At 68.5% G+C, this 56508-nt stretch carries 48 protein-coding genes and 1 riboswitch; of the genes, 30 read left to right on the top strand and 18 right to left on the bottom strand.

Annotated features, from left to right (window positions below):
• The first annotated feature begins 150 nt into the window (after window positions 1-150).
• A complete protein-coding gene (gene rhuM / locus ACWTSU_RS00350) occupies window positions 151-1110 on the top strand; it encodes a RhuM family protein (protein ID WP_455137914.1) in 960 nt (319 codons plus the stop codon).
• Between the two features lie 17 nt (window positions 1111-1127).
• Here the strand turns inward: rhuM and ACWTSU_RS00345 are convergent, their stop codons facing one another.
• From ACWTSU_RS00345 to ACWTSU_RS00330, 4 genes are all read right to left on the bottom strand, one after another.
• Entirely contained in the window at window positions 1128-1766 is a 639-nt protein-coding gene (locus ACWTSU_RS00345; RefSeq protein ID WP_455137915.1) for a serpin family protein, read from the bottom strand.
• Between the two features lie 329 nt (window positions 1767-2095).
• Complete coding sequence (locus ACWTSU_RS00340) at window positions 2096-3013, bottom strand: hypothetical protein (RefSeq protein WP_455137913.1); 918 nt, start codon at window positions 3011-3013, stop codon at window positions 2096-2098.
• Window positions 3010-3561, bottom strand: a complete 552-nt coding sequence (locus ACWTSU_RS00335) for an RNA polymerase sigma factor (protein WP_455137912.1) — start codon at window positions 3559-3561, stop codon at window positions 3010-3012. The genes ACWTSU_RS00340 and ACWTSU_RS00335 overlap by 4 nt, the downstream gene beginning before the upstream one ends.
• 157 nt (window positions 3562-3718) lie before the next feature.
• Window positions 3719-4483, bottom strand: coding sequence for an SDR family oxidoreductase (locus tag ACWTSU_RS00330; protein ID WP_455137911.1), 765 nt, complete (start codon window positions 4481-4483; stop codon window positions 3719-3721).
• Window positions 4484-4576: 93 nt separating this feature from the next.
• Here ACWTSU_RS00330 and ACWTSU_RS00325 point away from each other — a divergent pair, with 93 nt between their 5' ends.
• Window positions 4577-5887 (top strand): MFS transporter, encoded by a 1311-nt coding sequence (locus ACWTSU_RS00325; protein ID WP_455137910.1) that lies wholly within the window; start codon window positions 4577-4579, stop codon window positions 5885-5887.
• 201 nt (window positions 5888-6088) lie between these two features.
• Here ACWTSU_RS00325 and ACWTSU_RS00320 read toward each other — a convergent pair whose 3' ends face one another.
• From ACWTSU_RS00320 to ACWTSU_RS00300, 5 genes are all read right to left on the bottom strand, one after another.
• Window positions 6089-7048, bottom strand: a complete 960-nt coding sequence (locus ACWTSU_RS00320) for a DMT family transporter (protein WP_455137909.1) — start codon at window positions 7046-7048, stop codon at window positions 6089-6091.
• Window positions 7049-7174: 126 nt separating this feature from the next.
• A complete protein-coding gene (locus ACWTSU_RS00315) occupies window positions 7175-10909 on the bottom strand; it encodes a phosphoribosylformylglycinamidine synthase (protein WP_455137908.1) in 3735 nt (1244 codons plus the stop codon).
• Window positions 10910-11035: 126 nt separating this feature from the next.
• Window positions 11036-11830 carry an energy-coupling factor transporter transmembrane component T family protein gene (locus ACWTSU_RS00310; protein WP_455137907.1) on the bottom strand — a complete coding sequence of 265 codons (795 nt, stop codon included), beginning with the start codon at window positions 11828-11830 and terminating at the stop codon, window positions 11036-11038.
• Window positions 11830-13593: an ABC transporter ATP-binding protein gene (locus ACWTSU_RS00305; RefSeq protein WP_455137906.1), complete on the bottom strand. Its 1764-nt coding sequence runs from the start codon at window positions 13591-13593 to the stop codon at window positions 11830-11832. The genes ACWTSU_RS00310 and ACWTSU_RS00305 overlap by 1 nt, the downstream gene beginning before the upstream one ends.
• Window positions 13594-13598: 5 nt before the next feature.
• The gene (locus ACWTSU_RS00300; protein WP_455137905.1) at window positions 13599-14174 is read right to left on the bottom strand and encodes an ECF transporter S component; all 576 of its coding nucleotides are present in this window, start codon (window positions 14172-14174) and stop codon (window positions 13599-13601) included.
• Between the two features lie 5 nt (window positions 14175-14179).
• Window positions 14180-14321, bottom strand: a riboswitch (FMN riboswitch).
• A gap of 86 nt (window positions 14322-14407) precedes the next feature.
• On the opposite strand from ACWTSU_RS00300, the gene murB reads away from it, so the two are divergent.
• Window positions 14408-15334, top strand: a complete 927-nt coding sequence (gene murB / locus ACWTSU_RS00295; RefSeq protein ID WP_455137904.1) for a UDP-N-acetylmuramate dehydrogenase — start codon at window positions 14408-14410, stop codon at window positions 15332-15334.
• 232 nt (window positions 15335-15566) lie between these two features.
• On the top strand, window positions 15567-16691 hold the full coding sequence (locus tag ACWTSU_RS00290; protein ID WP_455137903.1) for a hypothetical protein: 1125 nt from the start codon (window positions 15567-15569) through the stop codon (window positions 16689-16691).
• 166 nt (window positions 16692-16857) lie between these two features.
• Here ACWTSU_RS00290 and ACWTSU_RS00285 read toward each other — a convergent pair whose 3' ends face one another.
• Window positions 16858-18222 carry a DUF711 family protein gene (locus ACWTSU_RS00285; RefSeq protein ID WP_455137902.1) on the bottom strand — a complete coding sequence of 455 codons (1365 nt, stop codon included), beginning with the start codon at window positions 18220-18222 and terminating at the stop codon, window positions 16858-16860.
• A 189-nt stretch (window positions 18223-18411) separates the two neighbouring features.
• Between ACWTSU_RS00285 and ACWTSU_RS00280 the strand changes: the two genes are divergently transcribed.
• A complete protein-coding gene (locus tag ACWTSU_RS00280; RefSeq protein WP_455137901.1) occupies window positions 18412-19206 on the top strand; it encodes an HAD-IIB family hydrolase in 795 nt (264 codons plus the stop codon).
• A gap of 129 nt (window positions 19207-19335) precedes the next feature.
• Entirely contained in the window at window positions 19336-22020 is a 2685-nt protein-coding gene (locus tag ACWTSU_RS00275) for a cation-translocating P-type ATPase (RefSeq protein WP_455137900.1), read from the top strand.
• A gap of 180 nt (window positions 22021-22200) precedes the next feature.
• On the opposite strand, the gene ACWTSU_RS00270 is transcribed toward ACWTSU_RS00275, so the two are convergent.
• Window positions 22201-24336 (bottom strand): HelD family protein, encoded by a 2136-nt coding sequence (locus ACWTSU_RS00270; RefSeq protein ID WP_455137899.1) that lies wholly within the window; start codon window positions 24334-24336, stop codon window positions 22201-22203.
• 103 nt (window positions 24337-24439) lie between these two features.
• Between ACWTSU_RS00270 and ACWTSU_RS00265 the strand changes: the two genes are divergently transcribed.
• The 16 genes from ACWTSU_RS00265 to ACWTSU_RS00190 all read left to right on the top strand — a co-directional run bounded on the left by ACWTSU_RS00265 (window position 24440) and on the right by ACWTSU_RS00190 (window position 40150).
• Window positions 24440-24802, top strand: a complete 363-nt coding sequence (locus tag ACWTSU_RS00265) for a type II toxin-antitoxin system RelB/DinJ family antitoxin (RefSeq protein WP_455137898.1) — start codon at window positions 24440-24442, stop codon at window positions 24800-24802.
• Entirely contained in the window at window positions 24799-25296 is a 498-nt protein-coding gene (locus tag ACWTSU_RS00260; protein ID WP_455137897.1) for a type II toxin-antitoxin system VapC family toxin, read from the top strand. Before ACWTSU_RS00265 ends, ACWTSU_RS00260 begins: the two co-directional genes overlap by 4 nt.
• Window positions 25297-25356: 60 nt before the next feature.
• Entirely contained in the window at window positions 25357-27153 is a 1797-nt protein-coding gene (locus tag ACWTSU_RS00255) for a DUF2264 domain-containing protein (RefSeq protein WP_455137896.1), read from the top strand.
• Between the two features lie 259 nt (window positions 27154-27412).
• Window positions 27413-27832, top strand: coding sequence for a PTS sugar transporter subunit IIA (locus ACWTSU_RS00250; protein WP_455137895.1), 420 nt, complete (start codon window positions 27413-27415; stop codon window positions 27830-27832).
• Between the two features lie 76 nt (window positions 27833-27908).
• Entirely contained in the window at window positions 27909-28394 is a 486-nt protein-coding gene (locus tag ACWTSU_RS00245; protein WP_455137894.1) for a PTS system mannose/fructose/N-acetylgalactosamine-transporter subunit IIB, read from the top strand.
• Between the two features lie 79 nt (window positions 28395-28473).
• Entirely contained in the window at window positions 28474-29340 is an 867-nt protein-coding gene (locus tag ACWTSU_RS00240) for a PTS mannose/fructose/sorbose/N-acetylgalactosamine transporter subunit IIC (protein WP_455137893.1), read from the top strand.
• Window positions 29333-30202, top strand: coding sequence for a PTS system mannose/fructose/sorbose family transporter subunit IID (locus ACWTSU_RS00235; RefSeq protein ID WP_455137892.1), 870 nt, complete (start codon window positions 29333-29335; stop codon window positions 30200-30202). The genes ACWTSU_RS00240 and ACWTSU_RS00235 overlap by 8 nt, the downstream gene beginning before the upstream one ends.
• 125 nt (window positions 30203-30327) lie before the next feature.
• Window positions 30328-30981, top strand: coding sequence for a hypothetical protein (locus ACWTSU_RS00230; protein WP_455137891.1), 654 nt, complete (start codon window positions 30328-30330; stop codon window positions 30979-30981).
• Between the two features lie 37 nt (window positions 30982-31018).
• Window positions 31019-32125 carry a glycoside hydrolase family 88 protein gene (locus tag ACWTSU_RS00225; protein ID WP_455137890.1) on the top strand — a complete coding sequence of 369 codons (1107 nt, stop codon included), beginning with the start codon at window positions 31019-31021 and terminating at the stop codon, window positions 32123-32125.
• Entirely contained in the window at window positions 32119-32958 is an 840-nt protein-coding gene (locus ACWTSU_RS00220; protein WP_455137889.1) for a Cof-type HAD-IIB family hydrolase, read from the top strand. Before ACWTSU_RS00225 ends, ACWTSU_RS00220 begins: the two co-directional genes overlap by 7 nt.
• Complete coding sequence (locus ACWTSU_RS00215; protein WP_455137888.1) at window positions 32958-34640, top strand: family 43 glycosylhydrolase; 1683 nt, start codon at window positions 32958-32960, stop codon at window positions 34638-34640. Before ACWTSU_RS00220 ends, ACWTSU_RS00215 begins: the two co-directional genes overlap by 1 nt.
• A complete protein-coding gene (locus tag ACWTSU_RS00210) occupies window positions 34633-35439 on the top strand; it encodes a hypothetical protein (RefSeq protein ID WP_455137887.1) in 807 nt (268 codons plus the stop codon). The genes ACWTSU_RS00215 and ACWTSU_RS00210 overlap by 8 nt, the downstream gene beginning before the upstream one ends.
• Window positions 35440-35488: 49 nt before the next feature.
• Window positions 35489-36340, top strand: coding sequence for a glycoside hydrolase family 43 protein (locus ACWTSU_RS00205; RefSeq protein ID WP_455137886.1), 852 nt, complete (start codon window positions 35489-35491; stop codon window positions 36338-36340).
• Between the two features lie 14 nt (window positions 36341-36354).
• The gene (locus ACWTSU_RS00200; RefSeq protein WP_455137885.1) at window positions 36355-37584 is read left to right on the top strand and encodes a glycosyl hydrolase family 28 protein; all 1230 of its coding nucleotides are present in this window, start codon (window positions 36355-36357) and stop codon (window positions 37582-37584) included.
• 9 nt (window positions 37585-37593) lie between these two features.
• Entirely contained in the window at window positions 37594-38466 is an 873-nt protein-coding gene (locus ACWTSU_RS00195) for a nucleoside hydrolase (RefSeq protein WP_455137884.1), read from the top strand.
• Window positions 38459-40150 carry a DUF2264 domain-containing protein gene (locus ACWTSU_RS00190; RefSeq protein ID WP_455137883.1) on the top strand — a complete coding sequence of 564 codons (1692 nt, stop codon included), beginning with the start codon at window positions 38459-38461 and terminating at the stop codon, window positions 40148-40150. The genes ACWTSU_RS00195 and ACWTSU_RS00190 overlap by 8 nt, the downstream gene beginning before the upstream one ends.
• A 17-nt stretch (window positions 40151-40167) precedes the next feature.
• Here the strand turns inward: ACWTSU_RS00190 and ACWTSU_RS00185 are convergent, their stop codons facing one another.
• The 3 genes from ACWTSU_RS00185 to ACWTSU_RS00175 all read right to left on the bottom strand — a co-directional run bounded on the left by ACWTSU_RS00185 (window position 40168) and on the right by ACWTSU_RS00175 (window position 42804).
• Window positions 40168-41184 (bottom strand): LacI family DNA-binding transcriptional regulator, encoded by a 1017-nt coding sequence (locus ACWTSU_RS00185; RefSeq protein WP_455137882.1) that lies wholly within the window; start codon window positions 41182-41184, stop codon window positions 40168-40170.
• A gap of 119 nt (window positions 41185-41303) precedes the next feature.
• Window positions 41304-41942: an RpiB/LacA/LacB family sugar-phosphate isomerase gene (locus ACWTSU_RS00180; protein WP_455137881.1), complete on the bottom strand. Its 639-nt coding sequence runs from the start codon at window positions 41940-41942 to the stop codon at window positions 41304-41306.
• A gap of 31 nt (window positions 41943-41973) precedes the next feature.
• Entirely contained in the window at window positions 41974-42804 is an 831-nt protein-coding gene (locus tag ACWTSU_RS00175) for a gluconate 5-dehydrogenase (RefSeq protein WP_455137880.1), read from the bottom strand.
• Window positions 42805-43005: 201 nt separating this feature from the next.
• On the opposite strand from ACWTSU_RS00175, the gene ACWTSU_RS00170 reads away from it, so the two are divergent.
• From ACWTSU_RS00170 to ACWTSU_RS00160, 3 genes are all read left to right on the top strand, one after another.
• The gene (locus ACWTSU_RS00170) at window positions 43006-44052 is read left to right on the top strand and encodes a PfkB family carbohydrate kinase (RefSeq protein WP_455137879.1); all 1047 of its coding nucleotides are present in this window, start codon (window positions 43006-43008) and stop codon (window positions 44050-44052) included.
• 9 nt (window positions 44053-44061) lie between these two features.
• On the top strand, window positions 44062-44709 hold the full coding sequence (eda, locus tag ACWTSU_RS00165; protein ID WP_455137878.1) for a bifunctional 4-hydroxy-2-oxoglutarate aldolase/2-dehydro-3-deoxy-phosphogluconate aldolase: 648 nt from the start codon (window positions 44062-44064) through the stop codon (window positions 44707-44709).
• A gap of 96 nt (window positions 44710-44805) precedes the next feature.
• On the top strand, window positions 44806-45807 hold the full coding sequence (locus ACWTSU_RS00160; protein WP_455137877.1) for a DUF362 domain-containing protein: 1002 nt from the start codon (window positions 44806-44808) through the stop codon (window positions 45805-45807).
• A gap of 157 nt (window positions 45808-45964) precedes the next feature.
• On the opposite strand, the gene ACWTSU_RS00155 is transcribed toward ACWTSU_RS00160, so the two are convergent.
• Window positions 45965-48559, bottom strand: a complete 2595-nt coding sequence (locus ACWTSU_RS00155; protein WP_455137876.1) for a DEAD/DEAH box helicase — start codon at window positions 48557-48559, stop codon at window positions 45965-45967.
• A gap of 80 nt (window positions 48560-48639) precedes the next feature.
• Between ACWTSU_RS00155 and ACWTSU_RS00150 the strand changes: the two genes are divergently transcribed.
• Window positions 48640-49161, top strand: a complete 522-nt coding sequence (locus tag ACWTSU_RS00150) for a nitroreductase family protein (protein WP_455137875.1) — start codon at window positions 48640-48642, stop codon at window positions 49159-49161.
• A gap of 33 nt (window positions 49162-49194) precedes the next feature.
• Here the strand turns inward: ACWTSU_RS00150 and pyrE are convergent, their stop codons facing one another.
• Window positions 49195-49857 carry an orotate phosphoribosyltransferase gene (gene pyrE, locus ACWTSU_RS00145; protein WP_455137874.1) on the bottom strand — a complete coding sequence of 221 codons (663 nt, stop codon included), beginning with the start codon at window positions 49855-49857 and terminating at the stop codon, window positions 49195-49197.
• Between the two features lie 276 nt (window positions 49858-50133).
• Between pyrE and asnS the strand changes: the two genes are divergently transcribed.
• The 4 genes from asnS to ACWTSU_RS00125 all read left to right on the top strand — a co-directional run bounded on the left by asnS (window position 50134) and on the right by ACWTSU_RS00125 (window position 54294).
• On the top strand, window positions 50134-51537 hold the full coding sequence (gene asnS / locus ACWTSU_RS00140; protein ID WP_455137873.1) for an asparagine--tRNA ligase: 1404 nt from the start codon (window positions 50134-50136) through the stop codon (window positions 51535-51537).
• 76 nt (window positions 51538-51613) lie between these two features.
• Window positions 51614-52825 (top strand): CapA family protein, encoded by a 1212-nt coding sequence (locus ACWTSU_RS00135; protein WP_455137872.1) that lies wholly within the window; start codon window positions 51614-51616, stop codon window positions 52823-52825.
• 101 nt (window positions 52826-52926) lie between these two features.
• A complete protein-coding gene (locus tag ACWTSU_RS00130) occupies window positions 52927-53202 on the top strand; it encodes a hypothetical protein (RefSeq protein WP_455137871.1) in 276 nt (91 codons plus the stop codon).
• A 126-nt stretch (window positions 53203-53328) separates the two neighbouring features.
• Window positions 53329-54294 carry a type I phosphomannose isomerase catalytic subunit gene (locus ACWTSU_RS00125; protein WP_455137870.1) on the top strand — a complete coding sequence of 322 codons (966 nt, stop codon included), beginning with the start codon at window positions 53329-53331 and terminating at the stop codon, window positions 54292-54294.
• Window positions 54295-54441: 147 nt separating this feature from the next.
• Here the strand turns inward: ACWTSU_RS00125 and dtd are convergent, their stop codons facing one another.
• Together dtd and ACWTSU_RS00115 are read right to left on the bottom strand one after the other, a co-directional pair.
• On the bottom strand, window positions 54442-54912 hold the full coding sequence (gene dtd / locus ACWTSU_RS00120; RefSeq protein ID WP_455137869.1) for a D-aminoacyl-tRNA deacylase: 471 nt from the start codon (window positions 54910-54912) through the stop codon (window positions 54442-54444).
• A 1-nt stretch (window position 54913) separates the two neighbouring features.
• Window positions 54914-56479 (bottom strand): carboxypeptidase M32, encoded by a 1566-nt coding sequence (locus ACWTSU_RS00115; RefSeq protein WP_455137868.1) that lies wholly within the window; start codon window positions 56477-56479, stop codon window positions 54914-54916.
• Between the last annotated feature and the right edge of the window lie 29 nt (window positions 56480-56508).

The raw sequence follows: 56508 nt of genomic DNA, 5'->3' as shown, positions 1-56508 counted from the left end.
GCCGTCCGTCGGTGAGATGGTACCGCCGGGCGGCGTCGGGGTCACGGTCGCGCCGATGTGCTACCCACCAAAAGTTCCGAAGAGCCTATTATTTGTCCGGTCGTAGACGTACATTCGTTCCATCGAGAGGATTGAGGGGCGGAGGTACGTATGAGCACGGAGAAGAACATCGTTCTGTTTGAGTCTGCGGATGGCGAGGTCTCGCTGCCGGTGAGAGTTGACCCTGCCGGAGACGAGATCTGGCTCAACCGTAGCCAGTTGGCTGCGCTCTACGGCCGCGACGTCAAGACGATCGGCAAGCACATCGCAAATGCGCTGCGGGAGGAGCTTGCGGGAAGCGAGGACCGAACTGTCGCAAAATTTGCGACAGTTCGGCTCGAGGGCGATCGCGAGGTTGTCCGGCAGGTCGAGCACTACAACCTCGACATCATCATCTCCGTCGGCTATCGCGTAAAGTCGCGGCGCGGCGTTGAGTTTCGCCGCTGGGCCACGGACGTGCTGCGTCGCTACGTCGTGACCGGCCACGCGGAGAACGAGCACCGGCTCGAGCAGCTGGGCCAGGTCGCCAAGGCGATGGCGCGCATCCCGAACGACCTGGGAACACGCCAGGTCCTGGACATCGTGCAGAGCTACACTGCCGCGCTCGACCTGCTCGATGACTACGACCATATGTGCGTCACGGCGCCTGACGGTGCGCCGTCAACGTACGTCCTCGGCTACGAGGAGTGCCGCGGCGTGATTGACTCCATGCGCTTTGGCCAGGAGAGCTCGCTCTTCGGCGTGGAGAAGGACGAGTCGTTCAAGGGCGCCATCGGCAATGTGTTCCAGAGCTTCGGCGGGCGCGACCTCTACCCGACGCTCGAGGAGAAGGCTGCCAGCCTTCTGTACTTTGTCGTGAAGGACCATAGCTTCCTGGACGGCAACAAGCGCATCGCGGCCACTATCTTCCTCTACTTCCTCGACCGCAACGGAGCGCTCTTCACCCCGGCCGGCGACAAGGTCATCGACGACAGCACGCTCGTCGCGGTGACGCTGCTCATCGCCGAGTCAAATCCGGAGGAGAAGGACGTGATGGTAGCGCTGGTGAGACACTTTCTGCATCGTGTGTGACTGTTTGCCGGGAGAGCCTACACGTCCATGACCGTGCCGATGAAGACGGGCGTCTCGGTGCGCTGGTCCACGATGAGGAAGACGAACGGCCGGTCGAGAATAACCTCGCGCTCCTGCGGCGGGTCGGATAGCGCCGAGGCGCCGCTGAGCATCTCCACCTCCGTGGCGGCTGCGGCGCGCGTTCCCTCCTCGTCCACCTCCACGTGGGTCTTGTGCAGCACCTCCCCGACATAGAGCGGCCCGTCGTCGGAGGAACCCATGGGCGAGAAGTTCGCGAGCTCGGGGTCGAAGGCACCCGTCATCCCGAGCGCCCGGAGGTCGTTCGCCAGGCCGTTCTCGTAGGTGAGCTCTAACCGCGGCAGTCCGATGTGGACGATCGTGTTGTCAACGGGCAGGAGCAGCGAGCGTAGGCTCGCACCGTCCAGGTCGCTCACCAGGTCGGAGACGGACGTCCCCTCTCGGGGGAGCAGCCCCACGAAGGCGAGCTCGTCGTCCGCGTATGACTTGATGAATCCCGTGGCCAGGTCGCTCTCGAGATAGAGGCCCTCGGTGGCGTGCATCATGTGCGCGGTGCGCTCGGTGCCGTCCTCGCGGGTGAACGTTGCGTCCTCGGTCCGCCCGGGGTCGAAGGGCGCCGAGAAGACCTGGGCTCCCAGCCGTGCCCGGCACGTCTCGAGGTAGTCGTCGCCGACGCTCAGTCCGTCTGAGTCGCGCAGCCAGACGGAGTTGGCCAGCGCGATGGGGGAGTCCTTCTCGTCGGCGAGCGCCGCGTACCCCTGGAGAGAGTCGGTGAGGCCGTCGATGTCCCGTCCGGCGACCCGCTCGATCTGGGCGCGCGTCTGCCCCGCCGCGCCGTTGCCCGTCAGCGCGAGCGAGGGTGCGAGCGGGGCGGCTGGTCATGACGACTCCCCCCGACGGCGTTGGCACCATTGTAGACGCCGGGGCGCCGGCCGAAGGGAGCCTTCGCGCGCGAGTCTGTTAGCGGCTATGCGTCAAGCTCGGTTATGACAAAGAGCTGAGGGTCGATCGTCGCCTCGGGATTCTCGTAGTGGGCGAGGCAGACCTCGTCGAAGTCGTCGCGCGGCGCGATGCCGTAGCGCTTGGTCAGCGTGCTCCCGTCGGCGAAGGTTGCCGTCAGTGAGAACGTGACCCCTGCGAGAACGCCTGCGCTTCGCCGTTCGAGAAGGGCCTGATAGCGAGCGTAGTCCTCATCCGTGGAGTCGTCGGCGTGTGCCCGTGTCGACGCCGCCTCGATTTCATCGTCCGTGGGGAACGTCACCCAGATCTGTCGGCTGAAGTCCTCCTCGTCAGCGGCCAGATCGTCGAAGGCCACGGTGAAGCTGGTGAACGAGTCGCCGCCGGAGGGAAGCGCCTCGCCCTGACCGATTCTGTCGCGATGGTTGTAGAGCGCGTCCAGCCATACCCAGGGCTCGGTGACGGGGTCGTCGGGCTGACCGACCGCGCTCACGCGGTCGCCCTCGAGCGCGCACGTGACGCTCGCGATGTTCGACCCCGTGCAGGCGAGGTCAATCGATCGCGTGGTGTACCAGCTGCCATCGTCTCCGCCGCCCATCGAGGATGCCGTGCCGATGAAGCTGCTGAGCACCGTGTCGGAGCCCTGCGACGTGCCCTCGGCGTAGGCGCGCAGCGCGAACCAGTTGTCCGCCGCACCGCCGCCCCGCCTCTCGTCGGGCCGCGTCACGATTGACAGGGCGAGAAGTGCCGCCGCGGCGCCCAGGGCTCCCAGTCCCACGCCCACCGCAGCGCGTCTCGTGATGCCGCGCCGACGCGAGTCGCGGCCCTTCTCGGCAGTCGCTTCCGCGAGGACGCTCCTGCGCACGCCCTCTGGAAGGCGGACGTCTCGTGCGTGTGCCCTGAACTGGTCAAGCGTCTGCTTGTTCATGATGCGTCTCCCTCCGGTTCGAGAATCTGTCTCATCTGCTTGCGGGCCCGGTGCAGGCGCGTGCGCACCGTCGCGGGCGGGCTGCCCACGATGCGGGCGATCTGCGCGGTGTCGTACTCCTCGACGTAGTGAAGTAGCGCCACCACGCGGAGCTTTGCGGGCAGCCTGCGGAGCGCCTGCCACACCGGGTCCGCCCGCAGCTCCGCGAGCGCGGCGTCCTCGGTACCGGCGCTCGGCGAGGGGAGCCGCAGCTCCGCCTGCTCGTCGAGGGCGTCCACGCGACGGCGCCACAGCGCCCGGTGGAGCTCCCGGCAGCGGTTGACCGTCACGCGCAGCAGCCAGGCGCGCAGGTGCTCGTCGCTCGTGAAGACGGACGTGCTTGTGAGCAGCCGCAAGAACACGTCCTGCGCCACATCTTGGGCGTCGGCCTCGCAGCGCGTCTGCGCGAGCGCCACGAGATAGACCGCGCTGCCATGCGCGGCCATCGCCTGGCGCATGAATGCCTCGCCGCGCCCGCACGAGCGAGACTCGTGGGTCTCGGTTGCCATGAGCATCACCTCCTCACACAGTACATGCGCGAGAGGGGCAGAATGTTCCCTATGGAGGGGGTACCTCACGCACCGGCGACCAACAAAATGACCCGAGGGGGCGCGGTCCCCCTCGGGTCATTTTGTTGGTCGCGACTCGGCTTTTGCCGAACGCCTGCTAGACGATGGTCCAGCCGCCGTCCACCAGCAGCAGCTGGCCGGTCACGTAGCTGGAGGCGTCGGAGGCGAGGAAGAGCATGGCGCCGTTGAGCTCGCCGGGGTTGCCGCGACGGCCCATCGGGCAGTTCTCGCGGATGCCGCGGTCGTAGCTCTCGTCGGTGACGGCGTCGGCCATCTCGCTCTTGAAGTAGCCGGGGCCGAGCGTGTTGACCGTGATGCCGCTCTTGGCCCACTCGGCCGCGAGCGCCTTGGTCATCATGTAGACGGCGCCCTTGGCCGTGGAGTAGCCGGAGCGCGGCAGGCCGTTCATCGTCACCTGGCAGTGGAACGAGCCGATGTTGATGATCTTGCCGTAGCCCTGCTCCAGCATGACCTTGCCGACCTCGCGGGCCACGTAGAAGACGCCGTTGACGTTGGTGTTGATGACGCGCTGCCACTGCTCGTCGGTGGTCTCCACGGCGGGCGTGGCAAAGCCGGCGGCGGCGTTGTTGATGAGGATGTCGATGCGCCCGAACTCCTTGTGGATGCGCTCGATGCCGTCGCGCACCTGCTGGGTGTCGGTGACGTCGCACGGGACCACGAGGCAGCGCACGCCGTACTTCTCGACCTCCGCGCAGACATCCTGGAGCTTCTCGACGCGACGGGCCATGATGGCGACGTTGGCGCCCTGCTCGGCGAGGCACAGCGCGAACTGGCGTCCCAGACCGGACGAGGCGCCCGTGACCACCGCGTACTTCCCGCTGACATCGAAATAGTTCTTCATGCCGAATCCTTTCTTTTCCGAACTATCTATATTGAGTTACATTGGTATTCATTATATAACCACATAGCTATAAGAGAAAGAAGGTAGAAAAACATGAAGGAGAGGCTCTTTTCCGCGAAGGTGGACGGAAGGTTCTACTACGGCTGGGTCATGCTCGTGTGCGCCTTCATGCCGATGTTCATCTGCTATGTCGTCAAGGTCAACTGCGCACCGCTGTTCGTGGGCCCGCTGACCGAGGAGCTCGGCATCACGCGCACCGCCTACACGCAGACCAACACGCTGATGACCGTCACCATGATGGTGGCCTCGCTGTTCGTGGGGAAGTTCTACAAGAAGATCCCCGTGAAGTTTGCCCTCACGGCGTGCGTGGCGCTGACCAGCGCGTGCTACGTGCTCATGTCCTTTGCCAACTCGATCTGGGAGCTCTACGTCTACTCCGCCATCCAGGGCATCGGCTGGGCCGGAGCCACCACGCTGCCGACCACCATCATGGTGAGCAACTGGTTCGGACCCAAGGTCAAGGGCACGGCCATGTCCATCGCGATGCTCGGCAGCGGCGCGGGCGCGCTCGTGTGGATCGGCATCGTGACCTCGATCATCTCGGCGTCGGGCTGGCGCACCGGATTTCTCGCGATGGCGCTCATCAACGCGCTGGTCATCCCCATCGCGCTGATCTTCGTGGTGAGCATGCCCATCGACAGGGGCTTCAAGACGCGCATCGGTGACCCCACGGCCGAGGAGCTGGCAAGAAGCTCGGCGGCCGAGAGCTCGACGCCCGCCCAGAGCGCCGGCATCACCGGGCGCCAGGCGCTCACGACCGCGCGCTGGTGGTGCCAGTTCGCCGCCGGCATGGTGACGATGATCGGCGCCTCGGCCTTCTCGTACTACTGCGTCGACTACTTCACGCAGCTCACCGGCGACGGGACGCAGGCCGCCTCGATCTACGCGGGCGCCCTGGGCACGCTGGTGATCGGCAAGTTCCTGCTCGGCGTGCTGACCGACGTGCTGCACGTGAAGCGCACCTCGGTGATCGCGCCGCTGTTCTATGCGGGCGTCTTCGTGTGCCTCGCGCTGGCCTCGCAGAACATGACGTTCGCGACCGTGATGGTGCCGCTGTACATGATCGGCGGGGCGCTGCCGTCCGTCATCCCGTTCCTCATCACCTCGCTCAACTTTGGTGACAAGGAGTACGGCGTGATGAGCGGCTGGATGAACATCGCGGGCAACATCGGCCAGATCATCGGTCCCACCGCCGCGGCGCTCGTCTTTGACACGACGGGCAACTACGTCATGGCGTGGGTCATCTTTGCGGCGCTGATGGTCGTCGTGGCCGTGCTCTACTTCCTCTCCAACGTCGTGAGCAGGAAGAAGATCGAGGCCATGGGCTACACGCCCGCCTCGTAGCGCGCGCATCGGCGGCTCTTGAGGACGGCCCGCACCTCCCTGATGGGGTGGGTGCGGGCCGTCTGTCACAAGTTGGGCGGTTTTTCGGGGAGCTCTGAAGTACGGCTTCTGCAGTCTCATTTTCCTACCTGCGAAAATGAAAGTACACAACAGATCGATACTCATGGGGGCGCGCAAAAATCGCCCAACTTGTGACGAGAGCTACGCCTCCGCCCCGCTCGGCGGGCGGTTGACCACCACGATGCCCACGCTCACCAGCGCGAGCGCGGCCATCGCGACCAGCGGGCTCACCACGTCGGTCTCGCCGAGCAGCAGGGCGGACAGCAGCACGCCGAAGACCGGGTTCATGAAGCCGAAGACCGCCACGCGTGAGACGGGGTGCAGCGCCAGCGCGAGCGACCACAGCGAGTACGCGGCGGCGGAGATGAAGCCCAGGTAGGCGAGAAGCGCGAGCGCGGGCAGCGGGTTGGCGGCGTCGGCGGGCGCGACGTGGCCACCCAGGCCAAACCCCACAAGCATCATCACGATGCCGCCGAGGAAGAACTGCCAGCCGGACAGCAGCACCGGGTCGTGGCTCGCGGAGAAGCGCTTGGCGAGGTTGCTCGAGGTGGCGGCGGCCACGGTGGAAGCGAGCACCATACCCTCGCCGGCCAGCGTGAACGTGAGGCCGCCGGACCCGCCGGCCACGTTGACGAGCACCACGCCCGCAAACCCCACGACGCACCCGATGACCTTGCGCGCCGTGAGCCGCTCGAAGCGGAACACGAGCGCGGCGAGCAGCACGCAGATGAAGGAGTTGCTCGCCTCGAGGATGGAGCTCGTGACGCCCGCGCAGTTGGCGAGGCCCACGTAGAAGAGGACATACTGCAGCACGGTCTGGAACACCGAGAGAGCGCCGATGGCGGGCAGGTCGCGACGCTCGGGCAGGTAGGGGCGCCGCCGCGCCACGCTCATGCCCGCAACCACCATGAGCCCGGCCAGTGTGAAGCGCACTCCCGCAAACGCAAGAATCGACGGCACGTCGGCCGCGTCGATCGCGAACATCCCGTAGCCGATCTTCACGCACGGGAACGCCGACCCCCACAGGAAGCACGCCCCCAGGCACGCCAGCACCAGCCCCGGCGTCGTGGCGAGAAACCCCTTCGACTTCTGATCGCTCACGAGAAGAACCCCTCTGTTGAAGTTTCTGGACCTGTACGCGGCTGCGCCCGGGCTTCTCGGCCGGCGATTTCTGGCGAAGCCAGTGAGCCGGCGAGAAGCCCGGGCGCAGCAAACCCTGCGGTCAGGCTATGCCGTGAAGTACGCCACTCCGCCCTCGATGAGCGGCTGGTACGCGTTGCCCGGCACGTTCTTGTAGAGGCCGGCGCCGCTGCGCTCGGTGTGGCCCATCTTGCCCAGCACGCGGCCGTCCGGCGACGTGATGCCCTCGATCGCGAGCACCGAGCCGTTGGGGTTGACGTCGAGCGCCATGCTCGGCTCGCCGTCCTCGCCCACGTACTGCGTAGCCACCTGGCCGGCGGCCAGCATCTGGGCCAGCAGCTCGTCAGAGGCCACGAAGCGGCCCTCGCCGTGGCTGATCGCGATGTTGTGCACGTCGCCGACCTCGCACTTGGACAGCCACGGGCTGAGCGTGCTCGCCACGCGCGTGCGCACCAGGCGGCTCTGGTGGCGCCCGATGGTGTTGAACGTGAGCGTGGGGCACTCGTCGGTCATCGGGCGGATGTCGCCGTAGGGCACCAGGCCCAGCTTGACCAGGGCCTGGAAGCCGTTGCAGATGCCCAGCATGAGGCCGTCGCGCTTCTGCAGCAGCTCGCGCACTGCCTCGGTGACCTCGGGCGCGCGGAAGAACGCGGTGATGAACTTGGCCGAGCCGTCGGGCTCGTCGCCGCCCGAGAAGCCGCCCGGGATCATGACGATCTGGCTCTTGCGGATGCGCGCGGCCAGCTCGCGCGTGCTCTCGGCCACGGCGTCGGGCGTGAGGTTGTTGATCACGAAGACGTCGGCCTCGGCGCCGGCGCGCTCGAAGGCGTGCGCGGTGTCGTACTCGCAGTTGGTGCCCGGGAAGACGGGGATGATGACGCGCGGGCGCGCCACGTGGACGGTCGGGGCGGAGCGGGTGACGCCCTTTGCCGTCGCGTCGAACGAGACCGCCTGGACCTTCTCGCCGTCGGCGCGGTAGGGGAAGACGCCCTCGAGCGCACCCTCCCAGGCCTCCTGGAGCTCGGCGAGGTCGATCGTCTCGCCGTCGGCCACGAGCTCGTAGGCATCCGTGGTGGTGGCAAAGACGGAGACCGTGACGCTGTCCGGCGCCTCGGGCAGCTCGGCGTCGTCGGCCAGCTCAACGAGGAAGCTGCCGTAGGACGGGCAGAAGAGGGCGTCCGCGCCGAAGGCCGGCGCCACCTCGAGGCCCAGGCGGTTGCCCACGCACATCTTGAACGCGGCCTCCGCGACGCCGCCGTAGCCGAGCGTGGAGACGGCCAGCGCGTCGCCGCGCGCCACCAGGCCCTCCACGAGGTCGTAGACGGCGAGAAGCGACGCGGCGCTGGGCGTGAGGCCGTCGTCCTCGTAGTCGGGCACGAGCACGGCCACGCGGTGTCCCGCGCCCTTGAGCTCGGGCGAGGTCACGCGGTCCACGGCGCCGAGGCCGGTGGCAAACGAGACGAGCGTCGGCGGGACGTCGAGGTCCTCGAAGCTGCCGGACATGGAGTCCTTGCCGCCGATCGAGCCGATGCCCAGGTCCACCTGCGCCATGAGGGCGCCGAGAAGGGCCGCGGTGGGCTTGCCCCAGCGCTCGGGCACGTCGCGCAGGCGCTCGAAGTACTCCTGGAACGTGAGGTAGAGCCGCTCGTGCTCGAAGCCGGCGGCCACCATGCGGCTCACGGACTCGACGACGGACAGGTAGGCGCCCGTGTACTGGTTGGCGCTCATGAGGTAGGGGTTGAAGCCCCACGCCATGCCGGAGCACGTGGTGGTCTCGCCGTCCACGGGCAGCTTGGCGACCATGGCCTGCGCCGGCGTGAGCTGCGTGCGGCCGCCGAACGGCATGAGCACGGTGGCCGCGCCGATGGTGGAGTCGAAGCGCTCGGAGAGGCCCTTGTTGGAGGCCACGTTGAGGTCGGTCACGAGCGAGCGCATCTTCTCGGCGAGGGTGTCGCCGGCCCAGGTGCGCTCGTACTCCTCGGGCGCCTCCACGTGCACGTTGGTGGCCTTGGGTGCGCCGTTGGACGAGAGGAACGCGCGGCTCACGTCCACGATGGTGTCCCCGCGCCAGCGCATGCGCAGGCGCGGCTCTGCGGTGACGGTGGCCACCGGGGTGGCCTCGAGGTTCTCCTCGCGGGCGTAGCCGAGGAACTCGTCCACGTCGGCGGCGGCCAGCGCCACGGCCATCCGCTCCTGGCTCTCCGAGATGGCGAGCTCGGTGCCGTCGAGGCCCTCGTACTTCTTGGGCACGAGGTCGAGGTTGATGTCCAGGCCGTCGGCCAGCTCGCCGATGGCCACCGAGACGCCGCCCGCGCCGAAGTCGTTGCAGCGCTTGATGAGACGGCACGCGTCCTCGCGGCGGAACAGGCGCTGGAGCTTGCGCTCGATGGTGGGGTTGCCCTTCTGGACCTCGGCGCCGTCCTTCTCGAGGGACTCGACGTTGTGGGCCTTGGAGCTTCCGGTGGCGCCGCCGATGCCGTCGCGGCCGGTGCGCCCGCCCAGCAGCACGATGACGTCGCCGGGGGCGGGGCACTCGCGGCGCACGTGGCTGGCCGGGGTGGCGCCCACCACGGCGCCGATCTCCATGCGCTTGGCCACGTAGCCCGGGTGGTAGAGCTCGCTGACCTGGCCCGTGGCCAGGCCGATCTGGTTGCCGTAGCTGGAGTAGCCGGCCGCGGCGGTGGTCACGAGCTTGCGCTGTGGCAGCTTGCCCTCCATGGTCTCGGAGACGGGGACCGTGGGGTCGGCCGCGCCGGTGACGCGCATGGCCTGGTAGACGTAGCTGCGGCCGGAGAGCGGGTCGCGGATGGCGCCGCCGATGCAGGTGGCCGCGCCGCCGAAGGGCTCGATCTCGGTGGGGTGGTTGTGCGTCTCGTTCTTGAAGAGGAAGAGCCAGTCCTGGTCCTCGCCGTTGACGTCCACCTTGACCTTGACGGTGCAGGCGTTGATCTCCTCGGACTCGTCGAGGCCGGTGAGCTGACCGGTGTGCTTGAGGTACTTGGCGCCGATCGTGCCCATGTCCATCAGGCAGACGGGCTTCTCGTCGCGCCCGAGCTCGTGGCGCATCTCGAGGTAGCGCTCGAAGGCGGCGCGCACCACGGCGTCGTCGATCTCCACGTTCTCGAGCGCGGTGCCGAAGGTGGTGTGGCGGCAGTGGTCCGACCAGTAGGTGTCGATCATCCGGATCTCGGTGATCGTGGGGACGCGCCCCTCGTCGGCGAAGTAGCTCTGGCAGAAGCGGATGTCCGCGAGGTCCATGGCCAGGCCGCGCTCGTCGATGAAGGCCTGGAGCTGGGCGTCGTCGAGCTCCAGGAAGCCGTCGAGCACCTCGACGGCGTCGGGCTCGGGCGGGCGCTGGGTGAGCGTCTCGCGCGGCTCGAGGGAGGCCTCGCGCGCCTCCACGGGGTTGATCACGTAGTGCTTGACGGCCGCGACGTCATCGGCGGTGAGGGCGCCCTCGAGCACGTAGACCTTGGCCGAGCGCACCGTGGGCCGCTCGCCCTGGCTGATGAGCTGGATGCACTCGCTCGCGGAGTCGGCGCGCTGGTCAAACTGGCCGGGCAGGAACTCCGTGGCGAAGACCGCGGCGCCCTTGGCCACGGGCGGCATCTCGGGCGTGGCCACGTCGGTCTGCGGCTCCGAGAAGACCGTGGGCACGCAGCGCTCGAAGAGCCCGGCGTCGATGCCCTCCACGTCGTAGCGGTTGATGATGCGCAGGCCGGTGAGGGCGTCGAGCCCCAACAGCGACCTCAGCTCGTGTGCGAGGGAGCGTGCCTCCCCGTCGAAGCCGGCCCTCTTCTCTACGTAGATGCGCGAGACCATCCGCTGCTACCTCCCGGTCCTCATGCGATAGGTTCCACCATTCTACGGCAAAACCCTACCGTTCGCCGATGGGGCGGGACGGGGCGTCGGAGGGGCGCGAAAAGGGCGCGAGGGGCCGGCGGGCGACTAGGCGAGCAGGACGAGAAGGGCCACGAACGCCGCGGTCGCCGCGACCGCAACGGCCTCGTGTCTGCCGAGGCGCGGCTCGTGCAGGTGGGTGCGACCCGCGCCGCCCTCGTAGCAGCGGGCGTCGAGCGCGCGGGCGAGACCGTCGGCGTGGCGCAGGCCGCTCGCGAGCAGGGCCACCACCACGGGCACGAGCGAGCGCACCCGGCGCACGGGCCCGCCCTCGTCGAAGGCGCCGCCGCGCAGGGCCTGGGCGTCCACGATCGCGGAGGCCTCGTCGGCGAGCGTGGGCACGAAGCGCAGCATCAGCGAGAAGACCATCGCGATCTCGTGGCCGGGCAGCCCCACGCGCGAGAGCGGAGCGAGCAGGCGGTCGAGGGCGTCGGCGAGCTGCGTGGGCGTGGTGGTGAGCAGGATGAGCGAGCCGAGCACGAGCGCCAGCGCGAAGCGGGCGGTATAGGTGACGGCGGCGCGCACGCCGCCGGTGGTCACCGTGAGCGGGCCCAGGCTGGCGAGCGCGTCGCCGGTCTGCACGAAGACGAGGTTGAAGAGCGACAGCACGGCGAGAAACACCAGCAGCGGGCGCACCGACGCGATCGCGCGGCCCGCCGGCACGCGGGAGAGCCCCAGCGCGAGCGCCGTGAAGGTCGCGCCGGTCGCGAGCTGCGGCAGGTTGGACGCGCAGAACACCGCCACGAGGCTCACGAGCGCGCAGCAGAGCTTGACGCGCGCGTCGAGCGCGTGGACGGGGGAGTCCGCGGCGTAGTACTGGCCGATGTCGATGCGCAGCGCCATCAGGCGTCGCCCCCCGCGCGGCCGAGGAGCGGGGAGATCGCGGCCACGAGCTCGTCGGTGGTAATCGGCTCGCCGAGATCGCCCAGCCCCCGTGCCTCCAGCGCCCGCGCCACGCGCAGCGACCGCGGCGTGCCGAGCCCGGCCTCGGCGAGCCGGCGCTCGTTGGCGGGCGAGAAGACCGTGCGCGGCGCGCCCGCTGCCATGACGTGCGACTGGTTGAGCACGATCACGCGGTCGGAGCGCGCGGCGTCCTCCATGGAGTGCGTGACCTGCACGAGCGTCACGCCGCGCTCGCGCAGGCGGGCGAGCACCGCGCGCAGCATGGCGCGCCCGCGCGGGTCGAGGCCGGCCGTGGGCTCGTCGAGCACGAGCACCGCGGGCTCCATGGCGAGCACGCCGGCGAGCGCGCAGAGGCGCCGCTGCCCGCCCGAGAGCCTGAACGGCGAGGCGTCGTGCCGCCCCTCCAGGCCCACGAGCTCGAGCGCGGGGTCCACGCGCCGGCGCACCTCCTCGGCGGGGAGCTTCAGGTTGCGGGGGCCGAACGCCACGTCCTTCTCGACGGTCTCGGCAAAGAGCTGGCGCTCGGGGTGCTGCATGACGTAGCCCACGGCGCGGCGCACGGCTCGGCGGCCGCGGCGCGTTGAGGTGTCGGAGCCGGCCACGACCACGCGGCCGTCGTCGGGCGCCTCGAGGCCGCAGATCAGGCGCAGCAGGGTCGACTTGCCCGAGCCGGTCTGACCCACGATCGCGGTCGAGGTGCCGGGCGCCACCTCAAGCGAGACGTCATCGAGCGCGCGCGAGCGGGCGTCGTACGAGAAGGACGCGTGCTCCACGCTGATGACTGAGACAACGGGGACAGGTTCGTTTGTCTCATCAGTCTTGCAATGAGACAAACGAACCTGTCCCCGTTGTCTCGCGCGGGAGGCTATCTCGTCGACGAGAGCGGCCTCGTCGCAGGTCCAGGGCAGGCCGAGCCGCGACGAGAGGCGCGCCGCGAAGGGCACCTCGAGCCCCAGGTCCGCGAGCTTCTCGCCGTGCGAGAAGACCTCGGCCGGCGCGCCCTCGAGCACCACGCGGCCGTGGTCGAGCACGATCACGCGGTCGGCCTCGAGCGCCTCGTCCATGAAGTGGGTCACGTGCACGAGCGTGGCGCCCGCGGCGGCCAGGCGTCCCATCACGCGCAGGATGGCGGCGCGGCCGCGCACGTCGAGCAGCGACCCCGGCTCGTCGAGCACGAGCACGGCGGGCTCCATGGCCAGGGCGCCGGCGATGCACACGCGCTGCCTCTGGCCGCCCGACAGGCGCGCGGGGTCGGCGCGGGCGTAGTCCTGCATCGCAACGCGCCGCAGCTCGCGGGCCACGCGCTCCGCGATCTGCTCGCGCGGGAGACCGAGGTTCTCGGGGCCGAAGGCCACGTCGTCCTCCACAACGCTCGTGACGATCTGGTCGTCCGGGTTCTGGAACACCAGGCCGAGCGAGCGCCGCGCGCGACGGTACGCCTCCAGGTCCGGCGCGCCGTTCGCGCACACGCGCTCGCCCGCGAGCTCGACCGTGCCCTCGTCGGGGGCGAGAAGCCCGCAGATCACGGACGCGAGCGTGGACTTGCCAGACCCGTTGGCGCCGAGCACGCACACCCGCTCGCCGCGCGCCACCTCGAGCGACACGTCGTCGAGCGCGCGCGTGCCGTCCCCGTAGACGAGCGTCACGTGCGAGAGCCTGACGGGTGTGTCCGGGACCTGCGCGCCCACGTCCTTCTCGGCCATCCGTCCTAGGCGGAGAGGACCTGGGACAGCGGGCGCTGCACGAGGGCCGTGACCACGCAGTTGAGCACGACCTTGAGCGCGTTGAACGGCAGCAGGATCGGCACGATCATCGCGATGACGTCGGCGGTGGAGACGGCGGTGTAGAGCGGCGTCACCACGATGTTGCCAAGAACGCTGGCAACGATGGACACCACGGCGCCCACGACCATCCCGGCGACGAGGCCACGCGTCCCGCCCAGGCGCCGCGCGATCGCGGCGGCGGGGAGGACGAGCGTGAGCCCGGCGAGAACGGCCATGAAGTGGCCGTAGGGGTTGAAGCTGAAGAGCGTCTTGAGCACCCAGGGGAGTACGACCGTGACGGCGCCGGTCGCCGGGCCGAAGACGAGGGCGGCCACGAAGGCGACGATGCCCGACGGGTCGTACATGAGCCACGGCGCGGGCGGGAAGATGGGCACCTCGACGAAGGTGAGCACGAACGCCAGCGCGCAGAGCAGCGCGGTGGTGGCGATGCGGCGCGTGGACCAGGAACCGCCTGCGGTGGTGGAGTGGGTGTCGTGCGAGACGTGCGTGAAAGCAGCCATGAAGGCCTCCGTTTCTTCCATCCGGACTGTAACCGTTGGTCCCGGACTCTCACCGGGTCAGCCGCCTTTTCAGCGGGTCGCGGACTTCGGGGCGCGCACGCCGCCGTCACCGCCAGTGGGGAGTCTCACCCCGCCCTGAAACTGACGGCGCGAGTGTAGCACTTCTCGGCGCGGGGCGCGCGGAGGGGTCGCGCTATACTGTTCAGCACCTGTTCGCAGCGAGAAAGGAAGCCATGTCCGAGAGCGACAGCGGCCCCGAACCCCTAGCGTGGCGCCTCCGTTCCATCGTCGGCGAGAGGAACGTGCTGGTCGACGAGCCCATGAGCGAGCACACCACGTTCAGGGTGGGCGGTCCGGCGGACCTCTACGTCATCCCGGAGGACCCGGGCGAGGTCCGCGACGTCCTGGCCGCCTGTGACGAGGCCGGCGTCGAGCGCTTCGTGCTGGGGCGCGGGTCCGACCTGCTCGTGTCCGACGAGGGCTACCGCGGCGTGATCGTGGCGGTGGGCGACGGGCTCATGGGCGTCACGGTGGACGGCACCGAGATCTGCTGCCAGGCGGGCGTCGACCTGCGCGAGGCATCCGAGATGGCCTGCGAGCTGGGGCTGACCGGGCTCGAGTTCGCGTGCGGGATTCCGGGCTCGGTGGGCGGCGCGTGCTTCATGAACGCCGGCGCCTACGACGGTTGCGTGGCCGACGTGCTCGGGAGCGTGCGCGTGGCGTGCCCGGATGGCTCGCTCGAGACGATCGACGCCGCCGACCTGGACCTGGGGTATCGCCGCAGCCGCGTGGCCAGCGACGGGCTGGTGGTGCTGTCGGCGACCTTCTCGCTGCGCCGCGGGGACCCCGAGAAGATCCGCGCCTGGATGGACGAGCTCACGCGCCGGCGCGAGGAGAAGCAGCCGCTCGAGCTGCCGAGCGCCGGGTCCACGTTCAAGCGGCCCGAGGGCCACTTCGCCGGCAAGCTCATCATGGACGCCGGTCTCATGGGCTACCAGGTGGGCGGGGCCGCGGTCTCCAAGAAGCACGCCGGGTTCGTGGTGAACCTCGGCGGCGCCACGGCCTCCGACGTGCGAGCTGTGATCGCTCACGTGCAGGACGAGGTCGAGCGCCAGTTTGGCGTGCGGCTGGAGCCCGAGGTGCGGATGCTCGGCTGGTAGCGGGCGGGGGCGGCGTCGCCGGGCGCTCTTCTCGTTCCGCCGCGGTCCTTCTCGCCCTGAGCGCCCCTCTCGTTTCCCTTGCCCGAAACCTCACAGCTAGTCTTTCTTCGCGCTATAGTCGCGCATAAAGAGCCCGTTGAGAAGAAAGCGGGCTCAAGAAAAACAGACTAGCTGTGAGGTTTCATGTCGGCGTGGTGTCGGTTGTGCGCCTCACGCCCTTGGGGTGACCGTCATGTATGCCTTTGTGAGCCACGAGTCGGCATGCGAGGCTCTGCGCCAGCTTTCTCGTGCGGGCGCGATGCCCGACCGGTGGCCGTGGTCCCCTTGTCGGCTGCCCTCGGCGAATGCCTGCGTCTCGGGGCAGCGTGACTTTAGGGACAGTGGCGCCGAGAAGAGCCTGCGCGCTCTTGGGTGTGTCTCCACGCCGGTCGATCTCTTGGTGCCAGCGCAGGCGGCGCGCAGCAGCGGAAAGGCAGCGCGCTTCCATGTGTGGAGTGGCGTCCTGCCCGCAGGGTCCCTCCTGGCCGTCGGCCCTGATGTGTTGGTCAGTGGCCCTGAGCTGGCAGTCATTCAGCTCTGCTCCGTCCAGGGCAAGCTCGACGCCCTCCTGGACGCGCACGTGGACGCCGTGCGCGCCGAGACGGGGCTGCTCGCCGACCTCGGCTTGGATGACAGGCCGGTGGTCGACCATCCCCTGGAGTGGGAGCGCGTTCGGCGGCTTGTGTCCGCCACGGTTGTGGCGAGCGAGTTTGCGGGAACGTATCGACTCGGCTGGGGCGACGCGTCCGCAACGTACGGACTTCGCCCCCTCATGAGCGCGGAGAGCCTGGAACACGTCATCGCAGAGGTGGGGGAGTCGCCGGGCACCCGACGCGCCCGGCGCGTCCGCGAGCTGATGGTCGAGGGATCGGCCTCTCCCCTTGAGACCTCGCTCGCGCTCATGCTCACGCTTCCCGTGGAGTTCGGTGGTTTTGGCCTCGCAAAGCCCCTCCTCAACCGTCCCGTTGACGTGTCGGCGTATCGGGGGAGCCTGTCGGACCGGGACGAGGTGAGCCCGGACTTCCTCTGGGCCGAGCGCCGTGTTGCCCTGGAGTACGACAGCGCCGAGTTTCACGGTGGCCGTGACAGGTCGCGGTCCCGCACGGACGCCGTCCGCGCGAACATCCTTGCGACACTGGGCTACTGCGTGCTGCGTGCCACCCCCGACACCATCAGGAGCCTCCCGGACTTCACGTTACTGGCGCATCAGGTCGCCCACGTTCTGGGGGTCGAGCTCGCGCCAACCACACCCCTCCAGAGCCTGCGCCGGCGCAAGCTCTACATGCAGCTGATGCCAAGCGTGCGACGGGAGGCGTGACCGGGCGCTTGATGGGTGCCTGTCGGCCGCCCTTCTCGCTGCGGAACCTCACAGCTAGTCGTTCTTCTCGCCAACCGGAATCAGTGCGAACTGGTGGTTTCCTGAGCCCGGGCAGTTGAGCAGAGCCTAGCTGTGAGGTTTCGCCGGCGAGAAGGGCGTCGCGTCGCTAGTTCTTCAGCGAGTTGAGCGGGGCGGGGAAGCGGCCGCCGCGGTGCGCGAGGACGCTGCCGGCGTGCCGGTTGACCGGCATGACCGGCGCCGAGCCGAAGAGCCCGCCGAACTCGAGCATGTCGCCCTCTGCCTTGCCGATGGCCGGGATGAGGCGCACCGCCGTGGTCTTGGTGTTGATGACGCCGATGGCCATCTCGTCGGCGATGATGCCGGCGATGGCCTCCACCGAGGCGTCCCCGGGCACGGCGATCATGTCCAGGCCCACCGAGCACACGCAGGTCATGGCCTCGAGCTTCTCGATGGAGAGCGCGCCGTCCACGGCCGCGCGGATCATGCCCGCGTCCTCCGAGACCGGGATGAACGCGCCGGACAGGCCGCCCACGCTTGAGGACGCCATGACGCCGCCCTTCTTGACGGCGTCGTTGAGCAGCGCCAGCGCGCAGGTGGTGCCGGGCCCGCCGCACTCGCCCACGCCGATGATCTCCAGGATGCGCGCCACCGAGTCGCCCGCCGCCGGGGTGGGCGCCAGCGACAGGTCCACGATGCCCTTCTCCACGCCCAGGCGGCGGCTGGCCTCACGGCTCATGAGCTCGCCGGCGCGGGTGATCTTGAAGGCGGTCTGCTTGATCTTCTCGGCCACGTCCATGAGGCTCGCGGTCTCGGGCAGCTCCTCCAGCGCCGCGGCCATGACGCCGGGGCCCGAGACGCCCACGTTGATGACCGCGTCGGCCTCGCCGGAGCCGTGCACGGCGCCCGCCATGAACGGCGAGTCCTCCACCATGTTGGCAAACACCACGAACTTGGCCGCGCCGTAGCAGTCAACGTCCACGGTGCGCCGCGCGCACTCGAGGATGGTCTCGGCGGAGAGCAGCACAGCGTCCATGTTGATGCCGGCGCGCGTGGACGCGATGTTGAGCGAGGAGCACACACGGTCGGTGGTGGCCAGTGCCTCGGGGACGCTCGCGATGAGGCGACGGTCGGCGCTGCCCATGCCCTTCTGCACGAGCGCCGAGAAGCCGCCCATGAAGTCGATGCCCAGGGTCTCGGCCGCGCGGTCCATGGCGTGGGCGATGGGCGAGAGGTCCTCGTCCGGGCACCCGGCGGCGATCTGCGCGATCGGCGTCACCGAGACGCGCTTGTTGGCGATGGGGATGCCGTACTCGCTCTGGAGGTCGTCGGCGGTCTCCACGAGGTGCTCGGCCGTGCGCGTGATGCGGTCGTAGACCTTGTCGCACAGGCGACCCATGTCCTCGTCGGCGCAGCCCGCCAGCGAGATGCCCATGGTGATGGTGCGCAGGTCGAGGTTCTGCTCGGAGACCATCGAGAGGGTCTCGGCGACTTCCTGGGGGGTGATGTCCACGATGGGCCTTTCTCGTCGCGTGTTCCTGGCGCCCATTATACGGGCACGGGGCGTGCCGGGCGCGGCGAGAAGAGCGCGGGGCGAGAAGGACCGCGCGCGACGGCACGGGGACGCGTGTCGCCGCGGGGACGCGGCGTGCGGCGGCGCTGCGCTATGCTGTCACGGATGACCCGACCGAGGAGGACCGCCATGCCCAACAACGGCGCGCCCGTCGTCGCGTTCTTTGACGTTGACGGCACGCTCACCTGCCGCGACTACAACGACGGCCTGCACGTGGTGCCCACGCCGCGCGTCCAGGAGGCCGTGCGCGCCTTCGTGGGGGCGGGCAACGTGGCCGTGGTCTGCACCGGGCGCAGCATCCTCAACATCGAGGACCTTCTCGACCTGCCGTTCTCCGGCTTCGTGACGCTGGACGGCACGCACGTGGAGCTGGGCGGCGAGGTGGTCTACGACCGCACGATCGAGCGCGGCCTCTTCCGCGAGACCGTGGCCGAGATGCGCCGCGTGGGCGTGGAGGCGCTCTTCGAGGGGACCTACGGCAACGTGCTCGTGCGCGGGCGCGCGGGCGGGCTCTCGATGTTCGGCGACCAGCCCGAGCCCGAGGACTACGAGCGCGCCGGCGGCCGCATCGACTTCGGCAAGATCGACTTCAACGACGAGAGCCTCGACGCCTGCCTGGGTAGCGACCTGCTCATGGGCAGCTACACCTACCTCAACGTGGGGGAGGGCAGCCACGAGCTCGCGATCCCCGGAACGAGCAAGGGCGTGGGCGGCCGCGCGCTGCTCGACGCGCTGGGCTTCGAGCCGTCGCGCGTCTACGCCTTCGGCGACTCCGAGAACGACCTGGAGATCCTCGACCTGGCCGACGTCTCGGTGGTCATGGGCAACGCGCGCGACGTAGTGAAGGAGCGCGCCGACTACGTGACCGACGACGTCCACGACGACGGCGTGGTGACGGCCCTGGAGCACTTCGGGCTCATCTAGGGTGGCTGCCGGTATCCTCTAGCTGCGGCGCATTTGAGGTTCCACGGGATTCTCGGTTTATTCCTACCAATATGGGGGTATTAAAGAGAAGGACACGATTGCCCTCACCCCTACCAGAAACGAGAACCCATGCACCCTTGGAGCCTTCCCGCAGAGAAGACCCTGTCCGAGCATGCCGTCGACCCCGAGCGCGGCCTCGCGTCGCAGGAGGCCGCGCGCCGCCTGGCCGCCGACGGCCGCAACGAGTACCAGCGCGCCAAGCCCGAGAGCGTGGCCTCGATGGCGCTGCGCCAGTTCCGCGACGTGGCCAACCTCATCCTCGTGGTCGCCTTCGCGCTGTCGCTGGCGCTCGCGATCCGCGAGGGCCACGGCTACCTGGAGCCCGCGGTGATTCTGGTGGTCATCGTCGTGAACGTCGTGCTGGCGGTCACGCAGGAGCGCGGCGCCGAGCGCGCGCTCGAGGCCCTGAGCGACCTCAACAGCCCCACCTGCCTGGTGCTGCGCGACGGCGCGCGCGTGGAGACGGACACGGCCGAGGTCGTGCGCGGCGACATCCTGCTGCTCAAGGCCGGCGACCTCGTGGCGGCTGACGCGCGGCTCGTGGACGCCGTGGGCCTGTCCGTGGACGAGTCCTCGCTCACGGGCGAGTCCGAGCCCGCCGAGAAGGACGCGGCGGCCCGGGTGGAGGATGACGCCCCGCTCGGCGACCGCGCCAATATGGTCTTCTCGGGCTGCCTCGTCACGGCCGGCAACGCGCGCGCTGTGGTCTGCGCCACGGGCATGGGCACCGAGATGGGCCGCATCGCCGGCTACCTCAACGACGCCCAGCGCCTCCAGACGCCGCTGCAGCGCCGGCTGGGGCGCGTGAGCCGCTCGATCAGCGCGGTGGCGGCCGCCGCGGCGTGCGCGCTTCTCGTCACGGGCCTGCAGCAGGGCGAGGAGTTCTGGAGCATGGTGCTGGCCGCCGTCTCGCTGGCGGTGGCGGCCGTGCCCGAGACCCTGCAGCTCATCGTCACGCTCACGCTCACGCGCGGCATCCGCAACATGGTCGAGAAGAACGCGCTGATCAGGCGGCTGCCGGCGGTTGAGACGCTCGGCTCGGTCTCGGTGATCTGCTCGGACAAGACGGGCACGCTCACGCAGAACCGCATGAGCGTGCGGCGGCTGTGGTCGCCCGGCGCGGGCACGGTCCGCGTGGGCGACGACGGCCTGGCCGAGGGTCCGGCGCTCAACCTCCTGCGCCGCTTCGCGCTCGCGAGCAACGCGACCGTGGAGCGGGACGAGGACGGCGCGGAGCGCATCGTGGGCGACGCGTCCGAGAGCGCGATCGCGCGCCTGCTGCTCGCCTGCGGCGAGACGCGCGCGCAGCTCGAGGAGCGTCTGCCGCGCGTGGGCGAGGTGCCCTTCTCGTCCGAGCGCAAGATGATGACGAGCGTGCACCGCATGGCGGATGGCCGCTACCTGGTGCTCAGCAAGGGCGCGCTGGACCGGCTGCCGCTCGCCGAGGTGAGCGAGGCCGAGCACCGCGAGCGCGGCGAGGCGCACGACGCCTTCGCCCGCGACGCCCTGCGCGTGATGGCGCTCGGCAGCCGCGTGGTGGACGAGCTGCCCGCCTCGGGCGACCTCACCGAGCTGGAGCGCGACCTTGCCTTCGACGGCCTGGTGGGCCTCATCGACCCGCCGCGCGCCGAGGCGGCCGACGCCATCGCCCGCGCTCGCCGCGCCGGCATCCGCACGGTCATGATCACGGGCGACCACGCGGCCACGGCCGCGGCGATCGGCCGGCAGATCGGGCTGCTCCGCAGCGACGCGGGCGTGGTCACGGGCCGGCAGCTCGCGCAGATGTCCGACGAGGAGCTCGTTGAGAACGTGCGTGGCTACTCGGTCTACGCGCGCGTCTCGCCGGAGGACAAGATCCGCATCGTGGAGGCGTGGCAGGAGCTCGGCGAGGTCGTGGCGATGACGGGCGACGGCGTTAACGACGCGCCAGCCCTGCGCGCGGCCGACGTGGGCGTGGCGATGGGCCGCTCGGGCACCGAGGTCGCCAAGGCGGCGGCCGACATGGTGCTCACCGACGACAACTTCGCCACGATCGTGGCGGCCGTGCGCGAGGGGCGCAACGTCTTCTCCAACATCAAGCGCACCGTGTACTTCCTGCTGGCGTGCAACCTCTCGGAGATCGTGATCATGCTCGGAGCGCAGCTCGCGGGCTGGGGCACGCCGCTCACGCCGGTGATGCTGCTGCTCATCAACGTGCTCGGCGACGGCCTGCCCGGCCTCAACCTCGCGCGCGACCGCTCCGACGAGCGCATCATGGCGCGCGGGCCCATCGGGCGCACGGAGAGCTTCTTCACCGGTATCTCGCGGGCCATCGGCCAGCAGACGGTGGCGTTCGCAGCGGTGGGGCTTCTCGCCTTCTGGCTCGGCGCCTTCGCGTGGCTGCCGGGCGGCGAGGGCCCGTCGCTCGCCGCGGGCCAGACGATGTGCTTTCTGGTGGTGGCGTTCACGAGCGTGCTGCACGTCTTCACGGTGCGCACGCGCGGCTCGGTCTTCCGGCGCACGGTGCGCGACAACATGCCGCTGGTGTGGAGCTCGGCGGCCATCGTGGCAGCCTTCTCGGCGCTCGTGCTGGTCGAGCCCGTGGGCGCGCTCTTCGGCCTGGCGCCGATCGGTCCGGTGAGCTGGGCGATTACGCTGGCACTGTCGGTGGTGCCCACGCTGGTGGCCGAGGCGTTCAAGCTCTGGGACAACCACCGCGAGACGCTGCTCTACCGCCTGCGCCTCGTGCGCCACGTCAACCGCGGCGACGAGTAGCCGCGCCCCTCCCTTGTCCTGCCCATACGAACGCTCCGGCTCCCAGACCGTTCGTATAGCGAGGAGCTTCTTGAGAAGTCCCGTTCATACGAACGCTCTGGCCCCCCAAACCGTTCGTATGGACGGGACAAAGGCGAGAAGGGCGCGAGGGGCGCGAAGGGCATGGCCGCGCGCCCGGCGCTACCGCCCGGCCAGAAGCGGGGTGAGCTCACCCTGGGCGAGGATCGTCACGCGGTGCGTGGCGCGTGAGATGGCGGTGTAGAGCCTCCGGCGCGCGAGCGGCTCGTCGGGGTAGACCTCGGCCTGCGCGTCGGGCACGATCACGTGGTCGAACTCCAGGCCCTTGGCCACGCGCAGCGGCAGCAGCACCACGCCCGCGGCCGGCAGCGACATCCCGCCGCGGATCGGCGTCACGGCGTCGCCGAGCTGTCGCGCGAGCCAGTTGGCGCGCGCGTCGCTCTCGGCCACGACCGCCGTGAGGCCCTCGCCGGGCTCCGCCACGGCTGCGCGCAGCGCCGCGAGGTAGTCGTCCTTCTCGGCGAACGCGCGGATCACGGGCTCCGTGCCGCCCTCCTGCACCGAGTTCAGCTGGCGGCGCTCGTCGTCCTCGAGCAGACTGCAGAAGAGCTGGGTGATCTCCGGCGAGGAGCGGTAGCTCGTGAGCAGGCGGCACTCGTCCACGCTGCCGTGCGTCTCCCGGAAGACGTCGGCGATCTGGGAGAAGCTCGCGGTGCCCTCGAAGATGGCCTGGTGCTCGTCGCCCAGCAGCAGGAAGTGCGCGCGCGAGAAGTGTCGCGCGAGCACCATGAGCTGGGCCACGGTGTAGTCCTGGACCTCGTCGACCATCACGAAGCGCGCGGCGCGCTCGCCCGTGCCGGTGAAGATGAGCCGCAGGTAGAGCCACTCGACCGCTGAGAGCGCATCCTGGCCGAGCATGCGCATGCCCACGCGGTCGAGCCTGAGCCAGCTCAGCTGCTCGATCTGGTCGTGCGCCCCGGCGTAGCGCGCCTCCACGAGCTTGCGCGCGTAGGGCAGCGCCTCGTCCTCGTTGTCGGCGAGGATAGTCTCGCCGAAGAGGTCCATCTGCTGCTCAACGTCGAGCGCGAGCACGTCCTCGAGGACCTCCTCGCTGCGCGCCATCTGGCCCAGCCGGCGGTTGAGACGGCTGTGCAGCTCCTCCTTCACGAGCGCGGTGAAGCGCGGCCCGATGCCGAACTCAGCGTACTTCTCGGCAGCCGACTGGACCTGGCCCGCCTTGAGCAGCACCTCGCCGTCGAGGCGCACCTCGCGCAGGTCGTCGGGCTCGAGCGAGAGGTCCCGCGCGGCCTCGTCCAGGCGCCGCAGCGACTCGGGCGAGGTGGCGAGTCCCAGGTCGCGCCCGCCGGCGCCCTGGCCCTCGGCGAAGGCGCGCCAGGTGACGGTCTGCGGGTTGGCCTCGCCCATGGAAGGCAGCACGCGGTCGATGTAGCTCTCGAAGACGTCGTTGGGCGAGAAGAGCCAGACCTGGTCGGCCGTGAGCGTCTTGCGCTCCTGGTAGAGCAAAAAGGCGATGCGCTGCAGCAGCACGCTCGTCTTGCCGGAGCCGGCGATGCCGTTGACCAGCAGCACCGGCACGTCCTCGTGGCGCACGATTCTGTTCTGCTCGCGCTGGATGGTGGCGGTGATGGCCTGGAGCTTCTCGGTGTGGCGCCTCTTGAGCGCGCCGAGCAGCAGCGAGTCCTGGATGGCGATCGTGGTGTCGAAGTAGGAGTTGAGGCGGTCGCGCACGATGTCGAACTGGCGGCGCAGCAGCAGGTTCACGGTGCGGGTGCGGCCGTCCACCTGGTAGGAGGTCTGGCCCATCTCCTGGTTGTAGTAGGTCTCGGCCACGGGGCTGCGCCAGTCCACCACGAGCGGGCGGCTGCGCTCGTCGGTCATGCCGACCGAGCCGATGTAGACGTCGCGCGGCGGGCGGCCGGGGCGCATCTCGAGCGTGACCTTGGCGAAGTAGGGCTGCAGCAGCAGGATCATCGCACGGCGCAGCTTGTCGACGTTGAGGTCGTGGTGCTGGTTGTAGGCGTCGATGATGGAGTTGAGCGCCTCGATGGACGCGGCCGCCTCGGCGAGGTCGTCGTAGTTGGGGTCGTCCACGTCCAGGACGTCGACGTTGACCTCCTCGCTCATCTCGAGCAGGTCCTTGACCGACGTGGCGTGGGTCCGCTCGAGCTCGGCCGAGATGGCGTCGCGAATCTGGACCAGCTGGGCGTAGAGCTCCGTGAGGTGGGCCTGCTCCTGCCGGAAGATCGGGTCGTCGTGCTGGGAGGTCTGGTCGGCCATGGGCTCCTCCTGCCGTCCGGGCGAGAAATTCGAGTTATCCATGGTACGCCATCGCGGCAAGTGGATACAATAGCTATACGGTATAGCTGTGGAAGGAGAGGACATGGCTGAGCTGACGGCGCAGATGAACATCCGGATGGAACGCGGACTCAAGGAGCGGGGGGACGCGGCAATCGCCAGCCTGGGGCGCACCCCTTCCGAGCTGGTGCGCGCTCTCTGGGAGAAGGTCGCGCGTCGCGGCAAGGACCTCGAGGAGGTGGCCGATTTGCTGTGGGGGCGGCCGGACGCCGCGCCCTCCGCACATGACAGCGAGAAGGACCCGGTTCTGCGCGGTCCGCACATTGTCGAAGAGGGCATGCGCGAGCTGGGGATCAACATGTCCAAGGTCCACCTTCCCGAGCTCTCGTATGAGGAGCTCAAGGAGCTGGCATGGCAGGACCGCCTTGAGGAGAGGGGGCTTTTGTGAGCGCTGTGGTCTCTCTTCGCCTGCTTGTTGACACTAACGTTTGGATTGACTACTTCCTGGGGACCCGAGCGGGCTGCAAGCCTGCGTGCTCGTTCGTGAATGCTGCGCATGAAGCGGAAGCCCAGCTGCTGTATCCCGCGTCCTCGCTCAAGGACATCTTCTATCTGCTCACTCGCGAGCTCAAGCGCATTTCTTACTCTGAGCGAGAGGAGCTCTCCCCCGGTGACGCCGAGGCCATCAGGCGCATCGCGTGGGGCTGCGTGGACAACGTGCGCGAGCTGGCCGTCGCCGTGGGCATGGATGAGTCCGACCTCTGGCTCGCCTGCAAGTACCGTACGCTCACCGGGGACCTCGAGGACAACGTGGTGCTCGCGGCGGCCAAGCGCTCCGAGGCGGACTACCTGGTCACCAATGACCGTGCGCTCAGAGAGCGCTCGACGGTGGCGGCGCTCTCGCCGGCGGACATGGTGAAGGTGCTGAGGGCGCGCGCCTGAGGGGGCGTGCTATCGTGGTTTGGTAACCGTTTACTAAAATCTCGTCGCTAGGGGTTTGCCATGTCGGACGCCGCCCGTGAGCTCGAAACGCGAGAGGACCTCGTAGGCTGGCTGCGCGAGCTCCTTCCGGACCCGTACGCCTATCCCGCCACCTCCGGATCGACCTATGGCGAGGACATCCGTCGCTTCGAGTGGGTGGCGCGCCCGCTCTGGGCGATCTTCTCCCTCATTGCGAGCGGTGAGTATGACGAGAAGCTCGTGGAGCCCTACATCCGTCGCATCAAGGACGGGCTTGATCCAACGGGCCCGCTCGCCTTTCCGGAGCCCACGCTGCCCACGCGCCAGACGGTCGTCGAGATGGAGGTCTTTGGCTACGGGCTGCTCGTCTGCGGCGGCGACTTCCTTAACATGCTGAGCCCCGCCGAGCGGGACCGCCTCGTCGAGTGGCTCAACCTTGCCAACGGGGTCGACCTTCCCTGGGGCAGCTGGTTCTGCTCTCGGGCCCTGGTGAACGCGGGGCTCGCGGTCTGCGGCCTGCCCTATGACGCGGAGCGGCTCGCGTCCGACCTCCGCTCCATAGAGTCCATGTACGCGGGCGGGGGCTGGTACGAGAACGGGCGACCCTACCAGCGCGACCACTACATCGGGGTGACGTTTCACTTCGTGCTGCTGCTCCTGCGTCGCTTCGCGCCCGAGCTCTGCCCGCTTCCCGACGAGCCGGCGCGCTCCGCCTCCTTCGAGGACGACTACGTCGCATGGTTCGACCGCCAGGGGCGCTCGGTGCCCTTCGGGCGGAGCGTCTTCTATCGCTTCGGTCACGCATGCTTCTGGGCCGCCTGCGCGCTCACCGGCACGCACGCGCACGCGCTCGAGGAGGTCAAGCGGCTCCTGATGCAGAACCTCCGCTGGTGGCGCGGGCACCTCACGCCCGCGGCCGCCCCGCTCGAGCCCGGATACGGCTACCCCAACCTCGCGCTCGTCGAGAACTACTGCTCCCCGGCCTCGCCCAGTCGCGCCCTGCGCTCCTTCGTGGTGCTCGCGCTGCCCGCCACGGACGAGTTCTGGTCTTGCGGGGAGGTCGAGCCGTCCCGCGACGAGCTGCGGCCCGAGCCCGAGCCCGGCGTGCTCGCCGTGAGCGGGCCCCACCACTGCTACCTTCTCTCCTCCGTGCAGTTCGGCGGTCCCATGCTCACGGGAGGGATGTCGCGCTACGGAAAGCTCTGCTACTCGTCCGCCTTCGGCTGGAACGTCTCGCGCGACGTGCGCGGCCGCGCGAACTTCGCCGTTGACTCGTGCCTGGCCCTCTCGGTTGCCGGGCTCGATCAGTTTGCCTCGCGCGACCGCATCGACCTGGGCGAGGTGCGGCCGGGGTACGTGCACTCGCTGTGGCGCTACGGGTCGGCGGCTCAGGTCGAGACCTGGCTCGTGCCCCTCAACGAGGCCACGCACGCGCGCGTGCATCGCATCGAGGCGTCCGTCGCGCTGGACACCTGCGAAGGCTCCTTCCCGCTCTTCGGATGGAACCCCAAGAGGGACGTTCCCGAGGAGTGCCGCGACGGCGCCGTGCTCGTCTCCAGGATGTCGGAGGCGGGACGCCTCTGGCGGTCGGGCATCATGGACGCGCGGGCCTGCGACGACTCCCTCAGGCAGATGCTCGTCGGTGCGGGGCTCGCCGACGTGATGGCGGAGGCGAGATGGACCCCTCGCACGGCCGACGTGGTTCTTCAGGACCCCAACACCAACCTCTATAGCTACGAGCGCAGCGCCGTTCCCGTGCTCTCTGCGCGCATCGAGCCGGGGACCACGTGGTTTGCGTGCGTCGTCTGCGGTGAGCCGGGCTTGTCAGAGGGTCGTTAGTAAACGGTTTACTAATCCATTTAGATTCACGCCGTGCTTGCGGGACGCCTCGATATACGCAGATGTCTGTCACATCACGTCTGTGAACGGCCAAAAAAAGCCGTAAACGGTCGAAACTGGCAAAAATCAGCCGCTTGGCGTTCATTCGAAAAACCCAGGCGCAGATTCATTCTCGATGGCTATAATGGACGTGTTTAGTAAACCGGTTAGCAAAAAAGAAAGAGAAAGTTTACTTATCTAGAGAAGAGAGAGGCTCCTGATGGGCAAGCGAGTCGTTCTGGTCTCCCACAACCGGCTGGCCGAGGGCATGGCCGGCACGGTCAAAATGATCTTCGGCGCGAGCGTGCCCTTCTTCGGACTCGCGCCCGACGGAAGCGTTGCGGAGCTGGGGCGTCAGATTCGGGAGGACGTTCTCGCCCATTCCGGTGACCAGACCGTGATAGTCGCCGACATTCTGGGGGGCAGTGTGTGCAACCAGTGTCTGCAGGATCTGTACGGTTTGGACAACGTGAAGGTCGTGGCCGGAATGAGCCTGCCGCTGGTCATCGGGATTCTCTCGATTGACGGTGAGGCGACCGACGCCGATCTTGAGCGCGCCATCGAGGAGGCGCAGGCCACGACGAAGGTCGTCAGGCTCGAGGTGTCCGATTCCGATGACGGGGCGGACGACTTCTTCTAGGGAACTGCGTCTAGGGAACCACGCGGCGCGCGACGCCGCTCGGCATGAGGCCCATCGAGGGGAAAGGTAGCAGCACATGATAAGCATGGCACGCGTCGACGATCGACTCATCCACGGCCAGGTGGCCGTCAAGTGGTGCAAGGAGCTCGGCGTCAACCGCATCATCGTGGCGAGCGACTCGATCGCCAAGAACGCGGTGCAGGTGGCCGCCCTCAAGGGCGCTGCTCCCGCGGGCGTCAAGGCGGCGATTCTGCCCATCGAGAAGGCCCAGGGGATCATCAACGACCCCCGCTCCGAGAGCCTGAGGATCCTTGTGGTCTCCAACGACCCGTCAGACTTCCTGGCCCTCTTCAAGGGCATCAAGGAGCGCCCGGTGCTCAACGTCGCCAACTACGGCCGCATCAACGGCCCTCTTTCCGAAAAGCGGAAGGTCACCGACACGGTCTACCTCACCGAGAGGGATCAGGAGGTCGTGCGCGAGATTTCCGCCCTGGGCGTGGAGGTCGTCACGCAGCCGCTTCCCGATGACAGTCGCGAGGACCTCATCGCCCTCCTCGGCTAGTCATCACGTCAGCTCGCCCGTCGCGCGCAGCGGGCCTGCGATACGCACGTAACCCGATAGGTTAGCGAAAGGAGTTCCAATGGACGTAACCGCCGCGCTGATTGTCGGCCTGGTGCTGATGGGAGCGAAGTTCCTTGACTGGACCTGCTCCTCCCAGCTCTCTCGTCCGGTTTTCTGCGTCTCGATTCTGGGCCTGCTGCTGGGGCACCCCCAGGAGGGCCTGATTCTCGCCTCCCAGCTTGAGCTCGTCTTCATCGGCAACGTGAGCCTCGGTGGCGTGATGCCCTCCGACATCACCATGGGCTCGATTTTCGGCGGGGCCTTTGCGATGCTGCTCGGCCAGGACATCTCCGTTGCCGTGACGCTTGCCGTCCCCCTGGCCGCCCTCGGCACCCTGCTCTACTCCTGCATGAAGATCGTGGTCACGGCCATGGTGCCGCGCTTCGAGAAGCTGCTCGAGAACCACAACGTCAAGGGCTACAAGCGTCTCTGGGCCGCTCAGCTCGTCTGCTTCGAGCTCTGCTACTTCGCGCTCGGCTTCGCCTGCACCCTCGCTGGCCAGCCGGTCGTCCAGGCCTTCGTTGACGCGCTGCCCGACTGGCTCCAGTCCTCCCTCACCGTTGCCTCCACGATGCTGCCGGCCCTCGGCCTCGGTCTGCTCCTCAAGCAGCTCTACACGGCGTCCGAGTTCCCGTACTTCTTCATCGGGTTCGGCCTCGTGTCGTTCCTTGGCTACAACGCCGTGAGTGGTGCCAGCATCGTTGATGGTGCCATCCAGCTCACCACCTCCAACACGGCGCTGCTCACTCAGGTCGAGATCGCCGTGCTGGGCGGAGCCGTCGCCGCGCTCGTGATCATGAACGAGTTCCGCAAGATCAACGAGAAGAAGGCGCTGCAGAACGTGTCCGCGTCGAGCGACGAAAGCGAGGATTTCTTCAATGACTAACGCAGTCACCGCTCAGGGCACGCCCGAGCTTACCCCCGCCAAGAAGACCAAGATCATCTGGAGCCTCTTCTGGCGCACCATGTTCCTCATGTTCTGCACGAGCTACACCAAGCAGCAGGGCACCACGTTCGCCTACATGATGATCCCCTATCTCGAGGACATCTACGGCAAGGAGACGGACGAGTTCTACGAGGCCATGCAGCGCCACCAGAACTTCTTCAACACCACGCCGCAGTACGCCTCCTTCATCTTCGCTCTCGTTATCTCCATGGAGTACGAGCGCAAGGCCGCCCTCGATCGCGGCGAGGAGTTCGACGACAACTCGATCGAGGCCATCAAGGTCTCCCTCATGGGGCCCATGGCGGGCATCGGAGACGCCATCACGCTCTCCTGCCTGCGCATCATCGCCATCGGCGTGTCCGTCGGGTTTGCCGCCCAGGGCAGCTGGCTCGGCCCGATCCTGTTCGCGCTCGTCTACAACATCCCCGACCTCATCATTCACTATCTGTGCGGCAGCCTGGGCATGAAGCTCGGCACCGGCTTCGTGACCGAGGCGCTCGCCTCCGGCAAGATGCAGGCGCTCACCAAGGGCTTCACCGTCCTGGGAATGATGATGACCGGCGCCATGGTCGCCCAGTTCGTGAGTGTCAAGACCACGCTCGTCGTCGACATGGGCAACGGCAACGTCTTCAACCTCCAGAGCGTGCTCGACTCGATTCTCCCCGGGCTCTTCCCGCTGCTCCTCACGCTTGGGTGCTTCTGGTACCTCAGCAGGTCTAAGTCCAAGAACAGCGCCATCATCCTGCTCGGTGTCCTGATCGTGCTCGCCATCGTCCTGACGCTGCTCGGCGTCACGGGCTAGGCCCGGGACGAGCAGCCGAGCCCTTGCCAAAGCTGCCCGTGTCAATGGGTGAGAGTGGGGCGGGGTGACCGCTCGTGCGGTGCCCCGCCCCATTTTCGAGAACGTGTCAGTTGAAAGGGGGAGTCATGGGTGCCACGCAGGTGCTCGTCATCACCATCGTCACGGTGGTCGCGGTCATGGTCATCTCGGCCGTGGTCATGTTCCACCTGCGCAGCTCGCTCTACGTGAGGATGAGCGGCGCCATCGAGCGCGGTGACTTCGACGGGTTCTTCCGCATGGCCGAGGGGCGGTCGTCCCGCCTCCTCCTCTCCCCCTATGCGCGCGGGCTGCTCGTGTTCAAGGCTCGTACGGCCGAGGGCGATCGCGCGCGCATGGCCGAGCAGTTCAACTTGCTCATGAAGCTCAAGCTGAGCGACTATGCGCGCGCCAGCCTGCTGAGCGAGGGGTTCACCGCGTTTGCGTGCGTGCACGACAGAAAGCGCTGCGCCCGAATCATCAGGGGCATGGAGGAGGTGCACGTCAGCGAGGAGAGCATCAGGGCGTATCGGCAGTACTACGACATCGTACTGGACCACAAGACGACTGAGCTCGCACGCATCGAGGGGATGCTCCCCTCGCTGACGGGGCGTCGCCGCGGCTATGCGGAGTACCTGCTCGCTGCCATGCATGCCACGCGCAAGGACGGAAAGGACGTCGAGCTCAGGGAGCGCGCCGCCGCGCACCTGGGAGTGAGCGTCAACGACCTGGATCGAGGTGTGAAAGTTGGAACGGCTCTCTGAAAGGCCCTTCTCCCTGTCGGAGGAGGATGCCCGCTGGGTGGACGAGACCTGCGCAAAGCTGCTCGAGCGATTCGCTGCGGAGCGCGAGCGCGTCGGCGCTCGAATTCCCTATATCGCCGAGGACCACGTCTACCGCAAGGACATGTCGGCCACGCCGGAGGACCTCGTCTGGTGGACCAATGGATTCTGGCCTGGCATCCTGTGGCAGTGCTATCACGCGACGGGCGACGACGCCTTCCGCGAGGTCGCGCGGGCGGTGGAGGACAAGCTCGACGGTGCCTTCGAGCGCTACACGGGACTGCACCACGACGTCGGCTTCATGTGGCTCCTCTCCGCTGTCGCCGACTGGCGGCTGACGGGCAACGAGCGCAGCCAGGCTCGCGGGCTGCACGCGGCGCACCTGCTCGCCGGGCGCTACAATCCGCGCGGCCGCTTCATCCGCTCATGGAACCGCGACCGGGCCGGCTGGGTCATCGTTGACTCGATGATGAACATCCCTCTGCTCTACTGGGCGTCCGACACGCTTGGCGACCCGCGCTTCACCTACGTCGCCTGTGACCATGCCGACACCGTCATGGAGAAGACTGTTCGCGCCGACGGGTCCTGCAACCACATCATCGTGCTCGACCCCGCGAGCGGTGATCTTCTCGACACGCCGGCCGGGCAGGGATGCGCGCCCGGGTCCTCATGGAGTCGCGGGCAGAGCTGGGCCGTCTACGGGTTCGCCCTGAGCTATCGCCACACGGGGGACCGGCGCTACCTGGACTGCGCGCGTCGCGTGGGCCACTACTTCGTGAGCCAGGTTGCGCGGACGGGCAACGTCGCGCTCCTCGACTTCCGCCAGCCCGAGGAGCCCGAGTACTGGGACGCCCTCGCGGGCTGCATCGCCGCCTGCGGCATGCTCGAGATCGCGCGGGCGTGCGAGGGGGCGGAGCGCGCGAGCTGGGTCGAGTGGGCCGTCAGAATCCTGCGCGCCACGGACGAGCGCTTCTGCGACTGGGACGTCACGCACGACGGCGTCGTCCAGATGTGCTCCGGCGCCTATCACTCCGCGCATGACCGTCACGTGCACATGTGCTACGCCGACTACTACTTCCTCGAGGCCGTGCTGCGCCTCGAGGGCAAAGACGCGCTGCTATGGTAGCTGCCGAGAAGAACCTGGGGCGCGTGAGCCTGGTCTGCGTGGACCTCGACGGGACGCTCCTCTCTCCCGACAAGACCGTCTCCGCCGCCAACCGCGCCGCGCTCGAGCGGGCGCGGATGGCCGGGCTGCGAGTCGCGGTGGCGAGCGGCCGACATCCGCTCAGCATCTACGAGCTGACCGACGAGCTGGGCCTCGAGCGCACCGCGGTGAGCCTCTCGGGCGCCTACGTGACGCTGCGCGGGCTCGAGGTGTTCAGGCATCCCCTGGATTGCTCGGCCGCGCTCGAAGTCGTGGACGTGGCGGAGCGTCTGGGCTGCTACGTCTCCGTGGCCGGACCCGACTTCAATTTGACCTGCGGTCGCGTCACGCGCGTCGGTGCGCCCTCCAGGGCCGTGGAGGGCTATGACGCGTGCGAAAGCTACGCTGCGCTCCGGGCGCGGGTCGAGCGAGACGCGGGCCGGCTCCTCAAGGCGGCCCTCCATGCCGACGACGAGGCCTCCTATCGAAAGCTTCGGGCGCTCGTCGACCGAATCGGGGGCGTGAGCGTCTCCCGCTCCGACGCGCTCTGGCTCGACGTCGTCTCGATGGGCTGCTCCAAGGCGGAGGGAATCGCGTTTCTCGCGAGAGGGCTCGGCATTCCCCTCGACGAGGTCGCCGCCATCGGCGATGACGAGAACGACGTGGAGTCGATGGGCGCCGTGGGGGTCGGCATCGCCATGGGCAACGCCATCGAAGTGGTCAGGGACGCGGCGGACGTCATCGTCGCGGACAACGAGCATGACGGCGTCGCCGAGGCCATCGAAGCGATCATTTCGACCCGAGGAGGAGCGTGATGGGCGTCACGATAGAGAACCCCGTCCTGCGCGGCTTTCACCCGGACCCGTGCCTGTGCGCCGCGCACGGCCGCTACTACCTGGCGACCTCGACCTTCCAGTGGCTCCCCGCCGTGTCGCTGTATGTCTCCGACGATCTGGTGAGCTGGAGAAGCGTGGGAGGGGCGCTGCCCGGGCTCGACCTGCGCGGCGTGCCCGACTCCGCGGGCGTCTGGGCTCCCGACCTCACCTTTGACGAGTCGAGCGGCCTGTTCTGGCTCACCTACACCGTGTGCCGACAGATCGACGGCATCTTCAAGGACGTCTCGAACTACGTGGTCACGGCCGAGCGGATCGAGGGCCCGTGGTCAGATCCGGTCTTCGTGAACGCGTCGGGCTTCGATCCCGGCTTCTATCACGAGGACGGGCACCACTACGTGCTGAACCCCCAGTGGGACCCCCGACCGCTCCCGGGGCACCACCGCTTCAACGGGCTGCTGCTCCAGGAGTTCTCCCTCGAGCGTGGCCTGATGGGCGAGGCGCGCGTGGTCCTGGGCAACGAGGACGCCGTGAACTGGCTGCGCGAGGGTCCCCACATCATGCGCCGCGGGGAGTGGTACTACATCGCCTGCGCTGAAGGGGGGACCGGACGGCGGCACCGCATCCGCATGGCCCGCTCACGAGACCTCTGGGGCCCCTATGAGGTATGCCCCGAGCCGCTCGTGTGCGCATGGTGCTCCGAGACGCCGCTGCGAAAGGCGGGCCACGGGAACTTTGTGAGAACGCCGGACGGCGAGTGGTACGTGTGCCACCTGACCTCTCGCTACCTGCCCCGGCCCGACGGCCTGCCCCAGGTGTTCGATGTGAGCGAGCAGGGGGTCTCCCCGCTGGGTCGCGAGTGCGCCCTGCAGCGCGTGGTGTGGGAGGATGGGTGGCCCCGTCTTGCCTCGGGCTCCATCGTGCCGCAGGTCGAGGTGGCCGCTCCGGCACGTGCCCATGCGCCCGAGCGGCTTGCTCCCGGTCAGCCGGGATATCGCTACGAGACGTCCTTCTCGTCAGAGGGCGGGCTGGGACGTCTGTGGCTCGAGGAGTGGCTCGTCCCGCGCCACATAGACCTCGCTCGGATTGCCACGACCCCCGATGGATTGGCGCTCATGGGCGGGGACTCGCCGAGTTCGCTCTTTGATCAATCGCTCGTCGCCCGGCGGGTCACGAGCTTCTCCTGGCGCGCCGAGACCGCGCTCGGCTTTGCCCCGCGCCACTACAACCAGCTTGCCGGCCTCGTGTGCGCCTATGACGCGCGGGCGTTCGCCTGTCTCTGCGTGGGTTGGGACGAGGGGTCCGGTTGCCGCGTCATCGACGTGCTCGTGGCGCGCGACGGGGACTTCTCGCTGCCCCTCGGACCAAGCGCTCGCCTGCGGGTGCCCGACGGCGCGCGCACGGTGACGCTCGCGATGGAGTGTCGGCGCGGCGCCCTTCTGCCCCTTGTCTCCCTGGATGGTCGCGCGCCGGTGCCGGTGCGGCGCGACGACGGCGAGCCCCTTGTGCTCGACGCGTCGGTGATGTCCGACGAGCGCGTCCCCGGGTGGGCCTACACCGGGACCGTGGTGGGCCTCTTCTGCGTGGACATGTTCGACAAGACGGCTCGTGCCACCTTCTCCAGCTTCTCCTACGAGGACCTCGAGGGTGTTGACGATGAGTGACCTGAGTCTCGCGGTCGTCTCGGCGGACGGTCGCGTCCGCTGGTCCGGGCACGGAACGTCGGAGGTCACGCTCTCGTGGCGCGGCACGTACCAGCCCGGGGACCGTCTGGTCGTCACGTGTGACAGGGAGCGGGCGCATATGGTGATGCGCCTCGACGCCTGCCTCGCCGAGAGCCACGTGATGCTCGTGGGCGGCAGGTTCGAGTTCCCGATTCCACGAGCGGACGAGCGCTGCCCCTATGGGAAGGGCTGGGCCTTTGCCGACGAGCGCCATTGGGCCTACGTGCGCCTGGAGGACCCCCGTGAGGCCGACGCGTGGCGCAACCTCGCGCTCAACGCTCACGACCTCAACCTCCCCGCGACTGCCGCCCCGAGGCTCTATCCGCATGCCAGCACCAACGTGACGTGCCCCAACCCCCAGTTCTTCGCGAGAAACGCCATCGACGGCATCTTTGAGACCAGCTCGCACGGCTCCTGGCCCCATGAGTCCTGGGGCGTCAACGGGTGCTCGGACGCATGGCTGCGCGTGGACTTCGGGGAGCCCGTCGTGGCAGACGAGCTCGCACTCTATCTGCGAGCCGACTTTCCTCACGATACCTGGTGGCGCTCCGCGCGCCTGGAGCTCTCGGACGGGAGCGCGCTCGAGCTGACCCTCGAGGGGACCGGCGCGCGCCAGGGCTTCTCGCTGGGGGGCCGCACGATCGAGTGGCTTCGGCTCCGCGATCTCGTCCGTGCGCAGGAGGACGGGTTCCCAGCCCTGTCTCAGCTGGAGGTTTGGGGGCGTCGTGCGCAACGGTAAGCTATGGCTGGACGTCGAGGGACGCCCCATCCAGGCGCATGGTGGATGGGTGTTGCCGCACGGGGGCTCGTTCTTCTGGTACGGCGAGGACAAGAGCGGGGTCACGCGAGGTCGGCGCCAGGATGCGATCGGCATCAGGTGCTATCGCTCGACCGACCTCTCCCACTGGCGAGACTGCGGTCTCGTGCTCCGCGCGGACGCGTCCTCCGAGTTCGAGGTCATGCGACCGACGGGCGTGATGGAGCGCCCCCGCGTCCTTCTCTGCCCCCAGACCGGTCGATTCGTGATGTGGTTCCACGCGGATGACGCGGCGTATCGAACCGCTGCGGCGGGTGTTGCCGTGGCGGATGCCCCAGAGGGACCCTTCGAGCTGGTGCGGGTCGTCCGCCCAGATGGACAGGACAGTCGGGACCTGACGCTGTTCCAGGACGCCGACGGCGCCGGGTACCTGGTGAGCAGCTCAGAGTCAAACCGCAGCCTGCACATCATGAGGCTCGCGGACGACTATGCCAGCGTCGACGGCTCGTGGACGCGCGCCTTTGCCGACCAGGAGCGCGAGGCCCCCTGCCTCCTTGCGGCGAACGGGCAGTATTACCTGCTCACCTCCGGTTGCACAGGATGGAGGCCCAACCCCGCCCTGTTCGGCACGAGCCCTCAGGTGATGGGCGGGTGGAAGCTCGTGGACAACCCCTGTCGGGGCGAGCGCGACCACGCGACCTTCGAGGGTCAGGCCACCTGTCTCTTCTGGGCAGGGGGCTCACCGTTCGTGCTCATCGATCACTGGTGCCCGACGGATTTGGGCGCGAGTGGGTACAGCATCCTGCCGGTCACGTTTGATGACGAGAAGCACGATCCGATGACGATTGTCTGGCAGGACCAGTTTTCTGGCCTCAAAGCGTAGAAAGGACCATGCACATGTCACGCACCACCATCACCGTGCCCTCCGAGCTCGGTCACACCGACCGGCTCGTGACCGCCGAGCTGCAGGCCGTGCTCGACGCCGCCCGCGATGCGGGCGGCGCCCGTGCGACGTTTGAAGCGGGAACCTATCGGACGGGGTCGCTGCGCCTGTACGGGAGCACCGAGCTGTATCTCAAGTCCGGGGCTCGCATCCAGGGGTCGGATGATATCGCTGACTATACGGACTGGGACATCCCCACCACGCTCGCCTATGCCACGAACCCCGACATCGTGCGCATCCAGGGCCTGTGCCCCCACTACACGCGCGCGCTGATCACCGCTGCTGACGTCGACAACGTTGCGATCACGGGAGAGCCGGGCGCTGCGATCGACGGCGTTGACTGCACCGACCCGCATGGCGAGGAGGGCTTCCGCGGCGCCATGGGCATCCGCGTCTGTCGGTGCCGCAACGTGACGCTCTCCGGTTATACCTTCGAGCGCTCCGCCAACTGGAGCCACCAGATCGACTCCTGCGACAACGTCCTCGCCGAGGGCGTGACGGTGCTCGGCGGTCACGACGGGTTCAACATTCACCACTGCAACAACGTGTCCATCCGACGGTGCACGCTTAAGTGCGGGGATGACTGCGTGGCCGGCTTCGACGCGCGCAACGTGGTCGTGGAGGACACCCTTCTCAACACCGCCTGCAACGCGCTGCGCCTGGGTTGCGCCAACCTGCTCGTCGAGGGCTGCCGGTTCGTGGGTCCCGGTGAGTACCCCCACATCCTCGAGGGAACCCACCACATGCACGCGGCCATCAAGTACTACGCCGTTAAGGGCGACGTCATCCGCGAGGACGCCTGCAACTGGCGCATCAGGGACTGCTCCTTCGAGAACCCCGGTCGCCTCATCAACTATGACTATGGATCCGAGAGAGGCTACCAGACCGAGCGCCCGCTCGTCGACCTGCATCTCACGGGCTGCCGGGTGTCGGGCGTGAGCATGAGCTCGTTCTTCCGCGGTCGCGAGGACGTGCCGGGGCTGTTGGAGCTTGACGACTGCTCCCTCGAGTACGCGCCCGACGCCGAGAGCGCGGGGCGTCCCTTCGTCCAGCTCGGCGAGGGCGCACGTCTGATTGAGAGGAACGTGACGTATAGCTGTGCGACGGGTGAGCCCCTCTCGGGCCCACGCGAGGTGCGGAAGAGCGAGGTCACGGCTGAGGTGCTCAAGCGGGTCCAGCCCTAGGGCTGTGACATGACGGGCGTCCGTATCATCATCGCAAGCGACGCGGCAAACGAGGCAGATGACCCCTTCGCCATCGCGCACGCTCTGCTTACGCGCTCCTTCGACGTGCGCGGAATCGTGGCACAGCACTTCGGAGAGCCCGGGTCGGTAGAGGCGTCGTTCGTCGAGGTGCGACGCGTGGCTATGCTCTGCGGGAGGGGAGAGGTGCCCGTCGTCCGCGGCGCACGGTGTCCGCTCGATGGGCTCGGCGATGACGTCGGAGAGGGCGTCGGCCTCATTGTGCGCGAGGCTCTGCGCGAGGACGACTGGCCGCTCTTCCTTCTCTGCATGGGGCCTCTTACCGACCTCGCGCTCGCGTTGCGCGCGTGTCCCCGCATCGGCGGAAGAATGACCGTCGTTTGGGTGGGAGGGGGCCGATATCCGGGTGGCGGCCACGAGGCCAACCTCGCGCGCGACCTTGTCGCGGCGCGCGAGGTGCTCGCCTCTGACGTTCCGCTCTGGCAGGTTCCCTCCGGAGCGTACAAGGCAGTCGTCGCCTCTGTGGCGGAGCTTCGCGTTCGAGTGAGGCCCTGCGGCGGGCTCGGGAGGCACCTCGTTGACAGGCTCGTCGCCTTTCGTGACGAGAACCTCGGCAAGCGCGCCTGGGTCATGCCCGAGAGCTGGGTGCTCGGAGACCAGGCTGCCATCGGGGTCCTTCTCGCCGAGCAGAAGGGACTGTACGAGGAGCGACCCGCCCCGAGCGTGGCCGATGACTGTCGCTACGCGGAGCCCCCTGACCTCGGCAGGACGATTCGCGTCTATCGCGGGGTCGACGCGCGCCTCGTGCTCGAGGACCTGTTTGCCAAGCTGGCACTCTTTTCGATGGGAGAGGATCATGGGTGACCTTGTGTCCCGTGACGACTTCGAGCGCGAGCTCATGGGATATCTCGACGCGCTGCGAGCGCACTACTCGGAGGGCCGTGCCCAGGTTCGCCTTGCGGGCGGGGGCGCGCAATACGAGGACGAGGTCATCCCCATGGAGGCGTGGGCACGCGTCCTGTGGGGGCTGGCGCCGCTCTGGGCGGGCGGGGGAAGGAGCGGAGACGGCTTCTTCGAAGCCGCGTATCCGCGCGGCCTGGCTGCGGGGACCGACCCCTCCTCGTCGGAGTATTGGGGAGGGTGCCGTCCCCATGACCAGCGCTTCGTTGAGATGGCAGCCATCGCCTATGCGCTGCTGCTGGCTCCCGATGCGCTGTGGGGCGCGATCACGGGTGACGAGCGGCGTCGCGTCGTGGCCTGGTTGCTGCAGTGCAACGATTACGACTTTCCCGCGGGCAGCTGGCTGTGGTTCCGCGTGCTCGTCAACCTCGCCCTGAATCGGTTGGGGGCCGGAGGGGATACGGGCCGTCTGACGCGTGACCTGTCCGAGCTGGACGGGTTCTACCGGGGAGAAGGCTGGTATCGAGACGGGCCGGGCGGGGTGGAGGACTACTACAACGCCATGACGTTCCACTTCTTCGGGCTGCTCTACGCCTGGCTCTGCGGGGACGAGGATCCCGATCGCGCCTCCCTCTTCCGTGAGCGCGCGCGGGCATTCGCCGGGGACTACGTGAGGCTCTTCTCGGCGCGAGGCGAGGGGGTGGCGTACGGCCGATCCATGACGTATCGGTTCGCGCAGGCGGGGTTCTGGTCCATGGCGGCGGCAACGGGCGCGGACCTGGGTCCCGGCTTCACTGCCGGGATGCTCAAGGGGCTCGTGGCGCGTAACTTGCGCGCGTGGGATCGGGGGCGCGTCTGCGACAACGGAGGTGTGCTCACGATCGGCTATCACTATCCCAACCTGCACATGGCAGAGGGATACAACGCAGCGGGGTCGCCGATGTGGTGCCTCATGGCGTTCGCGTGCCTGATGCTGCCGGCGGTCGACCCGTTCTGGCATGCGGACCCGGAGCCGCTGCCTGAGCTGCCGGCTCTCTCGACCGCGCTGGGAGGGACGGCGCTTCTGGCGCGCGATGCCGCGGGCGAGGTCACGCTCTATCCGAGCGGGCGGGTGCCGGGCCATCCCTTCGCGCAGTCGGACGCAAAGTATTCCAAGTTCGCCTACTCGTCGCGGTTCGGGTTCAGCGTCGCGCGCTCTCAGCGGTCGCTTGCCGAGGCCGCGCCGGACAGCATGCTCGCCTTTGTCGCGTTCGGTCGCGTCTTCGTGCGCGACGGGGTGGAGGATGCCCGGGTTGAGGGGGACGAGGTCGTCTCATGCTGGAGCCCGTTTCCCGGCGTCGAGGTCGAGAGCCGCGTGGAGCCCGTCCCAGGCGGTCACGTGCGCCGGCACGTGGTGAGGAGCACGGTCGAGTGCGAGGCGTACGATTGCGGGTTCGCGATACCCGGGGACTATCACGAGCTGGGGCTCGATGAGGTGGAGCGCACCTGCTGCGTGCGCTCCCTGGGCGTTCCCGGGGAGGCTCTGCTCATCGCCCCCGAGCCGAACACTAATCTCATGTGCGGCAAGACGCTCATTCCCGCCGTGCGCTATCGCATCGGGGTGGGGGAGTCGCGCCTCGTGACCGAGGTCGTCCTCGTCGACTCGTGAGGTGGTGAGGCTCTCCGCTACATCGTGCTCGCGCGCCACTGGACTTCGCAGCCGAGCTCCTGATGGACGGCGCCCCTCTCGTCGCTGTCCATAAGATCGAGGAGGATGCGCGCCGCCTCGCGGCCCTCCTCGAAGGCGGGCTGCTCGATGCAGGTGACGCTCGGCGAGGCCAGAGTCGCCCATTCGAAGTTGTCAAAGCCGACGAGCCCCACCTTCTGCGGCATGAGCGCGTAGAACTCGCGCATGGCCACGTAGATGTCGGGAAGCGCCCAGCAGTTGGGGGCAAAGACGAGCGTGGGGGTCTCCCCGTCGATGTTGGTGCGCAGGAAGGAGCGAAGCGCCTCCACGTCCACGCTCGAGGAGCCGATCTCGAACTGCGTGAAGCCCGTGCCCTCCTGCTCGAGAGCGTCCACGAAGCCTGAGAAGCGCTCGATGCGCGAGCTCAGGAGCTGGGGCGGCGCGGCGATGAGCAGAAAGCGACGATACCCGCGCTCGATGCAAGCCTTTACGGTTCGGTAGCTTGCCTCGTAGTTGTCGGTCTTTACCCAGCTCGAAGCAAAGTCGTAGAACTTAGAGTCAAAGAAGACGAGCTTCTTCCCCGCCGCCTCGATGCTGCCGGCAATCTCCTTGAACTGCGAGGTCGGTTGCACGATGAAGCCGTCGACGCCGATGGAGAGCAGGCGGTCGATGTAGGCGCGCTCGCTCTCGGCATCGTAGTTTGAGGAGCAGACGAGCAGGCGGTAATCCCTCTCGTCGGCCACCGACCCGATGCCCTTGACGATTCGGTTGGAGAACGTGTTGGTGATGTCGCCGATGACGACGCCGATGAGCTGGGAAGCCTTTGAGTTCATTCCGCGCGCGAGCGGGTTGGGCGCGTAGCCGGTCTTCTCGATGACGCGCTTGATGCGCTTCTGGGTGTCCTCGGACATGCGCTCGGTCTTGCCGTTGAGATAGAAGGACACGGTGGTCTTCGACGTCTTGGCCATCTCCGCGATGTCCTTGATGGTGATGCGTTTTTTGGATGGTTGAGACATGGGACCTCGGGTCTTCTCGATGATTTAGTAAACCTAATTTACTCGACTTGGCGGGCCAAGGAAAGCGGGCGGCCCCGACGCTCGGGACCGCCCGGGAAAGGGGAGCGAGTTGGCGGGGGCTAGCCGATGATCTCCCTGACCTTTGTGATGACGGTCTCGTCCGTGGCATTGGCGAAGAACAGCTCCTGGAAGCGCTCGCCGGAGAGGGCGCCGCGAACGAGCTCGCGGTCGAGGTCGTCGAGAATGTCGGGAAGCGGCCTGAAGGCGGCGGCGCGCACGCCGTCGAGAATCTTCTTGTTGCGCTGCTCGGGGACCACGCGGTCGGCGGGGTAGCCGTTGCCCGAGCCAAATCCGAAGAGCTTCTCGAAGGTGTACTCGAGCTGGAGCTCCTGGCCCCAGCCGTTCTTGAGGGCAAACGGCAGGGCGACGGCGTTGCCGTCGTTGATCTGGGCGAAGGTGTAGGCGTCGAGCGGATCCTCCACGTGGCCGCAGATCACGCCCGGAAAGCTGTTGAGCGCGAGCATGGCTCCCTCGCCCGTGCCGCAGCCGGTGACCACGTAGTCGGCCGCGCCGCCGTTGAGCAGCACCGCGGCGAGGATGCCGTTCTGGACGTAGGTGAGCGGCGCCGAGCCCTCGTCGGCATACATGCCGTAGTTGAACACGGTGTGGCCCATGGGTTCGACGACCTTCTTGAGGGCGGCCTCGATCATGGGGTTCTTGGCGTTCTGGCTGTTCTCGTTGATGAGCGCGATTTTCATGGCTTCTCTCCCTGTGGTTGGCGCTGTGGGACTAGGCGGGCTGCTTGCCGAGGTAGGCGAGGATGCCGCCGTCAACGTAGACGACCTGCCCGTTGACGAAGTTCGAGGCGTCGGAGGCGAGGAATACGGCGGTTCCCATGAGGTCCACCGGCGTGCCCCAGCGCGCCGCCGGGGTCTTTGCGCAGATGAACTGGTCAAACGGGTGGCGGGAGCCGTCCGGCTGGGTCTCGCGCAGCGGGGCGGTCTGCGGGGTGGCGATGTAGCCCGGCCCGATGGCGTTGCACTGGATGTTGTGCTCGCCGAACTCGGAGCAGATGTTCTTGGTGAGCATCTTGAGGCCGCCCTTGGCCGCCGCGTACGCCGAGACGGTCTCGCGACCGAGCTCGCTCATCATCGAGCAGATGTTGATGATCTTGCCGTGGCCCTTCTCGATCATCCCGGGCAGGACGGCCTTGGAGACGATGAAGGGGGCATTGAGGTCCACGTCGACGACGGCACGGAAGTCCTCGGCGGACATGTCGAGCATGGGGATGCGCTTGATGATGCCCGCGTTGTTGACGAGAATGTCGATGGGGCCGAGGTCGCGCTCGACGCTCTTGACGAGCTGCTCTACCTGGTCGATCTTGGTGACGTCCGCCACGTAGCCGCGGGCGTCGATTCCCTCGTTGGCGTATGCCTTGACGCCCATCTCGTTCTTCTCGGGGTTGAGGTCGTTGAAGGCGATCTTGGCGCCCGCCTTGGCGAGGGCGGTGGCAATGGCAAATCCAATGCCGTAGGACGCGCCCGTAACGAGCGCGACCTTACCGTCGAGACGGAAGCTGTCCATGCTGAACGTGCTGGGATCTGCGTACTGCTCTGCCATAGCTCCTCCTTGGGTTGTCTCTCCTTTGAATCCCAACGCCCAGTTAAGATTAGTAAACCGGTTTTGTCAAGAAGATTGCTCACAAGCGGCATATAATTGCCGTGACTCAACACATCCTTGGATAAGTACAGGAAAAATGCGGTACTCTATGACACTATGGTGAAGTAAACCAGTTAACTAAAAGAGAGGGGAGAACAGAGGATGCTAGGACTCTCAGAAGACGCGGTGGTGCTCGCCTTCGGCGAGATACTGATGAGGCTGTCGCCGCCCAGCAACCTGCGTCTCGAGCAGACCACGTCGCTTGACGTGCGCTACGGCGGGGCGGAGGCAAACGTGGCGCTCTCGCTCGCCTACCAGGGCGACCGCGCCGCGTTCGTCTCGGTGGTGCCCGAGGGGCGCGTGGGCGACTGCGCCCTGCGCTCGCTCTCCTCCTATGGGGTGGACGTCTCGCGCGTGGTGCGCCAGGGCGACCGCCTGGGGAGCTACATCTTCGAGGTGGGCGCCTCCCAGCGCGGCAACGCGGCGCTGTACGACCGAAAGTACTCGGCGGTGAGCCTGGCCTCCCACGTGGTCTTCGACTGGGACGAGCTCCTCGAGGGCACGGGCGTTCTCTATGTCTCGGGCGTGACGCCCGCCGTCTCGGACGAGCTGGCGGTGGCCTGCGCCGAGGCGCTCGCCGCGGCCCGCGACCGGGGCATCCTCACGGTCTGCGACCTCAACTATCGCGGGAAGCTCTGGTCGGCCGAGCGGGCGCAGGAGGTCATGCGCGGCCTCATGCCGTTTGTGGACGTCTGCGTTGCCAACGACGAGGACGCTCCCTTCTCGCTGGGCATGACCTGCGTCTCCGGCTCGCTCGAGAACGGCATCGCCGAGCGGGAGGACTATGTGGAGATGGCGCGGCAGATTTGCTCGGAGTACGGCTGCCGGGCGGTCGCGTCGGTCATACGCGACGTCGAGTCCGTGGAGCGCTCGCGGTGGATGGGGATGCTCTATCTTTCCGAGCGGGATGTACACTGGTTCAGCCCCGTCCACGACGTCCACGTGCTCGAGGGAGTCGCCGCGGGCGACGCCTTCTCGGCCGCGCTGATCCACGCGATGCTTCACGACCTCGACCCACAGGACGCCATCGACTACGCCATCGCGGGCTCGGTGCTCAAGCTCTCGATTCGCGGCGACTCGAACCTCGTCTCGGAGGCGGAGATCGGCGCGGTCGCGCGCAAGGGGTCCGGCGTTCGCGTCGCCCGATAGGAGGAAGCCATGAGCTATCTTGACGAGTTCTATCAGCGGGTCGAGAAGACGGGAGTGGTGCCCGTCGTGGTTCTCGACGAGGTCGGCGACGCGCTGCCGCTTGCCGACGCACTCGCGGAGGGCGGGCTGCCCGCGGCCGAGGTGACCTTCAGGACCGCGGCGGCCGCCGACGCGATCAGGACGATCTCTGGGGCGCGCCCGGAGGTGCTCGTGGGCGCCGGCACGGTGCTCAACGTGGCGCAGGCCGAGGCCGCCGTCGAGGCGGGCGCGCGCTTTGTGGTGAGCCCGGGCTTCTCCCCGGAGGTCGTGGACTGGTGTCTCGAACACGAGGTCCCGCAGATTCCCGCCGGCGTCACGCCCGCGGAGATCACCTGGCTCATCAACCGCGGCCTCGACGTGACCAAGTACTTCCCGGCGTCGCTCTACGGCGGGCTTGGCGGCGTCAAGACGCTGGCGTCGGTCTTCGTTGGCCACCGCTTCATGCCCACGGGCGGCATCAGGCAGGACGATCTCGAGGAGTATCTGAGCTGCCCGGCCGTTCTCGCCTGCGGCGGGACCTGGATCACCAAGGCCGAGCTCGTGCGCGCGGGTCGCTTCGACGAGGTGACGCGCCTGGCTGCCGCGGCCGCGGCCGTGGTGGCGCGCGTGCGCTCGTAGGACGGTCTCGCTCCGGCGCGGGCGGCTTGATTCACAAGTGACGCCGCGTTCCTAAGGCGTACAATGACATCAGAGACCCGCGTCGAAGGAGGCACCATGGCTCAGCAGAACCCCCAGCCCGGCACCGGTGGAGACCGCTACGTCCCCTACGAGGAGCGCACCGGTAACGAGTCGATCGTCTACTTCACGCGCGACCTCTCGGCCGAGGGCCTGCGTCGCGCCTACGAGCAGGTGGCCGGCAACGTGAGCGGGAAGGTGGGCGTGAAGCTCCACACCGGCGAGCAGCACGGGCCCAACATCATCCCGCGTCCCTGGGTCGCCGACCTTCTCGCCACCGACCTGCCCGGCGCGGCCATCGTGGAGACCAACACCTACTACGAGGGGGACCGCTACACCACCGAGCAGCACCGCGAGACCCTCAAGGTCAACGGCTGGACCTTCGCGCCCGTGGACATCCTCGACGAGGAGGGCTGCACGCCCTTCCCCGTGGCGGGCGGCAAGTGGTTCGACGAGGTGCACATGGGCTCCCACCTGGCCAACTACGATTCGCTCGTGGTGCTCACGCACTTCAAGGGTCACACGCAGGGCGGCTTTGGCGGCTCGGCCAAGAACATCGGCATCGGGTGCGCCGACGGTCGCGTGGGCAAGAAGGAGATCCACACCACACCGGGCCAGCCGGACATGTGGGACATCGCGCGCGAGGAGTTCATGGAGCGCATGATGGAGTCGGCCAAGGCGGTGTGCGACCACTTCGGCAAGAGGATCACCTTCGTGAACGTGATGCGCAACATGTCGGTCAGCTGCGACTGCGAGGGCACCGCGGCGCAGCCCGTGGTGACGCCCAACGTGGGCATCCTCGCCTCAACGGACATCCTGGCGCTCGACCAGGCGTGCGTCGACCTGGTCTACGCCATGAGGGAGGAAGACCACCACGATCTCGTGGAGCGCATGGAGAGCCGCCACGGCCTGCGCCAGCTCACGTACATGAGGGAGCTCGGCATGGGCAACTGGCGCTACGCGCTGCTCGACCTCGACAACGGCGGCGCGCGCATCTCGCGGGCCGACGCCGTGGCGCACGTGGTGCCGTTCACGGAGTAGCATCCGGCGGCCCGGTTACCGAGAAGGGCGAATCGCCGACAACCGCGTTTTTCAAAGCGGCCATCTACCTGCACAAACGTAAGAAATGGCAGGTAGATGGCCGTATTTTTCTGCTCAGAAAACAGCGGAAGTCTGCGACTGCGCGCATCCGCCGTGGCTACTCATCGTCCACGAAGCCCACGCGGTAGCTCGAGAAGACCACGGCGCCCTCGTCCTGCGTGGCGTCGAGGTCGACGTCGCCCCAGATGCCGAAGTCGCGGTCGTCGTCGGCGTCGCGGAAGATCTGGTGGACGTGCCAGACGTGGGACGCGCGCTCGTCGGACTCGTCGATCGTGTAGTACGCGGAGCTGCGCGCGTCGCCGTCGAGCACGATCTCGTCGTGCTCCTCGTAGAAGCGGTCCAGCGCGCGCTGCCACACGGGCGCGCGCCAGCCCCAGTCGGCGTCGATGCGCCCCAGCTCGTCCACGTCGCCGAACGCCGCCAGCCGCACGCGCGCGAAGAGCGCGTTGCGCACGAGCAGCGTGAGCGCGCGCCGGTCGCGCACCACCTCGTCGGTCGCGGGCGGCGCGGCGTCCAGGCCCTCGGACGTTCCCTCGCCCGCGGCGGCCCACTCGTCCACCAGCGACGAGTCCACGGTTCGCACGACCATCCCCAGCCAGGCGACGATGTCGCCCAGCCGCTCGTCGCGCTTGGTCTCGGGCACGGTGCGATCGAGCGCGCGGTACGCCTCCGAGAGGTAGCGCAGCAGCAGGCCCTCCGAGCGCGCGATGCCGTAGCGGCCCACGTACTCCTTGAAGTCGCTGGCCGTCTCGATCATGTCGCGCAGCACGGACTTGGGGCTCAGGGCAAAGTCGCGCGCCCAGGGCACCTGCTCGCAGTAGCGCTCGAAGGCGGCGTCGAGAAGCTCCTCGAGCGGCTTGGGCCACGTGACCTCCTGCAGCCGCTCGATGCGCTCGTCGTACTCCACGCCGTCGGCCTTCATCTCGGCCATCGCCCGGTCGCGAGCCGCGCGCTGCTGCGCGCGCAGGATCTGCCACGGGTCCTCGAGTGTGGCCTCCACCATCGAGATCACGTCCAGGGCATAGGTGTCCGACTCGGGGTCCAGAAGCTCCAGCGCCGCCAGCAGGAACGGCGAGAGGGGCTGGTCGAGCGCGAAGTCGTCCGGCACCTCGACGGTGGTGTGCCAGCTGACCGCCCCGTCCGGTCCCTCCTCGCGCGTCACCACGCCGGCGTCGAGCAGCGTGGCGAAGATCTCGTCGGCGCGTGTGGAGAGCGCCGCCTTCTCGGCGTCCGGCTGCGCGGAGTCGTCGATGAGCCTGTGCACGCGCGCCCAGGCGTCGCCGCCCTGCTCGACCTCGGCGAGCACCATCGAGTGCGTGACCTTCATGCGGGGGCGCAGCGGCTCGGGCTCGGCCGCGATGAGCCGCTCGAAGGTCTGCTTGTTCCAGCCCACAAAGCCCTCGGGCGGCTTCTTGGTCTTGATCTTGCGCGCCTTCTTGGGGTCGCCGCCCGCCTTGGCCAGCGCCCGGGCGTTCTCGATGTCGTACTCGGTGGCCTCGGCGATGACGTGGCCCTCGGTGTCGAAGCCGGCGCGCCCGGCGCGGCCCACGATCTGGTGGAACTCGCGCGCGTTGAGGTGGCGCATCCGCCGCCCGTCAAACTTGGCGAGCGCCGTGAGCACCACGGTGTGGATCGGCACGTTGATGCCCACGCCTAGCGTGTCGGTCCCGCAGATGACCGGAAGGAGCCCCTGCTGCGCGAGCTTCTCCACGAGCAGGCGGTAGCGCGGCAGCATGCCCGCGTGGTGCACCCCCACGCCGCAGCCCAGCAGACGCTGGAGGGTCTTGCCGAAGGTCGTGGTGAAGCGGGTGCCCCTGATCGCGTTCTTGATGGCCTCGCGCTGCTCCTTGGTCGAGACGCCGTAGCTCGCCAGCGACTGCGCGCTCTTGAGCGCCGCGTCCTGCGCGAAGTGCACGATGTAGAGCGGCGCCTCGCCCGCGCGCAGCGCCAGCTCGACGGTCCCCTCCAGCGCCGTGTCCACGAACTCGTAGGACAGCGGCACCGGGCGCGGGGCGTCGGCGATCACGTCCACCGTGCGGCCGCCGGTGTGCTCCGAGAGCGCCTTGGCGATGGCGCTCGTGTCGCCGAGCGTGGCGCTCATCAGCAGGAACTGCGCGTCCGGCAGCGTGAGCAGCGGCACCTGCCACGCCCAGCCGCGGTCGGGGTCGGCGAAGAAGTGGAACTCGTCCATGGCCACGCAGCCCACGTCGGCGCCCGCGCCCTCGCGCAGCGCCTGGTTGGCCAGGATCTCCGCGGTGCAGCAGATGATCGGCGCGCCCGCGTTGATCGAGGCGTCGCCGGTGATCATGCCCACGTTCTCGCGGCCGAAGAGCTCCACGAGGTCAAAGAACTTCTCGCTGACCAGGGCCTTGATGGGGGCGGTGTAGTAGGCGCGGCGGTCGCAGCAGACGCTCATGAAGCACATGCCCAGGGCCACCATCGACTTGCCCGAGCCCGTGGGCGTGCCCAGGATCAGGTGGTCGCCGGCGGCCAGGCTGAGCAGCGCCTCCTCCTGGTGGGGCCACAGCTCGATCCCGCGCGACTCCACCCAGCCGAGGAAGAGGTCGAGCGCCGCCTCGGGCCCGATGTTGGGGTAGGTCTCGTCGTCGGGCCAGGGTATGAGCCGACCCAGCGAGCCGGTCCCGTTGGGGCCCTCGTCGGCGATCTGGGGTGTGGTGGGCTCGTCGGCCATGCGCGTCTCCTCACGTCGTTCGGCCCCTCATTCTAGCGTGGGCGACGTATACTCGCGTTAGCCCTACGAGAGGAGCCCATATGACCGACTTCCTGCAGCTCGCGCACGACCGCTACTCATGCCGCGCCTTCTGCGACCGCCCCGTCGAGGACGAGAAGATCGACGCGCTGATCGAGGCCGCCATCGCGGCGCCGACCGCCGTCGACCGTCAGCCCTGGCGCGCGTGGGTCGTCAGGAGCCCCGAGGCGCTCGAGCGCCTGGGCGCCTGCACGCGCTTCCTCTTTGGCGCCCGCGCGGTCATCATGCTGGGCGCCGCGCCCGACGAGGCTTGGGTGCGCAAGTACGACGACCGCAACTTCGCCGACGTGGACGCCTCGATCGTGGGCACTCACATCATGCTGGCGGCGGCCGACCTGGGCCTGGGCACCACGTGGGTGGGCCACTTCGACGCCCCGGCGGTCAAGGAGGCCTTCCCCCAGACGGCCGGCTACGACCTCGTGGCGCTTTTCCCGCTGGGATACCCCGCCGAGGGCGAGGCCGGCGGTCCCTCGCCGCGCCACGAGGAGCGCCGCGGGGCCGACGAGCTGGTGAGCCGCCTCTGACGACCGACCCGGACGGCGGGGGAGGGCGACAGGCTACTTCACCCCGTACTGCTCGTAATAGGAGTCGATCGCGGCCTTGAGCTCGGGCGTGATGACGGTGCCGTCGAGCACCTCCACGACCTCGGCCATGCTCACGATGCTCGCCACGGGGAAGCCGTACCTCTCCTGGATCTCCTGCTGGGCGGTCACCTTGCCGCCCTTGCCGACCTCCATGCGGTTCAGGCTCACGATGAGGCCCTTGACCTCGACGTTCGCCGCGCCCGTCACCTTGGGGTAGGTCTCGTCGATGGACTTGCCCGAGGTGGTCACGTCCTCGATCATGACCACGCGGTCGCCGTCCTCGAGGGCGGCGCCCAGGAAGCCGCCCTTGTCGGCGCCGTGGTCCTTCTCCTCCTTGCGGTCGGAGCAGTAGCGGACCTCCTTGCCGTAGAGGTCGTGCAGGGCGATGGCGGTGACCACGGCCAGCGGGATGCCCTTGTACGCCGGCCCGAAGAGCACGTCGAAGTCCAGGCCGAAGTTGTCGTGGATGGCGTGGGCGTAGTACTCGCCCAGGCGCTTGAGCTGCGAGCCCGTCACGTAGGCGCCCGCGTTCATGAAGAACGGCGACTTGCGGCCGCTCTTGAGCGTGAAGTCGCCGAACTTGAGGACGTCGGACTCCACCATGAACCGGATGAACTCGCGCTTGTAGGTCTCCATGCCCGCTCCTTCCGCCGGCCCGCGGCCGGGTCGTGTTCCGCTCACCCGATTCTAGCGGCTCGTCGCCCCGTGCGCGCCCAGCAGCCACGTTGCCGCGGGCTCAACTGGCAACCTGAGATGACCAGTTACGGCAAAAACTGGCAACATCAGCTGACCAGTATGGCCGCGCGCCCGCGGGCTTCTCGCCGTGCGCGGCTTGCGGCGCTTCTCGCCGGCTCGCGCGATGCGCTAGAGTTGGGGCGGCAGACAACGCAGGGAACATCAGAGGAGAAACCCGTGGAACGCACCCGCATCGCCCAGCTCTTCGCCGACGCCGAGACCCTCGGCGGCACCACCGTTACCGTGGCGGGCTGGGTCCGCTCGGTCCGCGACATGAAGAACTTCGGCTTCGTCATGCTCAACGACGGCAGCTGCTTCAAGGACCTGCAGGTGGTCATGAAGCGCGAGACCCTCGCGAACTACGATGAGATCGCCGCCACGGGCGTGGGCTCGGCGCTCTCGGTTACCGGCACGCTTGCGCTCACCCCCGAGCGCCCGCAGCCCTTTGAGCTCCAGGCCGCGGAGATCCGCGTGGAGGGCGCCTCCGCCCCGGACTACCCGATGCAGAAGAAGCGCCAGACCCGCGAGTTCCTGCGCACCCAGCAGCACCTGCGCAGCCGCACCAACCTCTTCCGCGCGGTCTTCCGCGTGCGCAGCGTGGCGGCCTACGCCATCCACCGCTTCTTCCAGGAGCGCGGCTTCGTCTACGTCAACACGCCGATCATCACCACCTCCGACGCCGAGGGCGCCGGCGAGATGTTCCGCGTGACCACGCTCGACGTTGAGAACCCGCCGCGCACCGAGGACGGCCACGTGGACTGGAGCCAGGACTTCTTCGGTCACGCCGCCAACCTGACCGTCTCGGGCCAGCTCCAGGCCGAGAACTTCGCGCTCTCGTTCGGCGACGTCTACACCTTCGGCCCCACCTTCCGCGCCGAGAACTCCAACACGCGCCGGCATGCCGCCGAGTTCTGGATGGTCGAGCCCGAGATGGCCTTCTGCGACCTCGCCGGCGACATGGACTGCGCGGAGGCCATGCTCAAGTACGTCATCACCTACGTCATGGAGCACTGCTCGGACGAGATGGACTTCTTCAACAGGTACGTGGACAAGGGCCTCGAGGAGCGCCTCACGCACGTGGCCACCTCGGACTTCGCGCGCGTCAGCTACACCGAGGCCATCGAGATCCTGCAGGACGCCGCCGCGGCGGGCCACGTCTTCGAGTTCCCCGTGGACTGGGGCTGCGACCTCCAGACCGAGCACGAGCGCTTCCTCACCGAGGAGCACTTCCACCGCCCGACCTTCGTCACCGACTACCCGGCCGCGATCAAGGCGTTCTACATGCGCATGAACGACGACGGCAGGACCGTGGCCGCCGCGGACTGCCTGGTCCCGGGCATCGGCGAGATCGTGGGCGGCTCGCAGCGCGAGGAGCGCCTGGACGTGCTCGAGCGTCGCATCACCGAGCTCGGCATGGACCCGGACCAGTACAGGTACTACCTCGACCTGCGCCGCTACGGCGGCTGCGAGCACGCGGGCTTCGGCCTGGGCTTCGAGCGCCTGGTGATGTACCTTACCGGCGTGGACAACATCCGCGACGTCATCCCGCACCCGCGCACCGTCGGCAACGCCGACTTCTAGCGGTGACAATGGGGACGGAGGGGTTTGTCAACCCTCCGTCCCCATTGTCACGCGCCACCGTCCGAGAGGGGGAGCCATGTCCGAGCACGTCACCAGGTCGGGGGTCTTCTCGCGCCGGTCGTTTCTGCGGGCGGCGCTCGGGACCGCCACGCTCACGCTCGCGGGCTGCTCCGGGGCGGGGGCGCCCACGGCCGAGTCCGGGGCGCGCGACCGCGTCACGGTCTACGACGAGGCGGCTCCCGACGAGCTCGAGGTCCTCATGGTGGGCGACGTGCTCGTGCACAGCGGCGTGTGGGAGAGCGGCGAGCGTCCGGACGGGACGCGCAACTACGACCACCTCTTCGCCCGGGTCGCCGACGACGTGGCCGCCGCCGACGTGGCGCTGGTGGGGCAGGAGACCATCCTGGGCGGCGTCGACCTGGGCCTCTCGGGCTACCCGATGTTCAACAGCCCGCAGGAGATCGGCGACGCGGAGGCGGCGGCCGGCTTCGACGTGGCCCTGTGCGCCAGCAACCATGCGGTCGACAAGGGCATGGCGGGCATCGAGTCCGAGCTCGCCTTCTGGCGCTCGGCCCATCCCGACATGGTGGTCGCGGGCATCGCCGACAGCGAGGGCGCCGCGGCGACCATCCCGATGGTCGAGCGCGCCGGGCACCGCATCGCCGTCCTCAACTACACCTACGGCACCAACGGCATCCCGCTGCCCCAGCCCTGGGCGGTCCGGATGCTCGACGAGGCCGCCATCACCGCCGACGCGGCCGCCGCGCGCGACGCCGGCGCCGAGGCCATCGTGGCGTGCCCCCACTGGGGGATAGAGTACGCCGCGGCCCCCAGCGACGACCAGCGCCGCTGGGCTCAGGTGCTCGCGGACGCCGGAGCGGACGTCATCATCGGCGGCCACCCGCACGTGATGCAGCCTTTCGAGGTCATCGAGAGCGCGGACGGGCGCGCGGTGCCCGTGTTCTGGTCGGTGGGCAACTTCACCTCGACGCAGACGCGCAAGGACACGATGGTCGGCGCGATGGCGCGCGCGACGCTCGTCTTCGAGGACGGGGGGTGCGCGGTCTCGGCCTGCAGGCTGACGCCGCTCGTCACCCACTGCGCCCCGGGCACGGCGTTCACCACGTACCGCCTGCGCGACTACACCGAGGAGCTCGCCGCGGCCAACCAGGTCAGGACGAGGGGAGCGCAGACGGACTTCTCGTTCCAGTGGTGCGTCGACTTCTGCTCCGAGCGCCTGGGCGAGGCCTTCGACGCCTCGTCCTGCGAGCTCGTCTGGGAGGCGTGACGGGTCCCGCGAGTGCGGCCCCGCGCGCGGCGTCGGCCGTCCCGCCCCGCCGCCGCGTCGCGGGTGTACCATCTCGGGAACACCCGACGAGAGGGGAAACGATGGGCCTACACTGCTCGGACTGCGCGTTCTCGTCCTTCACGTACCACGAGGACGCCAAGATGTACCAGGGCTCCTGCAGCCGGGGCTACACCCTCACCAACCCGCACGTCGAGCGCAGCCCCCAGAACCACTTCGCCGAGACGCGCGAGGGGCTCGTGCCCACCGTCGACCCCTTCGGTGCTGAGTACCTGCGCACCTCCAACGTCTGCGAGCGCTTCCTCCTGCCGCGCGACGCCAACGGTCGCGGCCGTGGCCACGCTCGCCACCACGCCTGAGACGCCCGCCGACGGCCCCGGGTGGCCCGCGCGACGCCGCGACGGGACGGGTCCCGGGACGCTATCATGGGGCGGGGTGCCGTGTGGCGCCCCGCCCCTTTCACGTCTACGACGGAGGTAGTTGCCATGTCCGACCTCACGCGCGACCTCATCTTCCCCACGCCCGTCTTCCACGAGAAGATCTGGGGCGGCCGCAAGCTCGCCGACGACTTCGGCTACCAAATCCCCGACGGGGAGATCGGCGAGTGCTGGGCCATCAGCGCGCACCCCAACGGGGACTGCCCCATCGAGCGCGGCGCCTGGGCCGGCACGCACCTCTCCGAGCTCTGGGACGCGCACCGCGAGCTCTTCGGCGGCGTGGAGGGCGACCGCTTCCCGCTGCTCGTGAAGATCATCGACGCGCGCGAGAGCCTCTCGGTGCAGGTGCACCCCGACGACGCCTACGCCGCCGAGCACGAGAACGGCAGCCTAGGCAAGCGCGAGTGCTGGTACGTGCTCGACGCCGACCCCGACACCAAGATCACCATCGGCCAGCGCGCGCACGACCGCGCCGAGCTGGCGTCCATGATCGAGGCGGGCCGCTGGGGCGAGCTGCTCAACCGCGTGCCCTGCCACGCGGGCGACTTCTTCCCCATCGAGCCAGGGACCATGCACGCCATCGAGGGCGGCACGCTGATCCTCGAGACCCAGCAGTCCTCCGACGTGACCTACCGCGTCTACGACTTCGACCGCGTGGGTGCCGACGGCAAGCCCCGCCCGCTGCACATCGAGCAGAGCCTCGACGTGGTGGACTATGCGATGGAGGCGCCGGAGTCCGGCGAGGTCACCGCGCCCGAGGTGGACGGCGTGACCGAGCTCATGGAGTGTCCCAACTTCGTGGTCGAGCGCGTCCGCGTGTCCGGCGAGAAGGACCTGGAGCAGACCTGGCCGTTCCTCTGCGCGAGCGTGATCGAGGGCGCCGGCACCGTCTGCGCCGACGCCGCCGGGCAGACGCACGAGGTCGCGCGCGGCACGCACTTCCTCGCGCCGTCCGGCTGCGGCACGCTGCGCCTCGCGGGCGACATGACGCTCATCGTCTCCCGCCTGCCGTAGGTCAGCCGCGCCATTAGCAAAAGTGTCCGGATCCCGCATCCCGACCATGGGCGTGCGGGATTCTGACGATTCTGACCCAAAAAACGTCAGGACCCCGCACGCCCATCACGGACATGCGGGGTCCTGACGCTTTGGGCGCAGAATGTGTCAGCTCGCCGCACCCCAACCCAGCTCGTCGGTGTCGAGAAGCACCGTGAAGGGCCCGTCGTTGACCAGACTCACGCGCATGTGGGCCCCGAAGACGCCGCGGCCCACGCGCCCCGCCCCGAGCTCCGTCTCCGCGAGCTCGCAGAACCGGTCGTAGAGCCGCTCGGCGAGCTCGGGGCGCGCGGCCCCCGTGAACGACGGGCGGTTGCCGCGCCGCGCGTCTGCGTAGAGCGTGAACTGGCTCACCACCAGGACCGAGCCGCCCACGTCAACGAGCGAGCGGTTGGTCTTCCCCGTCTCGTCCTCAAAGATGCGCAGGCGTGCCACCTTGCCCCAGAGCCGCTCGGCGAGCGCCTCGTCGTCCGTGGGCGCCACGCCCAGAAGCACCAGGTAGCCGACTCCGCAGCTGCCCGTGACCTCGCCGTCGACCTCAACCTGGGCGCGCTCCACGCGCTGCACGAGCGCGCGCACGCTAGGCCCCCAGCCGGTACAGGGCCGAGAACTTCTCCGCCAGGTAGTCGGTGTAGTAGGTCGGCGAGAAGACCTCGCCGCAGGCGTCGCGGATGAGCTCGAAGGAGTCCTTCGCACGGCCCCAGCGCCAGATGCGCTCGCGCAGCCAGTCGCGCACGGGCGCGAGGTCGCCGGCCGCGCAGGCGCCCTCCAGGTCCACGCCCCCCGCCACCATCGCGTGGCGCAGCTGCGCCCCGAAGGCCGAGCCGAGCGCGTAGGTGGGGAAGTAGCCGAACTCGCCGTTTGCCCAGTGCGTGTCCTGCAGCGCGCCGCGGGCGTCGTCCGGCACCTCGACGCCCAGGTACGCGCGGTACTTCTCGGCCCAGAGGCGCGGCACGTCGGCCGCGGTCGCCTCGCCCGAGAAGAGCAGCTGCTCGATCTCGTAGCGCACGAGGATGTGCAGCGGGTAGGTGAGCTCGTCGGCCTCGGTGCGGATGAGGCCCGGCTCGGCGCGGTTCTCGGCCAGGTAGAGCTGGCGTGGGGTCACGCGAGCGAAGCGCCCGGGGAAGTGGCGCGCGAGCGCGTCGAGCAGCGGGCGCGCGAAGGCCTCCGAGCGGCCCACGTAGTTCTCGAAGAAGCGCGACTGCGCCTCGTGCATGCCCATCGAGGTGCCGCCCTTGAGCGAGGTGTAGCGATAGGCCGGGTCCACGCCCTGCTCGTAGAGGGCGTGACCGCCCTCGTGCAGCATCGTGAAGGCGTTGGAGAGCACGTCGTCCTCGTGCACGTGGCCCGCGATCAGGACGAAGCCCGTGGAGGGGCCGCCCGTGAACGGGTGCTCGGTGCGTCCGAGCCACAGGGCGTCCTCGTCAACGCCCTCCAGCCGCACGAGGTCGCGCGCGAGCGCCCACTGCCGCTCCACGTCGAAGGAGCCCTCCACGCAGGCGCGGCTGGGCTGGTGGCGGCTTGCCGAGCAGTCGGCCAGAAGCGGCACCACCACGTCCTTGACCTGCGAGAAGAACGTGTCGTAGAAGGCGCGGTCGCAGCCGGGCTCGAAGTCGTCCAGCCAGACGTCGTAGGGGTCGCGGCCGCCGTCGCGCTCCTTCGCCATGTTGACGCGCGCGGCCACGATGCGGTCGAGGTACGGCGCGAAGGACTCCCAGTCGCTGGCGGCCTTGGCGCGCCGCCAGACGTCCTCGGCCTCGCAGGTGAGCCGGCTGAACGCCGCCTGCTCGTCGGCCGGCACGCGCACCAGCTCGTCGCGGTCGCGCCCGAGCACGCGCAGCTGCGCCTTCTGGGTGTCGCTCAGCAGCTCGGGGCACTTCCCCAGGCGCTCGAGCACCCCGCCCACGAGCGGATTGCTCAGGGTCTGGGCGCGCTGGCGCTCGAGCTCGGCCAGGGCCTCGGCGCGCTCCTCGGTCGCGCGCGGCGGGTCGATCACCGGCCCGAGCGAGCCGATCTCGTCGATGGCGTAGCGCAGCGAGAAGAGCCTGCGCTCGAGCTCGTCGAGCGACTCGAGGTCGGCGCGGGGGTTGGAGAGGGCGGCGTTGGTCTGGGAGACGTCCGTGCGAGGGGTGCTCGTTTCTGCCATGGTTCCTCCTGGAGTCGTGGGGGGGGGGG

This window comes from Thermophilibacter sp. (assembly GCF_966187215.1).
This window is presented reverse-complemented; position numbering and strand designations above follow the sequence as displayed.

Excerpts from the sequence above, each read along its gene's own strand:
- rhuM (WP_455137914.1), top strand. The coding sequence starts at position 151 with ATGAGCACGGAGAAGAACATCGTTCTGTTTGAGTCTGCGGATGGCGAG.
- ACWTSU_RS00340 (WP_455137913.1), bottom strand. The coding sequence starts at position 3,013 with ATGAACAAGCAGACGCTTGACCAGTTCAGGGCACACGCACGAGACGTC.
- ACWTSU_RS00335 (WP_455137912.1), bottom strand. The coding sequence starts at position 3,561 with ATGGCAACCGAGACCCACGAGTCTCGCTCGTGCGGGCGCGGCGAGGCA.
- ACWTSU_RS00330 (WP_455137911.1), bottom strand. The coding sequence starts at position 4,483 with ATGAAGAACTATTTCGATGTCAGCGGGAAGTACGCGGTGGTCACGGGC.
- ACWTSU_RS00325 (WP_455137910.1), top strand. The coding sequence starts at position 4,577 with ATGAAGGAGAGGCTCTTTTCCGCGAAGGTGGACGGAAGGTTCTACTAC.
- ACWTSU_RS00315 (WP_455137908.1), bottom strand. The coding sequence starts at position 10,909 with ATGGTCTCGCGCATCTACGTAGAGAAGAGGGCCGGCTTCGACGGGGAG.
- ACWTSU_RS00310 (WP_455137907.1), bottom strand. The coding sequence starts at position 11,830 with ATGGCGCTGCGCATCGACATCGGCCAGTACTACGCCGCGGACTCCCCC.
- ACWTSU_RS00305 (WP_455137906.1), bottom strand. The coding sequence starts at position 13,593 with ATGGCCGAGAAGGACGTGGGCGCGCAGGTCCCGGACACACCCGTCAGG.
- ACWTSU_RS00300 (WP_455137905.1), bottom strand. The coding sequence starts at position 14,174 with ATGGCTGCTTTCACGCACGTCTCGCACGACACCCACTCCACCACCGCA.
- murB (WP_455137904.1), top strand. The coding sequence starts at position 14,408 with ATGTCCGAGAGCGACAGCGGCCCCGAACCCCTAGCGTGGCGCCTCCGT.
- ACWTSU_RS00290 (WP_455137903.1), top strand. The coding sequence starts at position 15,567 with ATGTATGCCTTTGTGAGCCACGAGTCGGCATGCGAGGCTCTGCGCCAG.
- ACWTSU_RS00280 (WP_455137901.1), top strand. The coding sequence starts at position 18,412 with ATGCCCAACAACGGCGCGCCCGTCGTCGCGTTCTTTGACGTTGACGGC.
- ACWTSU_RS00275 (WP_455137900.1), top strand. The coding sequence starts at position 19,336 with ATGCACCCTTGGAGCCTTCCCGCAGAGAAGACCCTGTCCGAGCATGCC.
- ACWTSU_RS00270 (WP_455137899.1), bottom strand. The coding sequence starts at position 24,336 with ATGGCCGACCAGACCTCCCAGCACGACGACCCGATCTTCCGGCAGGAG.
- ACWTSU_RS00265 (WP_455137898.1), top strand. The coding sequence starts at position 24,440 with ATGGCTGAGCTGACGGCGCAGATGAACATCCGGATGGAACGCGGACTC.
- ACWTSU_RS00255 (WP_455137896.1), top strand. The coding sequence starts at position 25,357 with ATGTCGGACGCCGCCCGTGAGCTCGAAACGCGAGAGGACCTCGTAGGC.
- ACWTSU_RS00250 (WP_455137895.1), top strand. The coding sequence starts at position 27,413 with ATGGGCAAGCGAGTCGTTCTGGTCTCCCACAACCGGCTGGCCGAGGGC.
- ACWTSU_RS00245 (WP_455137894.1), top strand. The coding sequence starts at position 27,909 with ATGATAAGCATGGCACGCGTCGACGATCGACTCATCCACGGCCAGGTG.
- ACWTSU_RS00240 (WP_455137893.1), top strand. The coding sequence starts at position 28,474 with ATGGACGTAACCGCCGCGCTGATTGTCGGCCTGGTGCTGATGGGAGCG.
- ACWTSU_RS00235 (WP_455137892.1), top strand. The coding sequence starts at position 29,333 with ATGACTAACGCAGTCACCGCTCAGGGCACGCCCGAGCTTACCCCCGCC.
- ACWTSU_RS00230 (WP_455137891.1), top strand. The coding sequence starts at position 30,328 with ATGGGTGCCACGCAGGTGCTCGTCATCACCATCGTCACGGTGGTCGCG.
- ACWTSU_RS00220 (WP_455137889.1), top strand. The coding sequence starts at position 32,119 with ATGGTAGCTGCCGAGAAGAACCTGGGGCGCGTGAGCCTGGTCTGCGTG.
- ACWTSU_RS00215 (WP_455137888.1), top strand. The coding sequence starts at position 32,958 with ATGGGCGTCACGATAGAGAACCCCGTCCTGCGCGGCTTTCACCCGGAC.
- ACWTSU_RS00210 (WP_455137887.1), top strand. The coding sequence starts at position 34,633 with ATGAGTGACCTGAGTCTCGCGGTCGTCTCGGCGGACGGTCGCGTCCGC.
- ACWTSU_RS00200 (WP_455137885.1), top strand. The coding sequence starts at position 36,355 with ATGTCACGCACCACCATCACCGTGCCCTCCGAGCTCGGTCACACCGAC.
- ACWTSU_RS00195 (WP_455137884.1), top strand. The coding sequence starts at position 37,594 with ATGACGGGCGTCCGTATCATCATCGCAAGCGACGCGGCAAACGAGGCA.
- ACWTSU_RS00190 (WP_455137883.1), top strand. The coding sequence starts at position 38,459 with ATGGGTGACCTTGTGTCCCGTGACGACTTCGAGCGCGAGCTCATGGGA.
- ACWTSU_RS00185 (WP_455137882.1), bottom strand. The coding sequence starts at position 41,184 with ATGTCTCAACCATCCAAAAAACGCATCACCATCAAGGACATCGCGGAG.
- ACWTSU_RS00180 (WP_455137881.1), bottom strand. The coding sequence starts at position 41,942 with ATGAAAATCGCGCTCATCAACGAGAACAGCCAGAACGCCAAGAACCCC.
- ACWTSU_RS00175 (WP_455137880.1), bottom strand. The coding sequence starts at position 42,804 with ATGGCAGAGCAGTACGCAGATCCCAGCACGTTCAGCATGGACAGCTTC.
- ACWTSU_RS00170 (WP_455137879.1), top strand. The coding sequence starts at position 43,006 with ATGCTAGGACTCTCAGAAGACGCGGTGGTGCTCGCCTTCGGCGAGATA.
- eda (WP_455137878.1), top strand. The coding sequence starts at position 44,062 with ATGAGCTATCTTGACGAGTTCTATCAGCGGGTCGAGAAGACGGGAGTG.
- ACWTSU_RS00160 (WP_455137877.1), top strand. The coding sequence starts at position 44,806 with ATGGCTCAGCAGAACCCCCAGCCCGGCACCGGTGGAGACCGCTACGTC.
- ACWTSU_RS00155 (WP_455137876.1), bottom strand. The coding sequence starts at position 48,559 with ATGGCCGACGAGCCCACCACACCCCAGATCGCCGACGAGGGCCCCAAC.
- ACWTSU_RS00150 (WP_455137875.1), top strand. The coding sequence starts at position 48,640 with ATGACCGACTTCCTGCAGCTCGCGCACGACCGCTACTCATGCCGCGCC.
- pyrE (WP_455137874.1), bottom strand. The coding sequence starts at position 49,857 with ATGGAGACCTACAAGCGCGAGTTCATCCGGTTCATGGTGGAGTCCGAC.
- ACWTSU_RS00135 (WP_455137872.1), top strand. The coding sequence starts at position 51,614 with ATGTCCGAGCACGTCACCAGGTCGGGGGTCTTCTCGCGCCGGTCGTTT.
- ACWTSU_RS00130 (WP_455137871.1), top strand. The coding sequence starts at position 52,927 with ATGGGCCTACACTGCTCGGACTGCGCGTTCTCGTCCTTCACGTACCAC.
- ACWTSU_RS00125 (WP_455137870.1), top strand. The coding sequence starts at position 53,329 with ATGTCCGACCTCACGCGCGACCTCATCTTCCCCACGCCCGTCTTCCAC.
- ACWTSU_RS00115 (WP_455137868.1), bottom strand. The coding sequence starts at position 56,479 with ATGGCAGAAACGAGCACCCCTCGCACGGACGTCTCCCAGACCAACGCC.